The organism is Plantactinospora sp. B5E13 (genome assembly GCF_039871775.1).
Lineage (GTDB): Bacteria > Actinomycetota > Actinomycetes > Mycobacteriales > Micromonosporaceae > Plantactinospora.
This window is the reverse complement of sequence record NZ_JBDPLT010000050.1, coordinates 1-56,917: the sequence shown is the minus strand read 5'-3', so window position 1 is coordinate 56,917 and position 56,917 is coordinate 1. Positions and strand designations below refer to the sequence as shown.

General features: G+C 73.7%; 50 protein-coding genes and 2 pseudogenes (1 of these 52 cut by a window edge). 24 read left to right on the top strand and 28 right to left on the bottom strand.

Annotation, left to right across the window (positions count from 1 at the left end; all coding sequences use genetic code 11):
- Positions 1-37: the 3' end of a PQQ-dependent sugar dehydrogenase gene (locus ABGB05_RS30740; RefSeq protein WP_347657429.1), read on the top strand. It extends 1,070 nt beyond the left edge of the window; the window shows 37 of its 1,107 coding nt (coding positions 1,071-1,107); its start codon lies beyond the left edge, outside the window; its stop codon occupies positions 35-37.
- Between the two features lie 61 nt (positions 38-98).
- Here the strand turns inward: ABGB05_RS30740 and ABGB05_RS30735 are convergent, their stop codons facing one another.
- A complete protein-coding gene (locus tag ABGB05_RS30735; RefSeq protein ID WP_347657428.1) occupies positions 99-872 on the bottom strand; it encodes a DUF6042 family protein in 774 nt (257 codons plus the stop codon).
- A 168-nt stretch (positions 873-1,040) separates the two neighbouring features.
- On the bottom strand, positions 1,041-2,606 hold the full coding sequence (locus ABGB05_RS30730; protein ID WP_347657427.1) for a glycoside hydrolase family 3 protein: 1,566 nt from the start codon (positions 2,604-2,606) through the stop codon (positions 1,041-1,043).
- 143 nt (positions 2,607-2,749) lie between these two features.
- On the opposite strand from ABGB05_RS30730, the gene ABGB05_RS30725 reads away from it, so the two are divergent.
- From ABGB05_RS30725 to ABGB05_RS30710, 4 genes are all read left to right on the top strand, one after another.
- Positions 2,750-2,944: a hypothetical protein gene (locus ABGB05_RS30725; protein WP_347657439.1), complete on the top strand. Its 195-nt coding sequence runs from the start codon at positions 2,750-2,752 to the stop codon at positions 2,942-2,944.
- A gap of 114 nt (positions 2,945-3,058) precedes the next feature.
- Positions 3,059-4,708, top strand: coding sequence for an ATP-dependent DNA helicase RecQ (locus ABGB05_RS30720; protein WP_347657426.1), 1,650 nt, complete (start codon positions 3,059-3,061; stop codon positions 4,706-4,708).
- Positions 4,709-4,840: 132 nt separating this feature from the next.
- Positions 4,841-5,347, top strand: a complete 507-nt coding sequence (locus ABGB05_RS30715; RefSeq protein ID WP_347657425.1) for a hypothetical protein — start codon at positions 4,841-4,843, stop codon at positions 5,345-5,347.
- A gap of 198 nt (positions 5,348-5,545) precedes the next feature.
- Complete coding sequence (locus ABGB05_RS30710) at positions 5,546-6,619, top strand: glycoside hydrolase family 19 protein (protein WP_347657424.1); 1,074 nt, start codon at positions 5,546-5,548, stop codon at positions 6,617-6,619.
- A gap of 134 nt (positions 6,620-6,753) precedes the next feature.
- On the opposite strand, the gene ABGB05_RS30705 is transcribed toward ABGB05_RS30710, so the two are convergent.
- From ABGB05_RS30705 to ABGB05_RS30670, 8 genes are read right to left on the bottom strand one after another with little or no spacing between them, the layout of a single operon-like run.
- Entirely contained in the window at positions 6,754-7,737 is a 984-nt protein-coding gene (locus ABGB05_RS30705) for a DNA topoisomerase IB (RefSeq protein ID WP_347657423.1), read from the bottom strand.
- Complete coding sequence (locus ABGB05_RS30700) at positions 7,721-8,707, bottom strand: glycosyltransferase family 9 protein (RefSeq protein WP_347657422.1); 987 nt, start codon at positions 8,705-8,707, stop codon at positions 7,721-7,723. The genes ABGB05_RS30705 and ABGB05_RS30700 overlap by 17 nt, the downstream gene beginning before the upstream one ends.
- Positions 8,704-9,390, bottom strand: a complete 687-nt coding sequence (locus tag ABGB05_RS30695) for an SDR family oxidoreductase (protein ID WP_347657438.1) — start codon at positions 9,388-9,390, stop codon at positions 8,704-8,706. The genes ABGB05_RS30700 and ABGB05_RS30695 overlap by 4 nt, the downstream gene beginning before the upstream one ends.
- Positions 9,391-9,443: 53 nt before the next feature.
- Entirely contained in the window at positions 9,444-10,967 is a 1,524-nt protein-coding gene (locus tag ABGB05_RS30690; RefSeq protein WP_347657421.1) for a PfkB family carbohydrate kinase, read from the bottom strand.
- Complete coding sequence (locus ABGB05_RS30685; protein WP_347657420.1) at positions 10,964-11,788, bottom strand: SIS domain-containing protein; 825 nt, start codon at positions 11,786-11,788, stop codon at positions 10,964-10,966. The genes ABGB05_RS30690 and ABGB05_RS30685 overlap by 4 nt, the downstream gene beginning before the upstream one ends.
- Positions 11,785-13,005, bottom strand: a complete 1,221-nt coding sequence (locus tag ABGB05_RS30680) for a glycosyltransferase (protein ID WP_347657419.1) — start codon at positions 13,003-13,005, stop codon at positions 11,785-11,787. The genes ABGB05_RS30685 and ABGB05_RS30680 overlap by 4 nt, the downstream gene beginning before the upstream one ends.
- Positions 12,996-13,967, bottom strand: coding sequence for a glycosyltransferase (locus ABGB05_RS30675; RefSeq protein ID WP_347657418.1), 972 nt, complete (start codon positions 13,965-13,967; stop codon positions 12,996-12,998). Before ABGB05_RS30675 ends, ABGB05_RS30680 begins: the two co-directional genes overlap by 10 nt.
- Positions 13,964-15,745, bottom strand: a complete 1,782-nt coding sequence (locus tag ABGB05_RS30670) for an HAD-IIIA family hydrolase (protein WP_347657437.1) — start codon at positions 15,743-15,745, stop codon at positions 13,964-13,966. The genes ABGB05_RS30675 and ABGB05_RS30670 overlap by 4 nt, the downstream gene beginning before the upstream one ends.
- 542 nt (positions 15,746-16,287) lie before the next feature.
- Here ABGB05_RS30670 and ABGB05_RS30665 point away from each other — a divergent pair.
- A pseudogene (locus tag ABGB05_RS30665) lies at positions 16,288-17,052 on the top strand (polyprenol monophosphomannose synthase); the annotation flags it as partial.
- Between the two features lie 102 nt (positions 17,053-17,154).
- On the opposite strand, the gene ABGB05_RS30660 reads toward ABGB05_RS30665, so the two are convergent.
- The gene (locus ABGB05_RS30660) at positions 17,155-18,759 is read right to left on the bottom strand and encodes an NAD(P)/FAD-dependent oxidoreductase (RefSeq protein WP_347657417.1); all 1,605 of its coding nucleotides are present in this window, start codon (positions 18,757-18,759) and stop codon (positions 17,155-17,157) included.
- A gap of 121 nt (positions 18,760-18,880) precedes the next feature.
- On the opposite strand from ABGB05_RS30660, the gene ABGB05_RS30655 reads away from it, so the two are divergent.
- Positions 18,881-20,323 (top strand): aldehyde dehydrogenase family protein, encoded by a 1,443-nt coding sequence (locus ABGB05_RS30655; RefSeq protein ID WP_347657436.1) that lies wholly within the window; start codon positions 18,881-18,883, stop codon positions 20,321-20,323.
- 62 nt (positions 20,324-20,385) lie between these two features.
- Here ABGB05_RS30655 and ABGB05_RS30650 read toward each other — a convergent pair whose 3' ends face one another.
- Positions 20,386-20,808: a ChaB family protein gene (locus tag ABGB05_RS30650; protein WP_347657416.1), complete on the bottom strand. Its 423-nt coding sequence runs from the start codon at positions 20,806-20,808 to the stop codon at positions 20,386-20,388.
- A gap of 361 nt (positions 20,809-21,169) precedes the next feature.
- Here ABGB05_RS30650 and ABGB05_RS30645 point away from each other — a divergent pair, with 361 nt between their 5' ends.
- The 4 genes from ABGB05_RS30645 (at position 21,170) to ABGB05_RS30630 (ending at position 23,730) form a co-directional block, all read left to right on the top strand.
- Entirely contained in the window at positions 21,170-22,156 is a 987-nt protein-coding gene (locus tag ABGB05_RS30645; protein ID WP_347657415.1) for a YihY/virulence factor BrkB family protein, read from the top strand.
- 125 nt (positions 22,157-22,281) lie between these two features.
- Entirely contained in the window at positions 22,282-22,692 is a 411-nt protein-coding gene (locus ABGB05_RS30640; RefSeq protein ID WP_347657414.1) for a DUF2795 domain-containing protein, read from the top strand.
- 69 nt (positions 22,693-22,761) lie between these two features.
- Positions 22,762-23,223 (top strand): SRPBCC family protein, encoded by a 462-nt coding sequence (locus tag ABGB05_RS30635; protein WP_347657413.1) that lies wholly within the window; start codon positions 22,762-22,764, stop codon positions 23,221-23,223.
- Positions 23,224-23,457: 234 nt separating this feature from the next.
- Positions 23,458-23,730 (top strand): hypothetical protein, encoded by a 273-nt coding sequence (locus ABGB05_RS30630; protein ID WP_347657412.1) that lies wholly within the window; start codon positions 23,458-23,460, stop codon positions 23,728-23,730.
- A gap of 44 nt (positions 23,731-23,774) precedes the next feature.
- Here ABGB05_RS30630 and ABGB05_RS30625 read toward each other — a convergent pair whose 3' ends face one another.
- Complete coding sequence (locus ABGB05_RS30625) at positions 23,775-25,133, bottom strand: MFS transporter (RefSeq protein ID WP_347657411.1); 1,359 nt, start codon at positions 25,131-25,133, stop codon at positions 23,775-23,777.
- Positions 25,134-25,303: 170 nt separating this feature from the next.
- Here ABGB05_RS30625 and ABGB05_RS30620 point away from each other — a divergent pair, with 170 nt between their 5' ends.
- The 3 genes from ABGB05_RS30620 (at position 25,304) to ABGB05_RS30610 (ending at position 29,252) form a co-directional block, all read left to right on the top strand.
- Positions 25,304-25,516, top strand: coding sequence for a hypothetical protein (locus tag ABGB05_RS30620; protein ID WP_347657410.1), 213 nt, complete (start codon positions 25,304-25,306; stop codon positions 25,514-25,516).
- 83 nt (positions 25,517-25,599) lie between these two features.
- The gene (locus ABGB05_RS30615) at positions 25,600-27,756 is read left to right on the top strand and encodes a SpoIIE family protein phosphatase (RefSeq protein WP_347657409.1); all 2,157 of its coding nucleotides are present in this window, start codon (positions 25,600-25,602) and stop codon (positions 27,754-27,756) included.
- Positions 27,757-27,893: 137 nt separating this feature from the next.
- Positions 27,894-29,252: a cation:proton antiporter gene (locus ABGB05_RS30610; protein ID WP_347657408.1), complete on the top strand. Its 1,359-nt coding sequence runs from the start codon at positions 27,894-27,896 to the stop codon at positions 29,250-29,252.
- Positions 29,253-29,274: 22 nt separating this feature from the next.
- On the opposite strand, the gene ABGB05_RS30605 is transcribed toward ABGB05_RS30610, so the two are convergent.
- Positions 29,275-30,219 (bottom strand): sensor histidine kinase, encoded by a 945-nt coding sequence (locus ABGB05_RS30605; protein ID WP_347657407.1) that lies wholly within the window; start codon positions 30,217-30,219, stop codon positions 29,275-29,277.
- A 259-nt stretch (positions 30,220-30,478) separates the two neighbouring features.
- Between ABGB05_RS30605 and ABGB05_RS30600 the strand changes: the two genes are divergently transcribed.
- The 3 genes from ABGB05_RS30600 to ABGB05_RS30590 all read left to right on the top strand — a co-directional run bounded on the left by ABGB05_RS30600 (position 30,479) and on the right by ABGB05_RS30590 (position 33,497).
- The gene (locus ABGB05_RS30600; protein WP_347657406.1) at positions 30,479-31,864 is read left to right on the top strand and encodes a glycoside hydrolase family 6 protein; all 1,386 of its coding nucleotides are present in this window, start codon (positions 30,479-30,481) and stop codon (positions 31,862-31,864) included.
- Between the two features lie 132 nt (positions 31,865-31,996).
- Positions 31,997-32,824, top strand: a complete 828-nt coding sequence (locus ABGB05_RS30595) for a helix-turn-helix transcriptional regulator (RefSeq protein ID WP_347657405.1) — start codon at positions 31,997-31,999, stop codon at positions 32,822-32,824.
- Positions 32,825-32,915: 91 nt separating this feature from the next.
- Positions 32,916-33,497 carry a general stress protein gene (locus ABGB05_RS30590; protein WP_347657435.1) on the top strand — a complete coding sequence of 194 codons (582 nt, stop codon included), beginning with the start codon at positions 32,916-32,918 and terminating at the stop codon, positions 33,495-33,497.
- Positions 33,498-33,640: 143 nt separating this feature from the next.
- Here the strand turns inward: ABGB05_RS30590 and ABGB05_RS30585 are convergent, their stop codons facing one another.
- Complete coding sequence (locus tag ABGB05_RS30585; RefSeq protein ID WP_347657404.1) at positions 33,641-34,186, bottom strand: TetR family transcriptional regulator; 546 nt, start codon at positions 34,184-34,186, stop codon at positions 33,641-33,643.
- 183 nt (positions 34,187-34,369) lie between these two features.
- Here ABGB05_RS30585 and ABGB05_RS30580 point away from each other — a divergent pair, with 183 nt between their 5' ends.
- The 4 genes from ABGB05_RS30580 to ABGB05_RS30565 all read left to right on the top strand — a co-directional run bounded on the left by ABGB05_RS30580 (position 34,370) and on the right by ABGB05_RS30565 (position 39,541).
- Complete coding sequence (locus ABGB05_RS30580; RefSeq protein ID WP_347657403.1) at positions 34,370-35,209, top strand: oxidoreductase; 840 nt, start codon at positions 34,370-34,372, stop codon at positions 35,207-35,209.
- Between the two features lie 287 nt (positions 35,210-35,496).
- Complete coding sequence (locus ABGB05_RS30575) at positions 35,497-36,948, top strand: aldehyde dehydrogenase (RefSeq protein ID WP_347657402.1); 1,452 nt, start codon at positions 35,497-35,499, stop codon at positions 36,946-36,948.
- 251 nt (positions 36,949-37,199) lie between these two features.
- Positions 37,200-38,633 carry an MFS transporter gene (locus tag ABGB05_RS30570; RefSeq protein ID WP_347657401.1) on the top strand — a complete coding sequence of 478 codons (1,434 nt, stop codon included), beginning with the start codon at positions 37,200-37,202 and terminating at the stop codon, positions 38,631-38,633.
- Between the two features lie 155 nt (positions 38,634-38,788).
- The gene (locus ABGB05_RS30565) at positions 38,789-39,541 is read left to right on the top strand and encodes an MFS transporter (RefSeq protein ID WP_347657400.1); all 753 of its coding nucleotides are present in this window, start codon (positions 38,789-38,791) and stop codon (positions 39,539-39,541) included.
- A gap of 13 nt (positions 39,542-39,554) precedes the next feature.
- On the opposite strand, the gene ABGB05_RS30560 is transcribed toward ABGB05_RS30565, so the two are convergent.
- The 11 genes from ABGB05_RS30560 to uraD all read right to left on the bottom strand — a co-directional run bounded on the left by ABGB05_RS30560 (position 39,555) and on the right by uraD (position 50,495).
- Positions 39,555-39,689, bottom strand: a complete 135-nt coding sequence (locus ABGB05_RS30560) for a hypothetical protein (protein ID WP_347657399.1) — start codon at positions 39,687-39,689, stop codon at positions 39,555-39,557.
- A 317-nt stretch (positions 39,690-40,006) separates the two neighbouring features.
- Complete coding sequence (gene alc, locus ABGB05_RS30555; RefSeq protein WP_347657398.1) at positions 40,007-41,131, bottom strand: allantoicase; 1,125 nt, start codon at positions 41,129-41,131, stop codon at positions 40,007-40,009.
- Complete coding sequence (gene allB / locus ABGB05_RS30550) at positions 41,128-42,438, bottom strand: allantoinase AllB (protein WP_347657397.1); 1,311 nt, start codon at positions 42,436-42,438, stop codon at positions 41,128-41,130. Before allB ends, alc begins: the two co-directional genes overlap by 4 nt.
- 57 nt (positions 42,439-42,495) lie before the next feature.
- Positions 42,496-43,674, bottom strand: coding sequence for a hypothetical protein (locus tag ABGB05_RS30545; protein ID WP_347657396.1), 1,179 nt, complete (start codon positions 43,672-43,674; stop codon positions 42,496-42,498).
- Positions 43,674-45,935 (bottom strand): xanthine dehydrogenase subunit D, encoded by a 2,262-nt coding sequence (gene pucD, locus ABGB05_RS30540; RefSeq protein WP_347657395.1) that lies wholly within the window; start codon positions 45,933-45,935, stop codon positions 43,674-43,676. Before pucD ends, ABGB05_RS30545 begins: the two co-directional genes overlap by 1 nt.
- Complete coding sequence (locus ABGB05_RS30535) at positions 45,932-47,287, bottom strand: 8-oxoguanine deaminase (protein WP_347657394.1); 1,356 nt, start codon at positions 47,285-47,287, stop codon at positions 45,932-45,934. The genes pucD and ABGB05_RS30535 overlap by 4 nt, the downstream gene beginning before the upstream one ends.
- Positions 47,284-47,829: a (2Fe-2S)-binding protein gene (locus tag ABGB05_RS30530; protein WP_347657393.1), complete on the bottom strand. Its 546-nt coding sequence runs from the start codon at positions 47,827-47,829 to the stop codon at positions 47,284-47,286. Before ABGB05_RS30530 ends, ABGB05_RS30535 begins: the two co-directional genes overlap by 4 nt.
- Positions 47,826-48,689, bottom strand: a complete 864-nt coding sequence (locus ABGB05_RS30525) for an FAD binding domain-containing protein (protein ID WP_347657392.1) — start codon at positions 48,687-48,689, stop codon at positions 47,826-47,828. Before ABGB05_RS30525 ends, ABGB05_RS30530 begins: the two co-directional genes overlap by 4 nt.
- Positions 48,689-49,594 (bottom strand): factor-independent urate hydroxylase, encoded by a 906-nt coding sequence (gene pucL / locus ABGB05_RS30520; protein WP_347657391.1) that lies wholly within the window; start codon positions 49,592-49,594, stop codon positions 48,689-48,691. The genes ABGB05_RS30525 and pucL overlap by 1 nt, the downstream gene beginning before the upstream one ends.
- Before the next feature lie 20 nt (positions 49,595-49,614).
- The gene (uraH, locus tag ABGB05_RS30515) at positions 49,615-49,983 is read right to left on the bottom strand and encodes a hydroxyisourate hydrolase (RefSeq protein ID WP_347657390.1); all 369 of its coding nucleotides are present in this window, start codon (positions 49,981-49,983) and stop codon (positions 49,615-49,617) included.
- Positions 49,980-50,495, bottom strand: coding sequence for a 2-oxo-4-hydroxy-4-carboxy-5-ureidoimidazoline decarboxylase (uraD, locus tag ABGB05_RS30510; RefSeq protein ID WP_347657389.1), 516 nt, complete (start codon positions 50,493-50,495; stop codon positions 49,980-49,982). The genes uraH and uraD overlap by 4 nt, the downstream gene beginning before the upstream one ends.
- A gap of 198 nt (positions 50,496-50,693) precedes the next feature.
- Between uraD and ABGB05_RS30505 the strand changes: the two genes are divergently transcribed.
- The gene (locus ABGB05_RS30505) at positions 50,694-52,280 is read left to right on the top strand and encodes a PucR family transcriptional regulator ligand-binding domain-containing protein (protein ID WP_347657388.1); all 1,587 of its coding nucleotides are present in this window, start codon (positions 50,694-50,696) and stop codon (positions 52,278-52,280) included.
- Between the two features lie 56 nt (positions 52,281-52,336).
- Here the strand turns inward: ABGB05_RS30505 and ABGB05_RS30500 are convergent, their stop codons facing one another.
- Positions 52,337-52,942 (bottom strand): nucleotidyltransferase family protein, encoded by a 606-nt coding sequence (locus ABGB05_RS30500; RefSeq protein WP_347657387.1) that lies wholly within the window; start codon positions 52,940-52,942, stop codon positions 52,337-52,339.
- Positions 52,943-53,143: 201 nt separating this feature from the next.
- On the opposite strand from ABGB05_RS30500, the gene ABGB05_RS30495 reads away from it, so the two are divergent.
- Together ABGB05_RS30495 and hrpB are read left to right on the top strand one after the other, a co-directional pair.
- On the top strand, positions 53,144-53,962 hold the full coding sequence (locus ABGB05_RS30495; RefSeq protein WP_347657386.1) for a SigB/SigF/SigG family RNA polymerase sigma factor: 819 nt from the start codon (positions 53,144-53,146) through the stop codon (positions 53,960-53,962).
- 149 nt (positions 53,963-54,111) lie between these two features.
- Positions 54,112-56,688 carry an ATP-dependent helicase HrpB gene (gene hrpB / locus ABGB05_RS30490; protein ID WP_347657434.1) on the top strand — a complete coding sequence of 859 codons (2,577 nt, stop codon included), beginning with the start codon at positions 54,112-54,114 and terminating at the stop codon, positions 56,686-56,688.
- 75 nt (positions 56,689-56,763) lie between these two features.
- Here the strand turns inward: hrpB and ABGB05_RS30485 are convergent.
- Positions 56,764-56,917 (bottom strand): annotated as a pseudogene (locus tag ABGB05_RS30485) (IS630 family transposase); the annotation flags it as partial.

Here is a 56,917-nt window from a genome sequence, read left to right as displayed (position 1 = left end):
CGACGGCGACGACCGGATCCTGCGCCTCGTCCCCTGAGCCCACGCGGCGACCGGTGGCGGCGCGGATCGCGTCCACCGGCGCGCCAGCGGCCCCGGGTTCAGATCGCGTGCTCCGGGGCGGGCAGTTCGGCGAACGGGAACCGGAGCCGGAAGTCGGGCCACGGCACGGTGAGTCGCAGGCTCTCCCCGGTCCGGCCGGGTGCCACCCCCAGCGCCGCGATCTCGCCGAGGTCGGTGAGCGAACGCCGGGCCTGTTCCTCGGTGACCCCGGCGGAGCCGGCGAGACTGCGCAGGCTGGTGGTGACCACCCGGCGACGCCACCGCCGACGGGTCCGGGCGGCGAGTCGCCGGATCGCGATCGCCACCAGGACGGCCTGGTCGTCACGCTGCGCACGGACCTCCAACTCGCGCTCCTCCGGCGACAGGGGCAGGACCTCCAGCGGATCGCGGTCGAGTCGGGGCAGCACCCACGGATCGTCGCCGTCGTCGGTCAGCTCGAACAGCCCGAGTTCGGCGAGGCAGAAGAGCAGCTCCCGGACGGTGTGCGGGACCGGCAGGTTGTTCCGGTGACACATCTCGGCGAACAGTTCGATCCGGGTGGCCCGGACCTTGACCATCCAGGCGTAGTGCTCGCGGGCATGCAGTTCGGCGTGTTCGGGATCGCGGCCGGCGCGCCGCCGCCGGGCCCGGGCCACCCACTCCTCCACGCTGCCGGGATCGCACCAGGCGGCCTCGTCCCAGGGCACGACGCCGGACCACGACGAGCGCCGGAACCGGGCCTGACCAGGCACGATGGTCAGATAGACGAAGGCGCAGGGTAGCCACCGGATCCAGGACGGCGTGAGGGGGGCCCGCTGCCAGCGAGGGGTCACCGGAGGACGATACCGCGACTCGGCGTACACGTGGGGGCACCCAAGGTTACCCCGCGCGTTCCGGGAGGCAGCCCGCCCCCGTACGGCGTGGCACACCGCCCCGCTGCCAGGTCAGCCGGCGGTCGACGACAACCACGATCCGATCAGGACGGTGCGGCTCGATCCGGTTCAGCGTGCCGCGACTCCGACGTCGACGGCGGCCCGGCCGGTGAGCACCTCGGCGGCGGCCCGGCCGCCCGCCCAGGACGCCCCGTAGGTGGCCAGATGCACCTGGCCGACCACGGTCTCCGGCACGCCGATCTCGACCACGATCGCGTCGGGGCGACCCGCCAGGACCCGATGTACCGCCGTGGACATCCACTCGTGGCGGTGCAGGTCGCGGACCACCAGCACCAGGGGCCGCCCGTGGGCCGGCACCAGCACCGCGGCCGGCAACCGACCACTGGTGCCGAGTTGGTCCACGCCCAGTTCGTCCGCGGTCAACCGTACGGTCGTGGTGCCGGGCAGCAGGGCGGCCAGCGGCAGGCCGACGCCCCAGGGCGTGTCCGAGCCGGTGGCGATGTTGTCCGGTGGAGCGAACTCCACCACGTGCGCCGGCCCGGCGAGCGGCAGGCCGCTGCCGGCCGTCCCGGACCCGACCGTGAGGCGTACCGCCCGGCGGGCGGCGGCCAGCCCGAGCGGGGAACCGTCCGGACCGGGACCGTCCCAGGCCGACCGTCCGGCCCGCGCGGTACTGCTCCAGGCGGCCAGCTGGCCGACCCGCTTGGCCGCCTCGACCAGCCGCTCCTCCGGCAGGACCCCGGTGGTCACCGCCTCGACGATCGCGTCCCGCAGCCGTTGCGCGTCCGCCTCCTCGGCGTGCTCGCCGCCGACGCAGATCGCGTCGGCGCCGGCGACCAGGGCCCGTACCGCCGCGCCGGTGAAGCCGTACCGGTGGGTGACCGCGCGCATCTCGATCCCGTCGGTGACCACCGCGCCCTGGAAGCCGAGCTCCTCGCGGAGCAGGTCGGTCAGGATCCGCCGACTCAGGGTCGCCGGCCACTCGTCGTCGATCGCCGGGACCAGCAGGTGGCCGGTCATCACCGCCTGTACGCCGGCCCGGATCGCGGCCCGGAACGGCGGCAGTTCGCAGGCCTCGAGCCGGGTACGGGGCACACCGATCCGGGGGATGTCGAGGTGCGAGTCGACGCTGGTGTCACCGTGTCCCGGGAAGTGTTTCGCACAGGCGGCGACCCCGGCGGACTGCAGACCGCGTACCCAGGCCGCGGTGTGTCGGGCCACCAGGCCCGGGTCTGCGCCGAACGAGCGTACGCCGATCACCGGGTTGTCCGGGTCGGCGTTGACGTCGGCGTCCGGGGCGTAGTTCAGGGTGATCCCGGCCGCCGCCAGTTCGGCGCCGAGGTCACGGGCCACCGCCTCGGTGAGGTCGGGGTCGTCCACCGCACCGAGCGCCAGGTTGCCGGGGCGGGAGCTGCCGCGCCGGGATTCGAGTCGGGTGACGTCCCCGGCCTCTTCGTCGATCGCCACCAGCACGTCGGGACGCTCCGCCCGCATCGCGGCGGTGAGCCCGGCCACCTGTTCGTGGTCGATCACGTTGCGAGCGAACAGCACCACCCCGCCGAGCCCCTCACCGAGCCACCGGCGTACCCAGTCCGGCGGGCGGGTGGCCCCCACGAAGCCCGGCTGCAGCACCGCTGCGGCCAGACCGGCCAGGTTGTCTGTGGTTCCGCTCATCCCGCCTGTTCCCCCGCTCTCCACCATGGACGGCCAGCACCCCCCCGGTCGCGGCGGGTGCTGCCATGGTCACACCGGCTCCGAAAATAGTCAAGAAACCTTCCTATTAATCGGAACGCATCCCTACGTGCGACAGTGCATGCATGCCACACAGCATCTGGGAAGCACCGCACAACATCTGGGAAACCGGTAAGCGGTTCGGCGTGGAACCCCACCGGCTGCTCGCCGCCGACGAGAGCACCTGGTACGACATCCCCGGCGTCCGGATCGTCGGCGCCATCCTCGGCACCGTCCTCCTGGTCGCCGCCATCCGGTCGATGTTCGGACGCGGCCGGTAACCGTCGGTAGCCGCGTCGCCGAAGCCACCGGGGTTCGCACCACGGGGCCAGGTCGAAAGCGGCGCGGGTCGGCCCCGTTTGTGTCCGCCGGCCCCGGGGTACCTGCGGCGACCAATGAAACTCACACCCCTGCCCGCCACCCGGCTCCGGCGCGCCGCCCGGCACCGGTTCGGCTGGCCCACGCTGCGTCCCGAACAGCTCACCGCGATGCGGGCGCTGCTGCGCTGTCGCGACGCCCTCGTCGTACTGCCGACCGGGGCCGGCAAGTCCGCCGTCTACCAGGTGCCGGCGACCCTGCTCCCGGCTCCGACGCTGGTTATCTCCCCGCTGCTCGCCCTGCAGCAGGACCAGATCACCGCGCTCAACGAGCGGGGCCGGCCGGAACTGCGCGCGGTCCGGATCAGCTCCGCGGAGAACGCCGGCCAGCGGGCCGCCGCGCTGGAGAACATCCGGCGGGGCCGGGCCCGGTTCCTGTTCACCACCCCCGAGCAGCTCGCCAACCCGGACCGGCTGGCCGAGATACGCGCACTCCGCCCGGCCCTGGTCGCGGTCGACGAGGCGCACTGCATCTCCGCCTGGGGGCACGACTTCCGCCCTGACTACCTGGCCCTGGGGAAGCTGATCACCCAACTGGGCCGGCCGCCGGTGGTCGCGCTGACCGCGACCGCCTCCCCACCGGTCCGCGACGACATCATCAGCCGCCTCGGCCTGCGCCGACCCCGGATCGTGGTCTCCGGACTGGACCGCCCCAACCTCTTCCTCGAGGCGGCGAACTGCGCCACCGAGGAGCTGCGGTGGCGACGCCTGGTCGCGCTGCTGGAGGCCGAGGGCCGCCCCGGCATCGTCTACGCGCCGACGCGGCGGGCGGCCGAGGAACTCGCCACCCGGCTGACCCGGGCCGGCTTTCCGGCGGAGCACTACCACGGCGGGATGTCGGCCGCTGCCCGCGAGGAACGCCACCAGCGGTTCCTCGCCGACCAGGTACCGGTCATGGTGGCCACCTCGGCGTTCGGGATGGGCATCGACAAACCGAACATCCGCTGGGTGGCGCACATGGCGTTGCCGGACGCGCCGGACAGCTACCTGCAGGAGATCGGCCGGGCCGGCCGGGCCGGCGACAACGCCCGCGCGCTGCTGCTCTGGCGCGCCGAGGACGTCGGACTGCGCCGCTGGTTCACCGGCGGCGCCCCGGATGCGGACCAGTTGCGCGACCTGGCCGCGCTGCTGCGTGACGGTCCACTGTCCCGCACCGCCCTGCGGGACCGGACCGGGCTCGGCGTCCGCCGACTGGGGCAACTGCTCGCCCTGCTGGAGCAGGTCGGTGCCGCGACGACCCTGGCCGACCACCGGTTCGGCAGTCCCCGGTACGCCCCGGTCCCGGCCGACGCGGCGACGGCGGCGATCGCCGAGGCCGAACGGCAGCTCACCGTGCAACGCTCCCGGACCGACATGATGCGCGCGTTCGCGGAAAGCACGGGCTGCCGGGGACAGGTGCTGCTCGCGTACTTCGGGGAACGGCTGCCGGCACCGTGTGGGCACTGCGACAACTGCCACGCCGGCAACGGCGAGCCGCCGGGCGCCGCACCCGCCGTCGACGAGCCGTTCCCGGTCCGCAGCGCGGTCCGGCACCCGGAGTGGGGCCCGGGACTGGTGCTCGGCTACGAGGCGGACAAGATGACCGTGCTCTTCGAGGAGGTGGGCTACAAGACGCTCTCCGTTCCGGTGGTCAGCGCGCACGGCCTGCTCGTGCCGGTCCGGGACTGAAGCACGGTGGCCGGCCCGCCACCCGGCGCGGATCACCGGCGTGCTCCGCAGCACCTCCGGCGTTGCGGATTGCGGTCGGCACGACCGTGCCGTGAGATGTGATGGTTTGCCATCAGTGAAGGAGGGGTTGCCATGACGGAGCAACCGTTGTACACGACCGAGTTCGGATTCACCGACGACGAGTGGGGCCTGCTCGTCGGCCTGCCCCAGTCGGTGCTGACCGCGGCCAGCGCCGCCGAGTCGGACGGCAGCCGTCGGACCAGGTCGGAGAACGCGGCCGGGCTGGAGAGCATCGCCGCCGGGCGAGAGTCGGCCAGTCCGCTGGTCGCCGCCGTCGCCGGGGAACTCGTGGCCCGGGTCGGGGACCCGGAGACGGGTGAGGAACTACCGGTGATCGAGCCCACCGATCCGAAGGCGGTGATCGCCGACGTGCTGGCCCGGGCCGCGAGCGCGGCGAAGCTGCTGGACACCCGCGTCGACGAGGGCGAGGCCGGGGCGTACAAGCACTGGCTGCTCTCCATCGCCGAGCACGTGGTCACCGCCGCCTCGACCGGTGGCGTACTCGGGCTGGGCGGCGAGGAGGTCACCGAGGCCGAGCGGCGATTCCGGGACGAGTTGGCGCACGTACTCAACGACTGAGCCGCCCCTCCACGCGTTTCGGGTGTCGCCGACCGGCGTCTGGTCGGCGCCACCCGGCCGTCCCCGGCGGCGGGTTCTCTCACGCTTCTATTAGTTAACTTTCCAAACAGACATGTTACAGTCACTCTGGTCGATGCGATCGGCCGCTGGCCCCCTGCACCCCAGGAAGGCCCCTGTATCCAGGAAAGGAGTGACGGCATGTCGAGACTCCGCGCCCTGGTCGCACTCGCGGCACTTGTTGTCGCCGGTGGACTCGTGGCGATCATTCCGGCGACCCCGGCGTCAGCGGCCGCCTGCGCGGCGCCGTGGCAGGCCTCGACCGTCTACTGGGGAGGCGACCAGGCCTCCCACGGCGGACGCAACTACCAGGCGAAGTGGTGGACCCAGAACGAGGCGCCGCCCGGCAGCACCGGCGTCTGGCAGGACCTCGGCGCCTGCGACGGCGGCACCACACCGCCCGGCGGAACCTGCAACCACCCGAACTGGGTCGCCGGCACCTGGTACGCCGCCGGGAGCATCGTGCGGTACACCAACGGCCAGTACTACATCGCCGAGCACGAGAACCCGGGCTACGACCCCGTCATCAGCACCTGGTACTGGGAGCCGTACACCTGCAGCGGCCAACCGCCCACCACCCCGCCCCCGACCGGCGGCGGCTTCGTGGTCACCGAGGCCCAGTTCAACCAGATGTTCCCGGGCCGCAACCCGTTCTACACGTACTCCGGCCTGGTCGCCGCCCTCACCGCGTACCCGGCCTTCACCCGGACCGGCAGCAGCACCGTCCAGCGCCAGGAGGCGGCGGCCTTCCTGGCGAACGTCCACCACGAGACCGGTGGACTGGTCCACATCGTGGAGCAGAACACCGCCAACTACCCGCACTACTGCGACCCCGGCCAATCCTACGGCTGCCCCGCCGGACAGGCCGCCTACTACGGGCGCGGGCCGATCCAGCTGAGCTGGAACTTCAACTACAACGCCGCCGGCAACGCCCTCAACCTGCCGCTATTGACCAACCCGTGGTTGGTGCAGAACGACGCGGCGGTGGCCTGGAAGACCGCCATCTGGTACTGGATGACCCAGAACGGGCCGGGCACCATGACCGCCCACAACGCGATGGTCACCGGTGCCGGCTTCGGCCAGACCATCCGCAGCATCAACGGCTCGATCGAGTGCAACAACGGCAACCCCGCCCAGGTGCAGAGCCGGGTCACCCGCTACCAGCAGTTCGTCGGCATCCTCGGCGTGCCGGCCGGGGCCAACCTCTACTGCTGACCCGCGACCCGTCCCGGCCCCGTCGGAACCGACGGGGCCGGGGCCGTCAGCTCGGCCGGGGACGCCGGAACAGCGGCCCGCGCTGCCGAAACGGCAGGCCGGGGCCGCCGGAACAGCGGGCCAGGGCTACGGCGTCAGTCGCCGCGCAGCAGCGCGATGACGGCCGGCTCGGCGCGGTCGTCGTGGCTGTCCGCCGGAACACCCGCCAGCGCCCCGTCGTGGAACAGGTCGACCACCCGGGGGTGCACGTAGGAGGCCCGTGCCACCGCCGGGGTGTTGCCGAGCAGCCCCGCCACGTCCCGCATCACCGCCGCCACCGCGCGCCGCCGGCCGGTCGTCGACCGCGGCGGCTCGACCGCCGCCAGCCGGGTCGCCGCGAGTACGGTGGCATGCCAGGTACGGAAGTCCTTGGCGGTCATCTCCCCGCCGCTCGCCGTCCGCAGATAGTCGTTGACCTCGTCGCTGCGTACGTCCCGCCAACTCCGGCCATCCCAGTAGCCGAACAGCCGGGCCGCCGCGCGCCGACGTCGCCGCAACTCCCGCAGCACCCCGCAGAGCCGTGGTTCGTCGATCCGCAACTGCTGCGCGATCCCGCCCTTGGCCGGGAACTCGAAGACCACCGCGTCACCCCGGCACCGGGTGTGCTCCGGACGCAGCGTCGCCACCCCGAACGTCGGCTCGTCACCCACCGCGTACTGGTCGCTGCCGACCCGGAACGTCCCCATGTCCAGCAGTTTCGCGACCGTGGCCAGCACCCGGGGCCGCCGCAGCCCCCGGGTGCCGAGATCGGCGTCGACCTGTTCCCGCAGCACCGGCAACCGGGTCGCCACCTCCAGCACGTGGTCGAACTTCGCCTGGTCGCGCCGGACCCGCCAGAGCGGGTGGTACAGGTACTGCCGCCGGCCGGCCGCGTCGGTGCCGGTGGCCTGGATGTGCCCGGCCGGATCCGGGCAGATCCAGACGTCCCGCCAGGCGGGCGGGATCACCAGCGACCGGAGCCGGTCCACCTCGTCCGGGTCCCGCAGCGGACGGCCACCGATGTCCAGGAAGACCACTCCCCGGCCGTACCGGCGCCGACGGTAGCCCGGCGCGGAGAGGTCGCTACGCCGCAACCGCACGAGTGTCCCGTCCCGCCCGTTCGACCTCGGACGCCGCCGTCAGCACCTCGTCGACCTCGATCGCGGCCAACGCCGGATGGATCCCGGACCACGCCCCGTCCGACTCGGAGCCGTCGACCGGCACCGACCGATCGTGGGCGCCGGTGACCCCGCCGAGGGCCCGGTGCCAGGAACGGTCCGGCGGCGGGCCCCACCGGGCCGACGCGACCGGTCCGAACAACACCACCGAGGGGGTCCGGTACGCGGTCGCCAGGTGCGCCACCCCGGTGTCCGTACTGACCACCAGTCGGCCGTACGCGACCACGGCGGCGAGGTCGACCAGGCTGAGCCGGCCGGCGAGCACGGCGGTGTTCGGCAGCCCGGCCTCGTCGACCACCCGCTCGACCAGGTCACGTTCGGCCGCCGAACCGGTGACCACCACCCGGTGTCCGACCCGGGTGAGCTCCCGGGCCAGCGCGGCGAACCGCACCGGCGACCACCGCCGCTCGGTGCCCTTGCCGCCCGGATGCAGCACGGTCACCCCGACCGGCACCCGGTGCGGCGCCGGTCGACGCAGCGTGAGGTCGTCCGGGTCGGAATCCACGCCGTACCAGCGCAACAGCCGGCACCACCGGTGCACCTCGTGCTCGTCGTCGCGCCACTGCGGGCCGTCCAGGTGCCCGGCCTCCGGACAGGCGAAGGCACAGAGCCGTTCCGCCCCGGCGGCGCCGAGCAACCGGTGCGACTCCGGGCCCCGCCCGTGCAGGTTGACCGCCCAGTACGGGGTCGGTCCCGGCCACCCGTCGACCGGATCAAGCCCCTCGGTGGGCAGCACGTTGTCGACGTCACCGATCAGCTCCGCCAGCGGGGCGAGCCAGTCCGGTGCGGCGACCGACAGGGTGTGCTCCGGAAACGCGGCACGCAACCCCCGCAGCGCCGGCACCGCCGTCGCCAGGTCACCGACCCCGAGCGCCCGCAGCACCAGGATCACGGGTACGACGTCTCCTGGTCGGCGCAGACCACCATCTCCCGGATCGCGCATCCGGGCGGCTGGCGCAGGGCGAACAGGACGGCGGCGGCGACGTCGGCCGGGTTGTTCAGGGCGGCGTCCGGACCGGGACGGTACTGCGCGTCCCGCTCGTCGAAGAACGCGGTCCGCATGCCGCCCGGGATCAGCAGGGTCACCCCGACCACGCCGGCCAGTTCGGCGGCGAGCGCCCGGGTGAAACCGACCACGCCGAACTTCGCCGCGCAGTAGGCGGTGGCGTCCCCGACCGCCTTCACGCCGAGGGTGGAGGCGACGGTGACCACCGTGCCCCGGGAGCGTTCCAGGTAGGGCAGGGCGGCCCGGACCACCGCGGCGGTGGCGAACAGGTCGACGGTGACCACCCGTTCCCAGGTTTCGGCCGGCACCTCGGCCAGCCGCCCCGGCACGTCGACCCCGGCCGCCGTCACCACCCCGGTCAGTCCGCCGGACCGTTCGGCGAGTTCCCGGGTCGCCTCCTCGGCGGCCCGGGTGTCGGCCAGGTCGCAGGCGACCCACGGCACCTGCACGCTCGGCGCCTGCCGGTCCAGTACGCAGGGCCGGGCGCCGGCGGCGGCGAGCGCGGTGACCACCGCCGCCCCGAGACCGCTGGATCCGCCGGTGACCAGGACCGCCCCGCCGGGCGGCACCCCGGCGCCGGTGGCCGCTCCGGTGGCCGATCCGCCGCCGGACAGCTCGCCGCTCACCGGGCACCGCCCACCGGCCGGCCGGCCACCCGGGCCGCCGCGATCATCCGGGTCGTCGACCGCCCGTCGAGGTACGGCACCACCACGGTGTAGCCGCCCCACCGGCGCAGGATGTCCGCCTCCGGCAGGTCGGGGCCGTCGCCGCCGGTGCCGTAGTCGCCGCCCTTGACCCAGACGTCCGGACGCAACCAGGAGAGCACGGCGTGCGGAGTCGACTCGTCGAAGACCACCACCGCGTCCACGCAGCCCAGGGCGGCCAGCAGCCGGGCCCGGTCGGCGTGCCGGACCAGCGGGCGCTGCGGTCCCTTCAACCCGGCCACACTGTCGTCCGAGTTGACGCAGACCACCAGGCAGTCGCCGAGTTGGCGGGCCGCCTCCAGGGTCGCCACGTGCCCGGCGTGCAGCAGGTCGAAGCAGCCGCCGGTGGCGACCACGGTGCCGCCGGCCGCCCGGACCCGGGCGACCACGTCGCCGGCCGCCCGGGCACCGATCCGGTCGCTCCAGTCCACCGCCGCGATCGGCACCGTGCCGCGACCGGCGGCGGCCCCGCCGTCCCGGACGACCCGCCCGATCGGCGGCGCCGCGGCCGGCGGAAGTCCACTGCCGGCGACCGACGGAGACGCGGCCAGCACCGGCACCGCGGTCGCCGCCCCACCACCGGCCACGTACCCGGACGCCTCGACGACGGCCCGCTGCACCGCCTCGGAGACCAGCGCCCCCTCGGCCAGGGCCAGGGTCGCGGTGGCGGCGAACCGGTCACCGGCCCCGCAGGTGTCGCCGTCGGCGCAGGCCGGAGCCGGGACCATCAGCGGGGTCGAGCCGGCGTGCCGGAGCAGCGCACCGTCCCCGCCGAGCGTCACCGCCACCGCGGCGGCCCGCCACCGTTCCCGCAGCGCCTGCGCGCTCCGGGAGGCGACCGTCAGCCGCGAGCCACCCGGCGCCACCCCGCCGAGTTCCCGGGCCTCCCCCTCGTTCGGGGTGGCCAGCCGCACCCCGGGCACCGCCGCCGGGCCCCGCGGATGCGGATCCCAGACGATCGGTGCCGTCGTCGTGGCCAGCGCCGACCGCAGGGTCGGATGCCGGGCCACCCCCCGGCCGTAGTCGCTGACCAGGATCGCCGCCGCCCCGGCCAGCAACTCCAGTACGGCGTCCGCCGGCTCGCCGGGTGGACCCGCCGGTCCGCCCCGGTCGTGCCGCAGCAGCACCCGCCCCCGGGTCCGGAGCCGGATCTTCTCCGGCGTGGCGCCCGGCAACGGCAGCCCGTAGACCTGTACCCCGGCCGCGGTGAGCAGCTGGCTCAGCCGGGCCCCGCCCTCGTCGTCGGCGAGCCCGGTGACGAGCGCGACCTCGAACCCGCGGTTGGCGGCGAAGAGCGCGGCCAGCCCCGCCCCGCCCGGCCGGTCCACACTGGTGTTCTCGTCCAGCACCGGCACCGGCGAATCCGGACAGAGCCGGTTCACCACTCCCTCGACGTCCCGGTCGAGCAGCGTGTCGCCGACGACCACCACTGTCCCGGTCACCGCTCCTCCTCGCTCCCGCCCGGGGCGACGTCGCCCAGGTCTATTCCGCCCGGCACCCGTAACACGAGTTCGTCCTCCACTCCGGACGGTCGTACCGGCGTCGGCTCGGGGGGCGGTACGCCGACCGCCGCCGGCCCGTCCACCCCCGGCCGTCCGGCCGGTTCGGTCGACGTCGCCGCACCGGCGTACGCGGCGACCGGCGGGCGCTGGCCGGCGGCGTACCCGCCGGTCGGGCCGAGCAGCACCGGCAGGTGCGCGTCGACGTAGCCGCAGAGCACGTGCGCCGAGACCAGGTGCAGTTCCTGCACCACCTGACTGTCCGGCGAGGGCACCGCCAGGACGTCGGTGCAGGCGTCGGCGAGCGGGTTCGGGGTCGGGCCGGTGAACGCCCAGCACCGCAGGCCGATCTCCCGGCCGGCGCGGGCGGCCCGGACCAGGTTGGCGCTGCGGCCGCTGGTGGAGAGCAGCAGCAGGATGTCGCCGGGGCGGCCGTGCGCCCGTACCTGACGGGCGAAGACCTCGTCGAAGCCGTAGTCGTTGCCGAGCGCGGTGAGCGAGGAGGTCTCCGCGCAGAGCGCGATCGCCGACAACGGGGCCCGGTCGTCGCGCAGCTTGCCGACGAGTTCGGCGGCCAGGTGCTGAGCCTCGGCCGCGCTGCCGCCGTTGCCGGCGACCAGCAGCCGGCCGCCGCCGGCCAGCAGCCGGGCCAGTTCGTCACCCCAGCGCCCCAGCCGGCCGGCCACCGAGCGGTACGGCAACAGTGCCGAGGCGAGTCCGGCGAGGTGACCGTCGAGCAGCTCGGTCGAGGTCGTCCCGGTCATCCGGCGACCACCCCACTCGGCCGCCGCACCTCGCTGACCGCCGTGTAGACGGCGCCGATCTGGTCGGCGGTACGACTCCACGAGTACTCGCGATGGGCCCGGTCCAGGGCCGCCCGGGCGTAGCCGTACCGGCGTACCCGGTCGGCGAGCAGGTCCCGGACGGCGGCGCCGAGCGCGGCCGGATCACGGGGCGGCACCAGGTCACCGGTCCGGCCGGGTACGACGGTGTCGGTGAGTCCGCCGACGGCGGTGCCGACCACCGGCACCCCGCAGGCCATCGCCTCCAGTGGGGTGAGCCCGAACGGCTCGTACCAGGGGGCGGCGACCAGTACGTCCGCCGAGCGGTACCAGTACGGCATCTCCTCGCGCGGCACCGCGCCGATCAGCCGTACCCGGTCGGCGACCCCGACCTCGTCGGCGAGCGCCCGCAGCCGCCGCACCTGCGGGTCGGTGTCGACCTCGCCCGGTGGTGGCCCGCCGACGACCACGCACTCCGCGTCCGGGATCATCGGCATCGCGCGGATCAGGTCCTGGTAGCCCTTCCGTTCCACCAGCCGGCCCACGGTGAGGATTCGGGGCCGGCCCGGGGTACGCGGCACCGCCGGCCCCTCCGGGGAGAAGGTCCGGTTGTTGACCCCGGACGGGATCACCGTCATCCGGTCCAGCGGTACCCCCATCCGGACCAGTTCCCGGACCTCGTCCTGGCTCTGTGCGATGACCCGGTCGACCGCCCGGCCGAGCGCCCGCTCGTAGCCGACCCGGCGGGCCGGGCTGGTGTCCGCGGCGCCCTGGTGCCGCCGCTTCACCGTGCCCAACGCGTGGTACGTCTGCACCACCGGCACCCCGGTCTGCCGGCCGGCCGCGATGCCGGCCAGCCCGCTCATCCAGAAGTGCGCGTGCACCACGTCGGGGGTCCAGTCGTCGGCGCGCCAGCGCTCGACGAGCCACCGGCTGAACTCCTTCATGTGTGGCAGCAGTTCGTCCTTGGCGATCGGCTCCGGCGGGCCGGCCGGTACGTGCACGACGTCGACCGCGTCCGCCATCCGGACCGTGCCGGGCAGCTCGGTACCGTCCCGGCGGGTGTAGACCCGGACGTCGTGGCCGGCGGCGGCGAGTGCCGTGGAGAGCTCGGCGACGTGGGTGTTCTGGCCGCCGGCGTCCTCCCCGCCGAGTACCGCGAGCGGGCTGGCGTGCTCGGAGATCATCGCTACGCGCATACTTCCTCCTCCAGCAACCGGTCCCAGTCCGCCAGGAACCGGTCCAGGCCGTACCGGGCCTGCGCGGCCTCGCGGGCCCCGACGCCGAGCCGGTGGGCGTCCCCCGGTTCGGCGATGAGCCGCCGGGCGGCCTCGGTGAGGGTCTCGACCCGGGTGGCCAGCACCCCGGCCTCCGGCGGTACGGCGGCGACCGCCTCGGTCGCGGCGAGCACGACCACCGGCATCCCCATCGCCATCGCCTCGATCAGGCTCAGCCCGAGCGAGGTCCATCGACACAGGTGCAGGTACGCCCGCCGCCGGGCGATCTCCGCCTGCATCCGGCTCTGCGGCAGGTCGTCGTAGACGGCCAGCCGGTCGGCCGGCAGTCCGAGCCGGTCCGGCAGCCCGGCGACGCCCATCCCGAAGACGTCGAGCGGGGCGATCTCGGCGAACAGCGGCAGCAGGTCGGTGCCGGTCACCCGCCAGCGGCGTACCGGTTCGTTGACCACCACGGCGAGCCGGGGCAGCTCACCGGTGTAGGTCGCGGTCGGCGCCACGATGCCGTGCTCGACGACGGTGGTCCGGGTGGTTCCGGTGTCCCAGAACAGCGCGTTGAAGTGGGTGACGTGGGCGATCAGCAGGTCGTCGCGGTCGGCCAGCGGGTGCCGGCTGTTCGGCACGTTCCCCTCTTTCGGGGTGTTGTGCTCGACGAAGATCGCCGGTACGTCCCGACCGATCCGCCGGCCGAGCCAGCGCTCGGCGAGGTCGATCTCCTCGGGTCGTTGCAGGATCACCAGGTCGACGTCGGTGTCGGCGAGCGCCTCCGGGCTGACCTCGTCGACGGTGTCCGGCCACTGGTAGGTCCGGGCCCGGCCCAGTCCGTACGGGCCCCGGTCGGGGGTGACCGGGACGAGGTAGCGGTGCTTGCCGTGCACGAAGGCGGTGGTCCAGGAGCCGTGCACGTGCCAGAGCAGGATGTTCACCGCCCCACCTCCTTGAGGCCGGCCGACACGTTGGCCAGCGCCGGTCCACCGGCCGCGCCGCCCGCGACCGCACCGGCCGCGCCACCGACCTCGGCACCGACTGCGGGGCCGGCGGCCGTACCGGTGACGGCGGCGGTGAGCGGACCGGCCGCCCCGACCGGCGTACCCGGGTCGGGTCGCTGCCGGACGAGGAGACCGACCGCCGCCACCACCTGACGCGGTGCGATGTCGGACAGGCACGGGTGGCCGGGCACCGGGCAGCTGGTGGCCCGGGTGTGCCGGCAGCCGGCGTCGGCGGCGCCGAGCCGGACCGTCGGTACCCGGTAGGGCCCCCACTGTCCGAACGGGACGGTGGGGGCGAAGAGGCTGACCACCGGAACCCCGACCGCCGCCGCGAGGTGCGCCGGGCCGGTGTTGCCGACCACCAGACAGTCGGCCCGGCTGATGATCGCCGCGAGGCCGGCCAGTGAGGTCTGCCCGCCGAGGTCGACGCCGCGACGGCCGGCGACCCGGGCGGTCAGGGCGTCCTCGCCGGGACCACCGGTCACCACCACCCGGTGACCGGCGTCGGCCAGCGTCTCGACGATCTCCGCACAGAGGTCGGGCGGGCAGGCCCGGGCCGGCACCGACGAGCCGGGGTGCAGCACGACGTAGCCGGGCGCGGGCAGTCGCGCGCCGTCGCCGGGTGGGCCGATCCGGTCGGTACGCAGTCGCAGCAGTGGTTCGTCGTCGACCGGCAACCGGAACCCCGCGGCCGCGGCCAGCGACAACGCCCGTTCGGCCTCGGGCACCCCCGCCGGCACCCGGTGCCGGACGTCCAGCAGCGAGCCGGGATAGTCGTCGCTGATCGCCGAGATCCGCGCCACCCCGGCCATCCGCAGCAGCAGCGCCAGGGGCAGCGCGGACTGGTGGAAGGAGGTGAACAGGACCGCCTCGTCCGCGCCGACCCGGGCCAGTCGTTCGACCAGGCGGGCCAGCTCCCCGGCGTCGACCGGGCCGGGCCGGGGATCGATCCAGGGCAGCCGCCACTCGACCAGTTCGTCCACGCCGGGCAGCAGTTCGGCCGCGGCCCGGCCACGAGGGCCGCAGAGCAGCACCACCCGGTCGGCACCGGCCGCCACCGCCCGGATCGCCGGCCCGGTGACCAGCACGTCCCCGACCGAATCGGAGCGGGCGACCAGGACACACCGGCGACGCCCGGCAGATCCGGTCGGAGCCGCTCGGTCGGCGAGACCCGCGACCGACGATTGCTCGTCGACCCCCAGCCGGTGACGGCGGAGGATCAGGTCCACCGCCGTGGTCAAGTCGCCGGTCACGGCCGGCGCCGCGGCCACCTCCTCGGCCCGGGTCACCGCGGTCGGGACCAGGACCGCGCCGGCACCGGCGGCACCCGCCGCCGTCATGTCCGCGCCGATGTCGCCGACCAGCACGCAGCGGGTGGGCCGGGTGCCCAGCGCCTCCGCCGCCGCCTCGACCAGGCCCGGCGCGGGTTTGCGGCAGCGACAGCCGACGGCGTCGACCGCCGGGGCGTGCGGACAGATCTGCCAGGTGTCGAACGGCCCGAGGAGTTCCTCGACCCGGGCGTTCACCAGGGCCAGTTCGGCGGCGGTGAACCGGCCACGGGCGATGCCGGACTGGTTGGTCACCACGCCCAACCGCAGCCCGGCGGCGCGCAACCGGTCGAGCGCCTCGCGGGCGCCGGGCATCGGGCGGACCCGCGCCGGATCACCGTTGTACGGCACGTCCTCGATCAGCGTGCCGTCCCGGTCGAACAGCACCGCGTCGAACAGCCCGGGTCGGACCCGCACCTCGTCAGGGCCACCGCGCGGTGCCCCTGACCTGCGCTGATGCGGGTCGACCTGGTCGTTGCGCACGGCGGCGGGTTCCCGTGGGCAGGAGGAGTAAACATCAATCCGACGGTGCGGCGGACCGGGCCCGCGCCGTACCGGGTTCCCGCGTGATTACCCGGGACGTCCGGCGGCTACCGCCGCCGTCGCCGGCAATCCCCGACGTCCGCGACGGGCCGCGCACGGTCACGCCGCGGGCCACGGACCTCACCGGGGGCGGGCGGCGATCGTCGCCGCCACCGACCACGCATGGTCACCGACCCGGCCACGGATCGCCACCGCCGCGGCTGCGCATCGTCACCGCGGCCGGGAATTGTCACAGGATCCTTGCGGTGTACGGCCGGAACGGGCTCAGCCGGCGCCTTTCGCCATGATGACGACTGATTTGTTGCCGTTGGCCCGTGTTGTAGCACGCGCTCCATGTCACGTTACGCTTTGCCCCTGACCGCTGTAGGCCAACCGAGGATGCCCCGATGATCAAACCCGTGGAGCTGCCGTCTCCCTGGCGGGATGCTCGCCTGACCGTCGTCGTGCCCACCTACAACGAGGCGGGGAACCTCCCCGTGCTGGTCGAGCGCCTGCTGGCCCTCCCCCTGCCGGGACTGAGCATCCTCATCGCCGACGACAACTCACCCGACGGCACCGGCGAGGTGGCGGACAAACTCGCCGTCGAACATCCCGAACGGATCCACGTCGTGCACCGGGCCGGCAAGGAGGGACTCGGACGGGCGTACGTCGACGGCATCGGCCGGGCGCTGGAGGCCGGTGCGGACTACGTCGCGCAGATGGACGCCGACCTCTCCCACCCGCCGGAGGCGCTGCCCGGCATGCTCGGCGCGCTGCTGTCCACCCGGGCCGGTGTGGTGATCGGCTCACGTTACGTACCCGGTGGTGAACTCGACCAGGCGTGGCCGCTGTACCGGCGGGCGCTGAGCGGCTGGGCCAACTTCTACGTGCACACCCTGCTGCAGGTACGGATCCGCGACCTCACCGCCGGTTTCAAGATCTGGCGGGCGGACGCCCTGCGGGACATCGGACTGGACCGGGTCCAGTCGAACGGCTACAGCTTCCAGGTCGAGATGCACTACCTGGCCACGAAGCTCGGGCACACCATCCTCGAGGTGCCGATCCACTTCCAGGAGCGCCACGACGGCGACTCGAAGATGACCACCGCAACCAAGGTCGAGAGTGCGTTGATGCCGTTCAAGCTGCGTGGACGGCACCGGCACATCACCCGGGCCGAGCCCTCGCCGGACGCCGGGACCACCGGCCGGACCGACCCGGAGCAGACCTCGGACTGACCCGTCCGGGCGGCGGGCGCGGCCCCGTCCGCCGCCGCGCTACCGGGCGTGGATCGCCCGCTGCGCCGTCGACATGACAGCGGCGTACATCCCTCCGGTCAGCGCCCGGTCCCGGGCCAGGGCGGCGCGGGCGGCGTTGGCCCCCGGCGCGCCGTGCACCCCGCCGCCCGGATGCGCGGACGCCCCAGCCAGGAACAACCGGTCGACCGGGGTGTCCGCCCGACCGAGGCCGGGCACCGGGCGCAGGAACAGTTGCTGGTACGCCGCCGAGGTGCCACCACCGACCGCGCCTCCGACAAGGTTCGGGTCCCCCGCCTCGAGGTCGGCCGGCCCGGCCACGTGCCGTCCCCGGACCAGCGCGCCGAACCCGGGCGCGGCCCGCTCCAACACCGCCTCGATCGCCGCCACCCGCTCGTCGACCTCCGCCGCCGACCAGTGCCGCCGGAACGGCAGATGGGTGTACGCCCAGAGCGACTCCGTCCCCGCCGGTGAACGGCTCGGATCCGCCACCGTCAGCTGTCCGGCCAGGACAAACGGCTCGGCCGGCAGTTCGTCGCGGTGCAGTGTCGCCGCGTACCGGCTCAGCCCGTCCAGATCGGGGCCGAGGTGGACGGTGCCGGCACCGGCGACGTCCGGGTTCCGCCACGGCACCGGCCCGGACAACGCCCAGTCCACTTTGACCGTCGAGCCGTCCCAGCGGAAGTGCGCCAGGTCGGCCACCAGCCGAGGCGGCAGGTGGGCGGCACCGACCAGGTCGAGCAGGAGTGCCGGCGCCGGTACGTCGGCGAGCACCGCCCGACGGGCCCGCCACAACGCACCGTCGGCCGACCGCGCACCCATGGCCCGGTTCCGGGCCACCAGGATCCGGTCGACCGGGGTGCGGTAGTGGATCCGGCCACCCCGGTCCCGCAACCGGGCGACCAGGGCGTCGGTGATCCGCTGGGCGCCGCCGACCGGCACCGGCCAGCCGACCTGCTGCCCGAGCATGGCGAGCAGCCAGCCGTACACCCCGGAACCCGGCTCGTCCGGGGAGAGGTCGGTGTGCAACGCACAACCGGCCAGCAGCGCCGGGCCGCCCGTACCGGTGAAGAGTTCCGCGCCGAGTCGGCGGACCGGCAGGACAAGACGGCGGGCCAGCCGGAGCGCACCGGCGGTACGCAGCCGGCGGGCCAGCGCCACCCCGGTACGGACCGGCGGGAAGGGAGTGAAGAGCGCGTCCAGCAGCGGCTTCGAGAGGTCGCGCCATTCGGCGTACGCGGAGAGCCACCGCTGCCCGTCCCCGGCGCCGAACCGCTCCAGCGAGGCCGCCGTGACCTCGGGGTCGCGGTTGAGCCGCACCGCCCCGTCATCCGGGAAGAGATGAGCCAGCACGTCCGGGGCGTGCCGCCAGGCCAGGCCGTAGCGGTCCAGCCCCAGCCCCCGCAGGACCGGCGAGGCGAAGCCGAGCGGGTAGAACGCGCTGTAGAGGTCGCTGAGGTAACCGGGCGCGGTCACCTCCGCCGACCTGACCGCGCCACCGGCGCCGGCGGTCGCCTCCAGCACGAGGACGTCCCAGCCGGCGTCCGCCAGCAGGTTCGCCGCGACCAGGCCGTTGTGCCCCGCGCCGACGACGATGGCATCGGCACTCTCCCCCGCTGCCGTCATCCGGGCACTGTAACCCGGCCCCGGACCGGGCCGGGGCCTACCCGCCGCACCGCCGCTACCCGCCGCCGATCGGCACAAACGACCGAGTTTGGCGGACGCAGACCCGGGCAAGCTGCGCCCCATGTACCAGGTCCAACAGCTCATCGCCGGAGTGTGGGGGGCCGGCGGCGACGCCGGCCGGTCGACCGTGCGGGACCCGGCCGACGGGACACCGGTCAGCGAGCTCCCGGTGGCCAGCGCGGCGGAGGTCGCGGCGGCGGTCAAGGCCGCCCGCTCGGTGTTTCCCGGCTGGGCCCGGACCGCGCCGGCGGAACGGTCCGCCGCACTGCGCCGCGCGGCCGACGCCCTCGAGGCGGCCGCCGACCAGCTCGCGGAGGCGCAGACCGCCGAGATGGGCCGGCCGCTGGGCGCGGCCCGGGCCGGCGTCGAGGCCGGCGTGGCGACCCTGCGGCAGTACGCCGAACTCGCCGCGGTACGCGGCGGCCGAGCCCTCGCCGGCGAGAGCGACTGCATCGACCTGATGGTGCCGCAGCCCCGGGGTGTCGTCGCCGCGATCACCCCGTGGAACGATCCGGTCGCGGTCTCCTGCGGCCTGCTCGGCGCGGCCCTGGTCACCGGCAACACGGTGGTCTACAAGCCGAGCGAGCGCAGCCCCGCCAGCGGTTGGCTGCTGGCCCGGCTGCTCGACGAGCACCTGCCGTCCGGCGTGCTGTCGCTGGTCACCGGTGACGGCTCGGTCGGCGCCGCCCTCGCCGGCCAGGAGGTCGACGTGGTCGCGCACGTCGGCTCCACCGCCACCGGCCGGTCGATCGCCGCCGCGTGCGCCCGTACCGGGGCGAAGGCGCTGCTGGAGAACGGCGGCAGCGACCCGCTGATCGTGGACGAGGACGTCGACCCGCGATGGGCCGGCCAGCAGGCCGCGCTCGGGGCCTTCGCCAACTCCGGTCAGCTCTGCGTCGCGGTGGAACGGATCTACGTTCTGCGGTCGGTGGCGGCCCGGTTCCTCGGCGCGCTGGTGCAGCAGGCCGAGGCGTTGCAGGTCGGGCCGGGCCGGGACCCGCTCACCGAACTCGGCCCGCTGGTCGACCGGCGACACCGGGAACAGGTGGACGGCCAGGTACGGGCCGCCGTCGCCGACGGGGCCCGGATCCTGGTCGGCGGTACCGTACCCGACGGCCCGGGCGCCTTCTACCCGGCGACGGTGCTCGCCGAATGCACCGACCAGATGGCGGTGATGCGGGACGAGACCTTCGGTCCGGTCGCCCCGGTGATGGTGGTCGACTCGTTCGACGAGGCGCTGTCCCGGGCGTCGTACTCGCCGTACGGGCTGGCCGCCACGGTGCTCACCGGCTCGATGAGCCACGCCCAGCGGGCCTGGCGGGAGCTGCCGGTCGGCACCGTGAAAATCAACTCCGTCTTCGGCGGCGCCCCGGGCGGCGCCGCCGAGCCGCGCGGTGGCAGCGGCCAGGGCTTCGGGTACGGGCCGGAGCTGCTCGACGAACTCACCGCGGTGAAGGCGGTGCACATCGAGGCGCCGGGCGGTGACGGCGGCGGGCGGTGGTGACCCGGAGCCGGGAGTCGACGCCCGTCCCCCGGTCCCGTCGACCCCCCGGCGGCGGGTCCGGGTCAGCGTCGGTTACCGCCCTTCTCCCGCCCCCGCGCCTCGGTGGTACGGCGGTTGTTCGCCTTCTCGATCGCGCCCACCAGTTCGTCCTTGGTCATCCGGGAGCGTCCCGGCACGTCCAGCTTCCTGGCGACCTCCAGCAGGTGCCCCTTCGGCGCGTTGGCGTCCACCCCGCCGGCGGTGGGCGCCCGTCGCGCCGGGCCACCCCCGGCCGCCTGCCGGTCACTGGGCCCCTTGCGCCCCTTTGGCTCCCAGTGGTCGCCGACCTTCTCGAACGAGTGCTTCAGCGCGGCGAACGCCGTCCGGTGCGACCGCTCGCCCTCGCCGTACGTCTCGACGGCCGAGTCGTGGGTCTTCGCCCAGGTCCGCTGCGCCTTGTCGGGTGAGCGTCGCACGGTGCTGGGCAGAACCTCGCGTCCGGGCATGATGTCCTCCTCCGGTCAGCGGTTGCCTTCCCACTCGCCTTCCCGGTCCGGCGTCGCGGTTAACCCGCCGGGGTCCTCCCGCCCCGTGCCGCCGTCGACCCGCCGGGCCCGGTGCCGCCGTCGCCCGTGCCGCCCCGGTGCCACGGTCGTCCCGTGGCGGTGTCCCACCCGCACCCCGGTACCCGGCGTTTGTCCGGTTCCCGGCGGGGGTACCGGGCACCGCAGGAACCACCGTGCCCGGTCACGCCACCCGTCGGTCGCCCCACCCGGCCGTCGGTGGACGCCCCGTCGCCCGGTCCCCGCCGGGGGCGACTGCGGGACCCGTACGCCCCGGTCCGGCGGGGCAGACAGGGGAACAGAGATGACCGTCAGCGCCGATCCCGGTCCCGCCACCGCCGACGGGCACGGTGTCCGCCGGCCCGGACGGCTACGGCAACTGCACTGGTCGACCTGGCGGGGCGTGCTGGTACGCAGCGTCCGGAACTTCGTCCGGGACAACTGCGTCGACTGGGCCGCCGCCCTGACCTACTACGCGGTACTCGCACTCTTCCCGTCGGCGATCGTCATCGTCGCCCTGGTCGGCCTGGTTTCCAACGGGGAGCAGACCGTCGACACCATCGCGGGTCTCGCCGAGGACGTCGGGGCGGGGCCGGTGGTGGCGAACGAGACCTTCCTCGGCGTACTGCGGGACGTGGTGCACGACCAGGGCTCGGCGAAGGTGCTGTTGAGTTTCGGTCTGCTCGCCGCCCTCTGGTCCGCCTCCGGGTACGTGGGCGCGTTCACCCGGGCCTCCAACGCGATCTACGGTGTCGAGGAGGGACGGCCGTTCTACCTGCTCCGCCCGCTGCAACTGGGCCTGACCGCGGTCGCCCTGGTCCTGCTGGCGGTGGTGGCGGCCGGTCTGGTGGTCAGTGGTCCGGTGACCGACGCGGTCGGGGACGTGCTCGCGCTCGGCGACACCCCCCGGACCGCCTGGACGATCGCCAAGTGGCCGGTGCTGGTCGCCATCATGATGCTGCTGCTCTCGCTGTTGTTCTGGATCGCACCGAACGTACGGCAGCCGAGGTTCCGATGGCTCACTGTCGGCGGCGCGGTCGCCCTGCTCGCCTGGGCGGTGGTCTCCTTCGGCTTCGGGCTCTACGTCTCGCGCTTCGACTCGTACAACGTCACCTACGGCAGCCTCGGCGCGGTCATCGCCTTCCTGGTGTGGTTGTACCTGTCCAACTGCGCGGTGATGCTGGGGGTGGAACTGAACGCGGAGTTGCAGCGCGGCCGGGCGCTGCAGGCCGGCGCCGAGCCGCCGGTGGATCCGGCGCTGCCGCCCAGGAGACCCGCCGACCCGGAATAGCCGCCCACCGCCGAGGAGAACGGTTCGGACACCGAGTGGCCACCGAATCGGACGATTCTCCCGGAAAGGGTCGGGACCGGGACGCCCGTCGTTTAGCCCGGCGCCAGCCGGGTAGCGCATTGGACATGGAACGTGGCAGCAGCAAGCACAGCCCCCGCGTGGACGAGGAAATGGGCCGCGAGGTGAAGGGGACGGTGCAGAGCACCGCCGGCGGCCGTGCCCAGGAGTGGCGCGAGCCGGAACCGGCCGGCGAGGACCAGCCGATCATCAGCCGGGCACCGGACAGCGACACCCGGACGGGCGTGCCGCAGGGCATGACCCCGGGGGAGGTCGAGCAGCGTAGCCGGCTGGGCAGGTTCATCCCGCTCTCGGCGCTGCCCGGCGACCGGGAGAGCCTGCGCCTGCGCGCCGAGGAGAACGAGGCGCCGGACGACATCCTGGCCCAGTTGGACCGGCTGCCGGCGAACACCCAGTTCCAGACCGTTTCGGAGATCTGGGCCGCCCTCGGGCACCCGAACGAGACCCATCGCTGGTGACCGGACCCGGCGAGCAGCCGACCGATCAGACAGAACCGACCGGCCGATCGACGAGAAGGAGGATGGCAGATGAGCGGCGTGACCAAGTCAGTGGACGTTGCGGTGCCAATCCGGACCGCGTACGACCAGTGGACCCAGTTCGAGGACTTCCCCGAGTTCATGGAGGGTGTCGAGGAGGTCCGGCAGCTCTCCGACACGATGACCCATTGGAAGGTCGAGATCGGCGGGATCAGCCGGGAGTTCGACGCCAAGATCACCGAACAGCTGCCCGACGAGCGGGTGGCGTGGACGTCGACCGGCGGCACCCGGCAGGCCGGCGTGGTGACCTTCCACCGGCTCGACGAGAACCACACCCGGGTCACCGCCCAGATGGAGTTCGAGCCGCAGGGCTTGACCGAGAAGGCCGGCGACAAGCTCGGCATGGTGGACCGTCGGGTCGCCGGCGACCTGCACCGGTTCAAGGAGTTCATCGAGCGGCGTGGCGCCGAGACCGGCGCCTGGCGGGGCCAGGTGCCCCGCCCGCAGCCGTGACGGACTGACCGCCATCGTGTCCGGCGCCCCGGCGGCCACCAGGTGTTCCTGGTGGCCGCCGGGGCATCCGCCGTTCCGCCCCCGGTTCTCCCGCCGCCCCGCCCGAGCGATCCCACCCCACCGAAACGATCCCACCCCCGCGAAACGATCGTGCCCCGCCCGGCCAGAGCGGTCGCGGTTTCCCCACTGGCCGGGCGCCGTTTGTCGCCGGGGCCCGGCGGGTAGGGCGAGAACATGACCGACGACAACAGGCACGTCTGGCGGGACGAGGAACGGCTTCCGCTCTCCGAACTCACCCGGGTGGTGGCCACCTCGACCCCGGACGGCCAGGTGGACGACGTCACCGGTAACGACGCGGGTGAGGAGTCCGCGTTCGGCCACGGCGCGGAGGCGGTCGCCGCGGATCAGCCCGCCGAACCGGGGACGGCGCCGGAGCGTACCGCCGGACACGGCGACGACCAGCGCCGGCACCGCCCCTCGACCACCGGACGCAACGGGCCGCACTGACCCACCGCGCCGCGGACGGACCCGGTACGCCGGCCTTCCCGGGATCAACCGGCGGCGGCCGGCACCGCCCCGTCACCGTCGGGCGCCGCGTCGCCTGACGCACCGGGCGGGGCAGGCCGGCGCGACGCCCAGTAGAGCGCCAGCATCACGACCGAGGCCACCACCAGCGCCGGTCCGAGCACCGCCACCGACGTACGACCGATCAGCACCCCGAGGCCGGCGGGGATCAGTGCCCCACCCAGCGCGGCCGCCCCGATCTGCACCCCGATGGCCCGGTCGGCGTGCCGGCGGCCGACCCGCTCGGCGCTGGTGAGGGTGAGCAGCGGGAAGACCGGCGCCGCCCCGAAGCCGAGCACGGCCAGACCGGTGACGGCCAGCCACGCCGGGCCGGGAACCGCCAGCAGGACCGCGCCCGCCAGCATGCCGACCATGCTGCCGACCAGCATGAGCCCGGTGCCGAGCCGTTCCGCCAGCACACCCTGGACGACCCGCCCGACGAACAGGCTGCCCCAGTAGAGCGAGACGCAGAGGCCGGCCGTGGCGGCGGCCATCCCCCGCGCCTCGGTCAGCAGGAGGAAGGCCCAGAGTCCGGCGCCGACCTCGATCGCCACGTACACCGCGAAGGTCAACGCGCCGAACCACACGGCCGGCAGCGCCAGCGTCTCGCGGATCCGCACCGGCCGGTCGGCGGCCCGGTCCGACGGCTCCGCCGGCACCGGCACCACCGCGTCCGGGCCGGCCGGCGCCGGCACCACCAGGTCGTCCCGGCCGGCCGGACCCGGCGACACCCCCGCCGCCGGCCCGGGCCGCTCGTCCGCGCGCCCGCGGCTGGTCCAGGTACGGACGGTCAGGACGAAGGCCAGCGCCAGGAGCGCCTGGGCACCGGCGACGACGGCGTAGCCCCAGCGCCAGGAGTGACCGGCGCTGAGCGTCGTCGTCATCACCAGGGGGCCGATCGCCACCCCGAGGCCGAAGCAGGCGTGCATCCAGTTCATGTGGCGCGGCCCGAACGCCCCGGCGGCGTACGCGTTGAGGCCCGCGTCGATGGCGCCCGAGCCCAGGCCGAGCAGCAGGGCGCAGCCGATCATCACCGGTAGCCCGGGCGAGCTGGCGTAGCCGGTCAGCGCGAGGGAGGCCAGCGCGGTACTGCCGGCCAGCAACCAGCCGACGCCGACCCGGGCGATGCTGAAGCCGGCGACCACGCTGGAGACGAGGTATCCGACGGTGCCCGAGGTGAGAAGCAGCCCGACGGCGTCGGTCCGGACCGTGAACTCGGCGCGGATCGACGGCCATCCGACGCCGAGCAGACCGTCCGGCAGACCGAGACTGACAAAGGCCAGATAGGCCAGGAGGAGCAGGGAGGCCCGGATCTGCCGAGCCGGCGCAGCGGAGAAGGAGGACACGCCCGCCGATCATGCCCGATCCCGGGGCGATCCACCACGTCCGTTGACCTTCGCCGCCGGTCGCCACGACCTGGTGGAGAGCGGCGGAATCGGATCAAGCCGGGACGGGTCACCCGGAAATCGTCCGAACGGGGGACGGCGATCGCGATCCGTCAGGGCAGAATTTCGGGATGCATCAGGCTCCTGGTTTCCTCTCCGCGCGTCAACGTCGCCTCGCCTGGCTGGGCTTCCTGCTGGCCGCGCTGCAGGCCCCGGTCTCCGCCCGGCTGGTCGACGACGGATCGTGGCTGTTCAGCCTCTGCGTCTCCCTGATGGTCGCCACCGTGATCCTGGCCGACGACGCGCTCCGCCGCCGTCCGGTCAAGACCGGCGCGGCCGAGTAGTTCGCCCCCGGGCAGCCAGGCCTCCGAGCAGGTCCGTTATGCCGACAGCGAGCGAAGTCGGCCGTTCCGGTTAGGCTGCTGGCATGCCAGGCACGGTCGGGCGGGTTCCCGCTCCCCCCTCCACCGTCGCCGGCCCCCCGCCGGCGCCGGATTCCGGGGTCGTCCCCCCTCCGGGCGGCCACCGTTGGGCGGACACCGCGCTCGGTGCCCCGGAACGCTGGGATCCCGCCCTGCGAGCGGTCGTCGACCTGGTGCTCTCCGCCCCGGTCGCGATGGCGCTCGCGTACGGCGACGACCTCACGCTGATCTACAACACGGGGTTCGCCGAACTGCTCGAGCCGGCGCAGGCCGCGTTCGGTCGGCCGGCCGCCGAGGTGTTCCACGAGATGTGGCAGGTGCCCGGGATCGGCGACGTGATCGAGCGGGTCTACCGGACCGGTGAGTCGTTCCTGGAGCGGGAGAGCCCGCTGTCGATCGTCCGCGACGAACCCGGCGTACCGGAGCAGACGGTGCTCACCCGGGGCTACTCGGCGGTCCGGGACTCCTCCGGTCAGGTCGTCGGGGTGCTCATGGTGGCCCCGGAGACCACCCAGGTCACCCAGCGGTTGCAGAACCTCGGCGAACTCGCCTCGGCACTCTCCGGCACCCTCACCCTGGACGACGTCGCCCGGGTCACGCTCCGTAACGCCATCGCGGCGTTCGGGGCGGACCAGGCCGAGTTCGGCGTGGACGACGGCACCGGCTGGCGGGTCGTCCGGCGGATCCGGGGCGAGGTGCTGGACGAGGCCGACGAGCGGCTTCCGCCACTGTGGCGGCAACTTCCCGCCGACTCCCCCTCCCCGGTGCTGCTGACCGCCGACAGCGGTACGGCGATGTTCACCAGCGACGGCCAGCCGCTGCGGCACAGCGCGATCGACCGGCACGACGAGCGGATCCGGGCGCTGGCCGCGCTGCCGCTGCGTACCCCCTCGTTGCGGGGCGGGCTCTCGGTCGGCTACCGGCAACCGCACTTCTGGCCGCCGGCGGAGCGCGCGCTGCTCACCGCCTCGACGGAACTGGTCGCCCAGGCCGCCGAGCGGGCCCGCCGGTTCGAGACCCAGCACGGCACCGCACAACTGCTGCAGCGGAGCATGCTGCCGGAGCACCTGCCGGACCTGCCGCTGTTGCGGATCGCCGCCCGGTACGAGGCCGGGGTCGACGGCAACGCGGCCGGCGGCGACTTCTACGACGCGTTCGGATTGCCGGACGGGCGGCTCGCCGTGGTGCTCGGCGACGTGGCCGGCCACGACGTCCAGGCCGCCGCGCTGATGGGGCAGGTCCGGGCGGCGCTGCGGGCGTTGGCGCTGAGCGACCCCGACCCGACCCCGGTGCTGGCCGGACTGGACCGGCTCGTGGCGAGCCTCGGCGCGGAGGCGCGCAGCGACGAACTCTTCGTCACCGTCGTCTACGGGCTGATCGATCCGGCCGGGCACCGGTTGACCATCGCCAGCGCCGGTCATCCCCCGCCGCTGATCCGGCGGGCCGCGCCCGGGCGGCCGGTCAGCGTCCGGTACCTCGAGGTGCCGCCGGGGGTCCCGCTCGGGCTCCACGGGCGCCGGGCCACGGCGACCGTGGACTTTCCACCCGGGGACACCCTGCTGCTGTTCAGCGACGGGGTGGTGGAACGGCGGCAGCAGAGCCTCACCGAGGGCTTCGCCGCGCTCTCCGCCACGATCGCCGGCTCCGCCACCGGCGACCCGCGTACGCTCTGCGCGCTCGCCACGGCAGCGGTGCTCGGCAACACCGAGGACGACGTCGCGGTACTTGCCGTCGAACACGCCACCACACCGAGCCGGTCGGCGAGCATGGAGGTGCCGGCGGAGCCGACCGCGCCGGGCCGGGTGCGGCACTGGATGACGGGGCTGCTGACCCGGTGGGCGGTGCCCGAGCAGGTGGTCGGCGCGGCGGTCCTCTGCACCAGCGAGTTGACCACGAACGCGTTGCTGCACGCCGGCACGGCCGCCCGGGTGGAGATCGACCTGAGTCCGGAGCGGCTGCTGGTGTCCGTCGCGGACAGCGGCACCCGGGGCGAGGTGACCCGGGCGCGTACCGAGAAGCTCAGCAGCCGAGGTCGCGGACTCGGGCTGATCGAGCAGCTCAGCGACGCCTGGGGGACCGACCCGACGGTACGCGGATCGACCGTCTGGTTCGAGATGCTGATCCCCCGCCCACAGCCCGACCCACCGCACGAGGCCGGTTGACACCGGCGGCTGCGGTCGGCTGCGTCCACCTCCACTGCGGACGCGGCGGGCGGGGCCGCCGCCGGCGCTTAGCGGTCCGGCATCCGGGGAAGGATCTTCCCCGACCGGCCGCCGTGGAGCCGGCGGGAGGTGGTCGGATGGAACTCTCCGCGTTGGCGTACGCGATGCTGGGGCTGGGCGCGCTGCTCGCCGGGATCCTGCCGCGGCTGCTGGAACGTCGACCGCTCTCCATGCCGATCGCCTTCCTCGGGCTCGGCATGGTGGTGTTCCTACTGCCGCTCGGGCTGCCGGACCCGGATCCGTTGACCCACTCCGACATCACCACGCAGTTGACCGAGATCGGCGTGATCGTGGCTCTGATGGGGGCCGGTCTCAAGATCGACCGACCGTTCGGGCGACGTCGCTGGTCGTCGACGTTCCGGCTGCTGGCCGTGGCGATGCCGCTCTGCATCGGTGCGGTGGCGCTGCTCGGCTGGTGGTGGCTGGGGCTGGCGCCGGCGGCGGCGCTGCTGCTGGCCGCCGCGTTGGCCCCGACCGACCCGGTGCTCGCCTCCGACGTGCAGGTCGGTGAGCCGACCGACGTGGAGGACTCGGAGGACGAGGTGCGGTTCGCCCTGACCTCGGAAGCCGGGCTCAACGACGGTCTCGCCTTCCCGTTCGTCTACGCCGCCGTCGCGATCGCCACCGCCGGCCTGGCCCCCGGGCAGTGGCTGGGCCGGTGGTTGACCGTCGACGTGGCGTACCGGACGCTGGTCGGCCTGGCCGGCGGTCTGCTGGTGGGGTGGCTGCTCGGCCGGTTGTTCTTCCGGGTCCGCTCGGAGCGGCTGCGGCTGGCCCGGCACTCGGAGGGCTTCCTCGCGCTGGCGGCCACCTTCCTCTCGTTCGGCCTGGTCGAACTGGTCGGCGGGTACGGGTTCATCGCGGTCTTCGTCACCGCCCGGGCGATCCGGGCCGCCGAGCGGTCGCACGAGTACCACCAGGTGCTGCACCACTTCGCCGAGCAGGTGGAGCGACTGCTCACCGTCCTGTTGCTGCTGCTGTTCGGCGGGGCCGTGGTCACCGGTCTGCTGGCCCCGTTGACCTGGTCCGCGGTGGCGCTGGCGATCGTCCTGATCGTGGTCGTCCGGCCGTTGACCGGCTGGCTGTCGCTGCTCGGTACGCCCGGACGCCCGGCCGAACGCTGGGTCATCGCCACCTTCGGCATCCGGGGCGTCGGCACCCTCTACTACCTGGCGTACGCCGCCAGCCACGCGGATTTCCCCCAACTCGACCTGCTCTGGGCGACCGCCGGTCTGGTGGTGGTCATCTCCGTCGTCGTCCACGGGGTGGCCGCGACACCGGTGATGCAGCGCCTGGACCGGGGTACCTGGCGTACCCGGTCCGGGTCGGCGGCGGAACCGGACGACCGGCCCGACGGTGTGACGGAGCCGGTCTCCGGACGACCGGCTCTCCCGGCACCGCGGCGCCCGGGTGCCGACGACCGGACGGCCCGGTGAACCAGCCCCGGCGGCCCCGAGGTCACCGGTACATGTGCAGCCGAACGGTGGTCGAGGAGTCGTCGGTGTGCACCTGCACCAGATCGCAGAGATAGTTGACCAGCAGCAGGCCACGACCCCGGTCCTGCAGTGGCGACGGCGCTATCCGGCCGGCGAGCCGGTCGGTGAGCACACTCGTGCCGGTGATCTCGCAGATCAGGCCCTCCTCGTCGGTCCAGACCCGGGCCACCGCCGGTCGACCCGAGTGCGTCACGGCGTTGGTGGCGATCTCGTTGGCCGCCACCCGCAGGTCCTCGATCCGGTCGGCGGTCAGGCCCGCCTCCCGGGCCAGCGCGGCCACCATGGCGCGCATCCCGGAGAGTCCCGAGACGTCGAAGAAGAGGGTGGACGCGGACGGTGACGGCGTGGGAAAGGGCACGTTGTAGGCGTCGACAACGTCCTCCGGGCGGCCGTAGCCGGCGCTCGGCTGGCGGTCGCCGTCGCGGATCAGGAACGGGTGGGTGCTGGCCGCGTCGGCGATGACGTCCGCGTCCAGCCGCAGCGCGTCGTACGGGCAGAGGATGCTGACCGGCGCATCGGCGAGGGCGACGTTGATCAGTGCCTCGTGCTGTACGCAGCGGGGGTAGGCGAGCGCCGAACGCCCCTGCCAGACGGGTTCGCCGACGATCCGGACCCGGCGGCCGGCCTGCTCGGTGACGAAGGCGTGCAGCACTCCGGGGATGATCCACGCGGGGTTGCGACCGTCCCGGGCCATGTCCACGTAGCGCAGTTCGGTCGGGGCACCCAGGGCCGCCCGCAGCAGGTCGAGACGGGTCCCGGGGACGGCGACCAGGACCGGCTCACCGCTGGTCAGCCCGGCCTCCACGAACAGCCGGATCCCGGCGACGTAGTCGTCGTCGCCCCGGTAGAAGAGGGCATCGTGCCGGAGTGCACCGGCCTCCCGTCGGGCCTCCGACCTGAACGTCATCGCCCGCCCGCCACCCGTGACGCGTTCACCCGCACCTCCGAGCAGCAGCGTACGCGTCGACGGCAACCGGGGACGACGCCGAGCGCCCAACGGAACACCGTGGTCGACCAGAAGTCGGCACCCCCGTGACCTGCCACAACACCGGACCGTCGAAACCAGGGCTTCACATGGACGCAACATGGCCTTACCGTTGTCGATGTCTATGGGAGCGCTTCCATTGGCAGTACTCAATCTCCCACCGTCCCCGAGGGAGTACCGCATGCAGCTCAGACCCGCGCTCACCGCAGCCGGCGCGATAGCCGTCACGGCACTCGCCGTGACGGCCACCGTCGGTGTCGGCCTGTTGCGCCCCAGCCCGGCCCAGGCCGCCGACTCGGCCTTCTACGTCGACCCGGACACCAGCGCGGCCCGCTGGGTGGCCGCCAACCCGAACGACTCCCGCACCGCGATCATCCGGGACCGCATCGCCAGCGTCCCCCAGGGCCGGTGGTACACCCAGAACAACCCCGGCACCGTACGCGGACAGGTCGACTCCTTCGTCGGCGCGGCCGCCGCGGCCGGCAAGATTCCGATCCTGGTCGTCTACAACATCCCCAACCGGGACTGCAGCGGCGCCAGCAGCGGCGGCCTGCCCAGCCACACCGCCTACCGCCAGTGGGTCGACCAGGTGGCGGCCGGGCTGTCCGGACGACCCGCCACCGTCATCCTCGAACCGGACGTGCTGGCCCTGATGAGCACCTGCATGTCCGAGTCCCAGCAGGCCGAGACCCGCGCCTCGATGGCGTACGCAGGCAAGGCGTTCAAGAGGGCGTCCAGCCAGGCCAGGGTCTACTTCGACGCGGGCAACTCCGCCTGGCACGCGCCGTCGGTGATGGCCTCGCGGCTCGTCGGCGCCGACATCGCGAACAGCGCCGACGGCATCTCGGTCAACGTCTCCAACTACCGGAGCACCAACGAGTCGGTCAACTACGCCAAGGCGGTCGTCGCGGCGACCGGCGCCCCGAACCTGAAGATCGTGGTGGACACCAGCCGCAACGGCAACGGTCCCGCCCCCGACTCCGAATGGTGCGACCCGCCGGGCCGGGCGATCGGCACCGCCAGCACCAGCAACACCGGCGACTCGGCGATCGACGCCTTCCTCTGGATCAAGCTGCCGGGCGAGGCCGACGGCTGCATCGCCACCGCGGGCCAGTTCGTCCCACAGCGCGCGTACGACCTGGCGATAGCGGCTCCCAACCCGCCGACCACGCCACCGACCACGGCACCGCCGACCACCGCGCCTCCCACCACCCCACCGGCGACGACCCCGCCCGCGACGACCCCGCCGGCCACCGGTGCCTGCCGGGTCAGCTACAGCACCAACCAGTGGTCCGGCGGCTTCACCGCCGAGATCCGGATCACCAACAACGGGGCGGCGCTCAACGGCTGGACCCTGACCTTCACCGTCGGCTCCGGTGTACGGCTCGCCAACGGTTGGAGCGGCGTGTGGAGCCAGTCCGGCACCCAGATCACCGTCGGTAACGCGGCGTGGAACGGGTCGCTCGCCTCGGGCGGCACCGTCAGCGTCGGATACCAGGGCAGCTACACCGGCACCCTGCCGGCGCCCAGCAACTTCACCCTGAACGGGTCCGCCTGCACCAGCTGATCCGGCGGATCCGCCGGGCCGGGTCGTCGTACTCCCTCCGGCGCGACGACCCGGCCCACCCTCCCAGCGGCGGGCCGGCCCGACCAGGCGGCGCCCGACAGACATCCGGACGATCGGAACGGTGGTGACGAGATGACGGTCGCCGAGGCCCGGCACCGACCGGTCGGCCGGCTGCTGCGTGTCTGGCGGGCGCGACGCCGGCTGAGTCAACTCGAACTCGCCATCGCGGCGGAGATCTCGACCCGGCACCTGAGTTTCGTGGAGACCGGTCGGGCGATGCCGAGCCGGGACATGGTGCTCCGGCTCGCCGACCAGCTCGACGTACCGCTGCGGGAGCGCAACCAGTTGCTGCTGGCCGCGGGGTACGCACCGGTCTACCCACGGACGCCGCTGGACTCCCCGACGCTGGAACCGGTCCGCGCGGCGGTCCGCCGGGTGCTGCTCGCGCATGAGCCGTACCCCGCGCTGGCAGTGGACCGGAGCTGGCACCTGACCGACGCCAACCGCGGCGCCGCCCTGCTCACCACGGGTGCCGCCGAGTCACTGCTCGCCCCGCCGGTCAACGTGCTCCGGTTGACCCTGCACCCGGCCGGCCTCGCCCCGCGAATCCTCAACCTGGGCCAGTGGCGGGCTCAGCTGCTCGGCCGGCTCCGTCGGCAGGTCGACCTCACCGGTGACCACGAGTTGTCCGAACTCCACGACGAGCTGCGCGGTTATCCGTGCGACCAGCCCGAGCCGGAACTGTCGATCCCGGGCCCTGCTGACGTGCTGATGCCGCTACGGATCCGCGACGGCGACCGCCAGCTCTCCTTCTTCAGCACGGTGCTCGCCTTCGAAACCCCGCTCGACGTCACCGTGGCGGAACTCTCCGTCGAGTCGTTCTTTCCGCTCGACGAGGCCACCGCGAGGGCGCTCCGCCCGCCCCACGGCCCGGCGGACAGGACTCTCCTCGCCGGCTGACCAGGGCCCGCCCGGGTTGTTTACCCCGCTGCGGGGACGGGGACTCACGGGACGACAGAGGAGGCGATGTTTCATGTCCAGGAACCCGACAATGTCCTGGCAGTCCGGAGTGCCCGGCGTGCCCGGTCTGGCCGGCGGCAACAACCTCCCGGCCGGGCCGTCCGGGGACCAGTCCAGGGCCCCGGGCAGCGACGGTACCGAGCCGGGGCGGACCACCGTCACCGTCGCCTCGTTCCCCGACTACCCGTCGGCGCAGTACACCGTCGACTTTCTCTCCGACAACCAGTTCCCGGTGGAGCGCGCCGCCATCGTCGGCACCGACCTGACGCTGGTCGAGACGGTGCTGGGCCGCATGACCACCGGGCGGGCGGCGCTGGCCGGTGCGGCGACCGGGGCCTGGTTCGGTCTCTTCATCGGCCTGCTCTTCGGGATCTTCACGGTCGGGAACTGGTGGGCGGTGATCCTGGTCGGTCTGGTGATCGGCGCGATCTGGGGTGCCATCTTCGGCGCCATCGCGCACGCGATGACCGGCGGTCGACGGGACTTCACCTCGGCCAGCAGCCTGCGCGCCAACCAGTACGCGGTGACCGTGGACGCGACCCTCGCGGACCAGGCACGCCAGCTCATCAACCGGATGAACTGGCCGGGGCAGCCCGCAGACGCCGCCGGTTAGGACCGTCGTCCCCCGACCGATCAGCGCCGTCCCGCCGGCGGCCGCCCTGCGGAGCGCGGCACGGCCACCGGACCTTCCCGGGCTCGCCCGGCAGCGTCAACCATTCGTTGACGAAGCGCCGGTGGTCGGCATCCGGTCGGTCGTCAGGTGGCGCCGAGGCCGCTGAGGAAAGTGCTGGCGACCAGGTCGGCGGCTTGCGGGGGATCCATGGCGGGGAACTGGTGGGCGGCCGTGTCGACGAGTCCGTCGAGGACCGCCCGTGCCCAGGCCGCGTCGGTGCCGGCGTGCAGGTAGCCCTCGTCGATGGTGCGGCGGACGAAGGCGTCGAGTCGGGCGCTCTGCTCTTGGCGGCGGATGCCGGCCTCGGGGTCCTTCTGCATCATGCGGCGCGTGTCGACAGGCCATTGACGGCTGACGGTGATGATGCCTTCCAGGTAGCGGTGGAGGGCGACTGGAACAGGGGCCTCGGTGAGGCGTGCCTCGTCCAGGACCTGTTCGGCGGAGTCGAGTTTGGCTTGGAAGACGGCGCTGAGCAGGGCCTCGCGGCTGGCGAAGCGGCGGTGGACGGTGGTGCGGTCTACTCCTGCGGCGGCGGCGATGGCCGCCATCGAGGTGCCCGGGTCCTCGGCCAGCAACTGGGCCCCGGCCTGGAGCACGGCGGTGAGGTTGCGTGCGGCGTCAGCTCTCATGATCTGCAGATTCTACGTCCAGTGGTCACTTTCGGCGCAACATTCAACTTGTGAGTCACAACACCCATTGGAAACGCAACTTGAGTGTGACAGTACCGGGAAATTTCTCTACTGTGGGGTGGCGATCCCGCGCTGGAGCGCTGGGGGGAACGACGAGATGACGCACGAGAAGAGGGATGTGCTATGTCACGGACTTGGCTGATCACCGGTGGCTCGCAGGGGCTGGGCAAGGCTCTGGTTCTTGCGGCGCTGGGCGCCGGTGACAGGGTCGTGGTGACTTCTCGAAGGCCGGAGACGCTGGCCTCCTTGCGGGCCGAGCATCCTGAGCGGCTGATGGCGGTGGCGCTGGACGTCACCTCGCCGTCCGACGCCCGGGACGTGGTGGCGACGGCGGTGGAGCGGTTCGGTTCGATCGATGTGCTCGTGAACAATGCCGGTTATGCCACCAGCGGCTCGATCGAGGACTTTCCAGAGGACGAGTTCCGCGCGCAGGTCGAGGCGAATCTGTTCGGTGTGGTCAACCTGACCCGGGCGGTACTGCCAGTGATGCGGGGTCGGCGGTCCGGGCACATCGTGCAGATATCCTCCATCGGCGGACGCGTGGGCGGCACGCCCGGCCTCAGTGCCTATCAGACCGCGAAATTCGCCGTCGAAGGGTTCTCCGAGGTGCTGGCGAATGAGGTGGCCCCGTTCGGGGTCAAGGTCACCATCGTCGAGCCCGGCGGCATCCGCACGGGCTGGGCCGCAGGCGCGGCGGAGCCGTCCGGTCCCGTCACCGCCGACTACGAGGAGACGGTCGGCGCGTGGCTCGCGATGTTCGCCCAGTACGCCGGCAACGAGCCGGGTGACCCCGACCGCATGGCCCGCGCGGTCGTCGGCGCGGTGGAGGCGGCGAAGCCCCCGCGCCGGCTGCTCCTCGGTAGCGATGCCCTGGAGATCGCCATCAGCGCCGAGGAGGCGCGTCTCGCCGAGGCCCGAGAATGGGCCGAGGTCAGCCGCTCCACGGACTACCCCACCGCCTGACCGCTTCGTTTCGGTGATGCGCCCGCACGCTCGGGCGTCATCGGGAGCTGCCCGCGCTCCGGTGGTCGGCACAACCACCGGGGCGCGGCTGCCCCACCGCCGAAGGCCGGCTCAGCCAGCCCGGTCGGAGCGCCCACCTGTCCTTTCGACATCACCGCGCGGAGCGGCTTCGCGCAGATCCCCGCACGCGAGGTGGCTCCGCCCGCACCTGCCGGCTTGCCGACGCGTCCCCCACTCCCTCCTTCCCACCATCCTCTCGCCCCTTTGCACAAAGGAACAGTGAAGACATGACCGTTCGCGACAATCTGTACATCGGTGGTTCCTGGGTTGCCCCCAGCGCCCCGGAGTTGACGCTCGACATTCTTTCCCCCCACGACCAGTCGGTGATCGGCCGCGTGGCGCAGGCCGCGCCGGCGGACGTGGACAAGGCCGTCGCCGCGGCCCGCGCCGCCTTCGACCACGGTCCGTGGCCGCACACCACGCCGGCGGAACGCCAGGAGGTCGTACGCCGTTACGACGCGCTGCGTACCGCCCGCGCCGATGAGATCGCCGAGGCGATCTCCGCGGAGAACGGATCCGCCGGCTGGTTCACCAAGGTCGGCCAGCCCTTCCTGAGCCGCCAGGTCAACGCCTACCTCAAAGCGGCCGAGGAGTTCGGCTGGGAGGAGATCATCGAGCCGTCCGACCCGTCGGTGTCCTTCGACACCATCGTGCGCCGCGAGGCGATCGGCGTGGTCGCCGCCGTCATCCCGTGGAACTCGCCGTTCTCCGCAGCCACCGCCAAGCTGGTCCCGGCCCTGCTGGCCGGAAACACCGTCGTCCTGAAGGTCTCCCCGGAGAACTCGCTGAGCATGGCCCTGCTGGCCGACCTCTGGAACGAGGCAGGCCTGCCCGAGGGCGTGCTCAGCGTCCTTCCGGCCGACCGTCAGACCAGCGAGTACCTCGTCTCGCACGCCGGGGTGGACAAGATCTCCTTCACCGGTTCGACGCGGGCCGGGCGCCGTATCGCCTCCATCGCCGGCGAGCAGCTGAAGCGGGTGGGCCTGGAGCTCGGCGGCAAGTCCGCCGCGCTCATCCTGGACGACGCGGACCTTACGGCCGCGATGCAGGGTCTGCGGTTCGGCTCCCTGGGCAACAACGGCGAGGCGTGCATCCTGCAGACCCGCATCCTGGCCCCCCGCAGCCGTTACGAGGAGGTCGTGGCCGCGGTGAAGGAGATGGTCGAGTCACTGAAGGTCGGCGACCCCTCCGCCCCGGACACCTTCATCGGCCCGATGATCCGCCGCGACCAGCAGCAGCGCGTCATCGACTACATCAACATCGGTATCGAGGACGGCGCACGCCTGGTGACCGGCGGCCCGCACGTCCCCGAAGGCCTGGAGAAGGGCAACTACGTCACGCCCACCGTGTTCGCCGACGTCGACAACAGCATGCGCATCGCGCAGGAGGAGATCTTCGGCCCGGTTCTGGTCGTCATCGCCTACGACGACGATGACGACGCCGTCCGCATCGCCAACGACTCCCAGTACGGCCTGTCCGGCGGTATCTGGACCGCTGATCCCGACCGCGCCCTGGCCACCGCCCGCCGACTGCGCACCGGCACCGTGACCCTGAACGGCTCGCCGATCAGCTTCGACGGCCCCTTCGGCGGCTACAAGGCCAGCGGCCTCGGCCGTGAGTACGGCAAGGTCGGCCTGACCGGTTACGTCGAGCACAAGTCGATCACCCGCACCCGGTAGGTACACCCCAGCGGGACGGACTGCCGGAGAACGAAAGGTCCGTCCCGCACCGCTCCCGCCCGCGAAACGGCCCACTCGCGGCACGGGCCGGCCGGGGGACTGCGCAGCACACCGGCGGGACCTTCGGTCTCGCCCACGGGATGCCGCCCGCACGAATCCTGCCAGGCCCCTCGAGCCGTGGCCGCCGAATCACGGTGTGCGACTGCTCCCGGCGCCCTTCGCCATCCTTCCGTTCCTCGGAGAGCCATTCCATGCCCAGCAAGTCGCTCCGCCTCACCTTCGCGGTCCTCGCCAGTGGTGCGGGCGTGTTCTCGATGCTGCAGTCGCTGATCGCGCCGGCGTTGCCGACGATCCAGCACGCCCTGCACACCTCTCAGTCCACCACCACGTGGGTGATGACGGCCTATCTGCTGTCCGCCTCGGTGTTCACCCCGATTCTCGGCCGCGTCGGCGATCTGCTCGGCAAGAAGCGCACGCTCGTCGCCGTCCTGGTGGCAGTGCTCGTAGGGTGCCTGCTCGCGGCGCTGGCACCCACCGTCGGCGTCCTGATCGTCGCCCGTGTCGTGCAGGGCATCGGCGGGGCGGTGTTCCCGCTCTCGTTCGGCATCATCCGCGACCAGTTCGCGGCCGGCCAGGTCAGCGGCCGCATCAGCAGCCTCTCCGCAGTCATCGCCGCGGGCGGCGGCGTCGGCATCGTCGCCGCCGGGCCCATCGTCGCCGCGCTCGACTACCGCTGGCTGTTCTGGATCCCCGTCGCCATCGTCGCCGTCACCGCCTTCATAGCCGCGCGCCGCATCCCCGAATCGCCTCACCGTGCGCAGGGACACGTCAACTGGCTCAGTGCGCTGCTGCTGTCCGGCTGGCTGGTGGCACTACTCCTGCCGGTCAGCCGGGGCAGCCGGTGGGGCTGGAACTCCGCCTCCGTGATCTCGCTGTTCGCCGCGGCCGTCGTCCTCTTCGGCCTGTGGCTGCGCACCGAGTCACGCAGTCCGAGCCCGATGATCGATCTGCGCGTTCTGCGCAGGCGGCCGGTGTGGACCACGAACACGGCCGCTCTGCTGTTCGGCGCCGGCCTCTCCTCGGTCTGGGCCTTCCTGCCGGGCTTCGTACAGACGCCGAGTTCGGCCGGATACGGCTTCGGTGCGAGCGTCACCGCATCCGGGCTGCTCATGCTGCCCATGCTGATCGCCATGTTCGTCGCCGGTGTCCTCAGCGGCCGCCTGGGACCACGGCTCGGCGCCAAGCACCTGCTGATCGCCGGTTCGGGCCTCGCCGCACTCGCATGCGCCATCCTCGCCCTGTTGCATGACGAGCAGTGGCAGATCGCCGTCGCAGCGGGAGTCTTCGGCCTCGGCGTCGGCCTGGCTTTCGCGTCCATGGCCAACCTCATCGTCAGCAGCGTGCCTGCCGAGCAGGCCGGCGCCGCGACCGGCATGAACGCCAACCTCCGCTCCATCGGCGGTGCCATCGGAACCGCCATCATGAGCCTGCTCGTCACCAGCCACCTCGCGCATACCGGGCTGCCCTACGTCTCCGGCTACACCCACGGCTTCTCGGTGCTGACCCTGTTCCTCGTCGGCGCCGCACTCGCCGCGGCCCTCGCGCCCGCTCGACACGCCGCCCACCCGCCGGGCCGAGCGACCGACAGCCCTGACCCGCAGCCGGATGCGGTCACCCGGGCCTGATCAACGGAACAACCGAACAACCCACGACAGCAACGGCACACCACGATTGTTCAGCTCGAAGAACGCACCGTCTGGGCACAGCAGAGCATGGCTGTGGCGGGCTAGAGGGTGTCTGAAAAGCCGGTCAGCGGGCATGTGGGCTGGTAGCAGGGTGGTTGCGCACTGCTTACTGGCTGCGGGCCCGCTGCGCATGGAGACTGCTGCCGCACGACCTACCGCCCTGGCAGACCGTGTACCCCGTCCTGTCCCTCCCCTCGGTCCGCACCGAGGCCCAGACCTGGCTCATCTTCACCATGATGCTCGGCTACCGCGTCAGCTACGTAGTGGTCGACGCGGCCGAGGCGGCCCTGCGGCCGGCCGCCCTGGCGAAGGAGACCGCCACCTTCCTCGGCGTCCTCACCTCGGCGCAGGGCGCCGGCTCCATCCTCGGCGGCCTGGTCGTCGGCCGACTGCTGCGGGCCCGGGGCACCCTGGCCACCGGCGTGGTTGGCGCGCTGGTCTTCGCGGCCGGCGCCGCCCTGCGGTGCCTACCGTGGTGGCCGGCGACCGTCGCCAGTTCCCTGGTCATCGGGATCGGGCTGCCCTGGACCCTGGTCGCCGCCGTCACCGCGGTCCAGACCGGTACGCCCGAACGGCTGCTCGGCCGGGTGGCCGCAACCGCGAACACCCTGCTGTTCGCCCCCGTCGCGATCGCCAACCCGATCGGTGCGGGGCTGATCCTGCTCGATCACCGGGTGCCCTTGGCCCTCGCGGCCGGGGTCTGCGTCGCGGCCGGGTTCGCCGCGGTCCGGCTCGACCGCCGACGGTATGACGAGGCCGGGACGCTGCGCCCAGGCGACGCAGCCGCGCTCGGACCGGACTGCGGGACCCCGGTCCGATCAGGCCACGAGACCGCGGTCCGTCCGTGACGGCGAGGCGGTGTCAGGCCGAAACCGCGAAGATGCCGGCGACGCCGAGCACGACCATCACCAGGACCGCGACCAGGGCCCCCCGTTCACTCTCCACCGCCGCCGGCTCCGGCAGGTTCCGCTCGGCCTCAGTGATCTCGCCGGACATGCTGTTCCTCCCCTTGCACTCGGCACCGTTCTCGGTATCGGAGTTACCGCTCTGGGCCGCCGGAAACCCCGGAGAGCTGCCTATCTGCCGGGTAGCATGCCCGCGCCGCCGACCGACGGGACGCGACCGCGGCTCGGCCCGCGACCTGACCACCGGATCGTCGGGTTCGACCTGTCTGCACCGTTCCGCGCCGTTCCGCGCCCTGCGCGCCGATACCAGCCCGCCGTCCGAATCGGCCTACCGGCTGCGGCACCAGCCGAGTGGCCCGGTGGGGTCGGCCGTCCCGACCCCGGTCGACGGTCAACCGAACGCCGGGGTCACGGCCACCATGCGCCGGACGGGCGGGGCGGCGGTCCGGCCAACTGCCTGGCGTGTCCCGGCGGCAGCGACTCCGACCAGCGCCGCCGCAACCGGGTCCGCTCCTCGGGGGCGAGTCGCCCCGGCAGTCGGAGCCGGGCCACGCCGCCGTCCGGGAAGATGTCCAGCCGGACGTCGGTGGCGGTCGCCGCCCCGTCGACCGGGAACCGGTGCCGGGTGTCCGGCTGCAGTCGGGTCCGGGGCAGGATCTCGAACCAGGCCGACGGGTCCGCCGGATCGGTCCGCCGGGCGTCCAGGCCACGCAGCGAGGCGGCGGCCGGGGCGTTGCCCTTGAAGTGGCTGGTGTCCAGTTCGATCAGGCGGATCTGCCCGGCGGCGGCCAGCCGGAGCCGTACCCAGTCGTTGCCGTCGTCACGGCGGCGGGCGGTCTCCCAGCCCTCACCCATGTTCTGGGCCAGGCCGGGGGCGATCAGCTGCTGCGGCGCGCCGTAGAACCGGTCGCTGCAGTCGACCACCAGTCCGCCGTGCTCCAGCGCCGCGAGGTCGAGCAGGCCGTCGGGGAACAGCGCCGGATCTGGTACGACCACACCGTGCACCCTCAGCCGGGCCACCCCGCCGTCGGGGTAGATCCGCAGCCGTACGTGGGTGCAGCGGTGCGACACGCTCACCGGGAAGACGTTGCGGGCGTCCCCGCGCAGCGGTGACCGGGCCACCAGCGGCAGCCAATCCGCCCCGGCGAGTTCGTCCGGACTCGGATAGCCGGCCATCCCGCAACCCTCGACGGAGGCATACGGCGGAAAGTTGCCGGTGAAGAAGGAGGTGTCGACCACCACCGTCCGGACGACCCCGGGGGCGCCGAGCCGGACGATCGCGTGGTCGTGCCCGGGTTCCCGGCGGCGTCGGGTCTCCCAGCCGTCGTACACCTGTCCCTTGGCCCCGAAGGTGCCGGCGGCGAAGGTCGGCGGCTCCGGGTCGACCAGGTTGTCCCGGGCGGCGAAGAACTCGTCGTTGGCCGCCACCACCCCGCCACCGAGCAGCCGGGAGGCCAGGTCGGGCAGGTCATCGGCCTCCGTCAGCCCGCCGCCCGCCCCGGCCGACGGGCCGCCGAACCGCTCCGCGGTCACCTCGGCACCCCGGCCGCGAGCAGCCGGCCACGCGGCGGATCCGTCGGGCCGACCGGTCGTCCGCCCAGCCAGGTCGCCCGGACCACCCCGGTCAACCGGCGACCGGCGTACGGGGTGACCGGGTGCCGGTGGAACAACCGCGCCGGGTCGACGGTGAAGCCGGCATCGGGATCCAGCGCGACCAGGTCGGCGACGGCGCCGACCTCGAGGCGCCCCTTGGCGGGCAGGCCGGCGATCTCGGCCGGTCGGCGGGCCATCCAGCGCACCAGGTCAGCCAGCCCGTGCCCGCGTCGGCGGGCCTCGGTCCAGACCAGCGGCAGGCCGAGTTGCAGGGACGCGACACCGCCCCAGGCGGTCGCGAAGTCCCCGCCGCCGAACTGTTTCAGCGCCGGCGGACACGGCGAGTGGTCGGAGACCACGCAGTCGACCGTCCCGTCCGCCAACGCCGCCCAGAGCGCGTCCCGGTTCGCCGCGTCCCGGATCGGCGGGCAGCACTTGAACTCGGTGGCGCCATCAGGTATTTCGGCGGCGTCGAGGACCAGGTAGTGCGGGCAGGTCTCGGCGGTGACCCGTACCCCGTCCCGGCGGGCGGCGCGCAGCGGGGCCAGCGCGTCCGCGGCGGACAGGTGCAGGATGTGCACCCGGCCGCCGGTACGACGGGCGACCGCCAGCACCGCCTCCACCGCCCGCCGCTCCGCCGACGGCGGCCGGGAGTCGAGGAAGTCCCGGTAGCGGGCGGACGCCGGGGCCGGCCGTAGCTCGGCCGGATCCTCGGCGTGCACCAGGAAGAGCGCGTCCACGGCGGCCAGCGCCCGGCCCAGCCCGGCCGGGTCCAGCGGCGGGAACTCCGGCACCCCCGAGTCGACCAGGAACGCCTTGAAGCCGAGGACCCCCGCGGCGGCGAGGGCCGGCAGGTCGGCGAGATGGTCGGGCACCGCCCCGCCCCAGAAGCCGACGTCGACATGGCAGCGGTCCCGGGCCGCCGCCCGCTTGTCACGCAGCGCCGGCACGGTGACCGTCGGCGGGACCGAGTTCAGCGGCATGTCGACGATGGTGGTGATGCCGCCGGCCAGCGCGGCCCGGGTCGCCGTCCGGTACCCCTCCCACTCGGTCCGGCCCGGCTCGTTCACGTGCACGTGCGTGTCGACCAGGCCGGGCAGCAGCGCCAGGGTGCCCAGGTCCACACCGGGCAGGTCGTGGTATCCGGCGATCGCGGCGATCCGACCGTCGCGGATCCGGACCGCCGCCGGGCGTTCACCGTCGGGCAGCAACACCCGGCGGGACCGCAGCACCAGTTCGTCGTCCACCCGGTCCGCTCCCCTCACGTCGTCGGCAGGGTTGGCGCCGTCCACGCGCCAGCACCCTCACAGCGCCAGCAGGTCGACACGGTCGAACCCGATCTCGGTCGGGGCCAGCGCGCCACAGTCCAGCCCTCGCAGCAGGAACGCGGCGAGCGCGCGGGCGGTCGCCGGCTCGTCCAGCACCCCGGTGGACCGCCGCCCGAGGTACGCCCGCAACCGCCGCACCGCCGCCGCCCGACCGTCCCGGAAGAACCCGTACGTGGCGGCGTACCGGGTCGGCAGTTGGGCCGGATGCAGGTCCCAGCCCTGGTAGAAGCCACTCTCCAGGGAACGGCGGACCAGGCCGGCGTGCAGTGCCCAGCCGGCGTGCACGGCGCTGCTGTCGCCGACCGGCAGCACGTTTGTCGAGCCGTCGCACAGGCGTACCCCGGTCTCGGCGGCGGCGACCTGCATCACGGCCTTGGCGAAGTCGGCGACCGGGTGCGCCAGACTCTGCTGGGCGGCCGCCACCCCGCACGCGGTGCTGTAGTCGTAGGTGCCGTAGTGCAGCCCGACGCACCGACCGTCGGCGGCGTCGATCAGCCGGGCCGGGGTGGCCAGGCCGTCCGGGCCCAGCACCGCGGCCGGGACCTCGATCTGGATCTCGAACCGCAGCCACCCGGTCGGCAGGCCGTACGCGGTCTCCAGCCGGCCGCAGAGCAGCGCCATCGCCGCCGCCTGTGCCGGCACGGAGACCTTCGGCAGGGTGAGCAGGAAATTCCCGGGCGGCGAGCCGCCGGCGTCGAGCAGCGTGTCGAGCAGGAGGTCGAGGGTACGCACCGCCCGGTGCCGTCCCGCCCCGGTCAGGCTCTTGACCCGTACCCCGGCAAACGGAACCGGGGCGGTGGCGAGCAGCCGACCGGCGGCCCGGGCCGCGGCGTCCTCGGTCGGGTCGTCCCGGGTCCCGTAGCCGTCCTCGAAGTCGATCCGCAGGTCCTCGATCGGCTCCCGGCGCAACTTGTCGACGACCCGCTCGTGCAGCTCCGCCGGGTACGGCAGCGGTGGATGACGGTCCAGCGCGGTCAACGCGGCGGCGCCCCACTCGGCCACCAGGTCGGGGCCGCACCGGTCGGCGGGTACGTAGACGGTGTGCACCGGCTGGCGGTCCCGCCGCTCACCCGGATACCGGCGCCGCAGTTCGGCGTCGACCGGACCGAGCCGGTGGTCCAGTTCGGCGTAGACGTCCCTGGTGAGCCGGCCCATCAACAGGTCCCGGTGAGGTGTTCGGGACGGACCGGCACCTGGGTCAGCGGCAGTCCGGTGGCGTCCCGGATCGCCGCGACGATCGCCGGGGTGGCGGAGATGGTCGGCGGCTCGCCCACCCCACGCAGCCCGTACGGCGCGTGCGGGTCGGCGAGTTCCAGCACGTCGACCACCATCGGCGGGACGTCGAGAATGGTCGGGATCAGATAGTCGGTGAAGGATCCGTTGCGGATCACCCCGTCGACCACCCGCAGTTCCTCCATCAGCGCCAGGCCGAGGCCCTGGGTGGTACCGCCGTGGATCTGGCCGCGCACCGCCCGGGGGTTGACCGCCCGGCCGACGTCCTGCGCGGTGGCGATCTCCACCACCCGGACCAGCCCGAGTTCGAGGTCCACGTCGACGGTGGCCCGGTGCGCGGCGAAGGCGTACTGCACGTGCGCGTCGCCCTGCCCGGTCACCGGGTCGAGTGGACGGGTCGGCCGGTGCCGCCAGGTCACCGTCTCCTCGACCGGACCGGCGGCGAGCAGGTCGACCAGGCTGGCCAGCACCTGGCCGGCGTGGTCCCGCACCTGTCCGCCGACCAGGTCGGTCCGATCCGGCGCCGGCCCGGGCAGCCGGGCCAGCAGCCGGGCCCGGACCGCCCGACACGCCTGTCGGACGGCACCGCCGGTCATGTACGTCTGCCGGGACGCCGACGACGACCCCGCGCTGCCGACCGTGGTGTCCGCGGTCGCCACCACCACCCGCTCCACCCCCAGTTCGGTCCGGGCGATCTGCGCCTGCACGGTGACGAGTCCCTGCCCGACCTCGGCGGCGGCGGTGTGCACCAGGACGGTCGGCTCGCCGCCGAGCAGTTCCAGCCGGACCCGGGCGGCGGCGGAGTCGTCGAAGCCCTCGGAGAAGCAGACGTTCTTGATCCCGACCGCGTAGCCGACACCGCGCCGGACCTGGTCGACGGTGGTGGTGCCGCCGGTCCCGCCGGGCAGTTCCCGGGGGTCCGGGCCGGCCGGCGGCGGGGGTGGCCGGTCCCGGACCAGTCCCAGCAGCCGGGCCACCGGGGCCGGCCCGTCCACCCGCTGCCCGGTCGGCAGCACCGAACCCTCGGTCATCGCGTTGCGGACCCGCAGCTCGACCGGGTCCAGTCCGAGCGCCTCGGCGAGCCTGTCCAGTTGCGACTCGTAGCCGAAGCACGCCTGCACCGCGCCGAAGCCGCGCATCGCCCCGCACGGCGGATTGTTGGTGTGCACCCCGTACGCGTCCACCGTCACGTTCGGCACCTGGTACGGCCCGACGCCGAGACTGGCCGCGTTCGCCACCACCGCCGGGGTGGTCGAGGTGTACGCCCCGCCGTCGAGCAGGATCCGGGCCCGGACGTAGACGAGCCGGCCGTCCCGGGTCGCCCCGTGCTCGTACCGCAGGGTCGCCGGGTGCCGGTGCACGTGGCCGACGAACGACTCCTCCCGGCCGTAGACCATCCGCACCGGCCGGCCGGTGCGCAGCGCCAGCAGACTCGCGTGGACCTGCATCGACAGGTCCTCGCGGGCGCCGAACGCGCCGCCGACCCCGGCCAGGCTGAGCCGTACCAGTTCGACCGGCAGGCCGAGCGCGGCGGCGACCTGCCGCTGGTCGGCGTGCAGCCACTGGGTGGCGACGTACAGCTCGACCCCGCCGTCCGGGGCCGGTACGGCGAGCCCGGACTCCGGACCGAGGAACGCCTGGTCCTGCATACCGACCTGGTACTCCCCGGTGACCACCACCTCGGCGGTCGCGTCCGGGTCACCGCGCCGGATCGGTACGTGCCGGACCAGTCGGCCGGCGGCCAGTGCCGCCTCCGGGTCGGTGACCGGTGTACGCACCGCGTAGTCGACCCGGATCAGCGTCGCGGCCCGGCGGGCGGTCTCCGGGTGGTCGGCGGCCAGCACCGCCACCGGTTCACCCTGGTAGCGAACCTCGTCGATCGCGAGGACGGGCTGGTCGGCGACCTCCAGCCCGTAGTACCGGTCGCCGGGTACGTCGGCCGCGGTCAGCACCGCGTACACCCCGGGTACGGCCAGCGCGGCCGTGACGTCGATGCCGTCGATCCGGGCCGCCGGGTACGGGCTGCGCAGCGTGACGCCGCACAGCATGTGCTCGGCCCAGAGATCGGAGGAGAAGGCAAACTCGCCCCGGACCTTCAGCGTCCCGTCGGGGCGTACCGGACTGCTCCCGATCCCACCCCCGGTCGCCCCGACCGTGGGCGCCACCACCGGCGGTCCGGTCATCGGCGCGCTCCCCGGGTCAGGGTCCGGTGTGCCCGTCGGGTACGGCGGACCAGCTCGTGTTCGTCCACTGTGCGCAGTTCACCGCCGACCACCACCGGCTCGCCGCCGACCAGCAGCAGTTCGAGCGGGGCGGGCGGACCGAGGACCAGCGCGGCGACCGGGTCGCTGATCCCGGCGTGGCCGAGCCCGTCCAGCCGCCACAGCGCCACGTCGGCCAACTTGCCGACCTCCAGCGACCCGAGCTGGTCGGCCCGGCCGAGGCACCGGGCGCCGCCGATGGTGCCCAGCGCCAGCGCCTCCCGGGCGGTGAGCGCGCCCGGACCGCCACGCAGCCGGGCCGCGTAGAGCGCCTGCCGCAACTCCGGACCGAGCTGGTTCGCCTCCTGCGAGGCCGGGCCGTCGACCCCGAGCCCGACCGGTACGCCCCGGTCCAGCAGCTCCCGGACCCGGGCGGTGCCGGCACCGAGCCGGGCGTTCGAACTGGGACAGTGCGCGACGGCGGTGCCGGTGCTGGCGAGTCGGTCCAGCGCGCTGTCGTCGAGATGTACGGCGTGCGCGAGCCAGACGTCCGGGCCGAGCCAGCCGAGCTGTTCGGCGTACTCGACCGGGGTGCAGCCGTGCGTGCGCCGGCAGTACTCCTCCTCGTCCACGGTCTCGGCGAGATGGGTGTGCAGCCGTACTCCCCGACGCCGGGCCAGCGCGGCGGCCTCGACCATCAGCTTCCCGCTGACACTGAACGGGGAGCAGGGCGCCACCGCGACCCGGACCATGGCGTCGTCGGCCGGATCGTGGAACCGGTCGATCGCCTCCTCGGTGGCGACCAACGCGGCCTCGGTCTCCTCCACGATTCCGTCCGGGGGCAGCCCGCCCTCGGCGGCGCCGAGGTCCATCGAGCCCCGGCAGGGGTGGAACCGCAGGCCCACCTCGGCCGCCGCCGCGACCTGCGCGGCCATCAGGTCGCCGGCGTCGCGGGGATGGATGTAGTGGTGGTCGGTGCTGGTGGTGCAGCCGTGCAGGGCGAGCCAGCCGAGTCCGGCGGCGGTGGTCGCCGCGACCACGTCGGCGTCGAGCCGGGCCCAGACCGGATAGAGGGTGCGCAGCCAGTCGAACAGCCCGTCGTCCTGGGCCAGTCCCCGGGTCGCCCACTGGTAGAGGTGGTGGTGGGTGTTGACCAGGCCCGGGGTGACGAGGCAACCGGTGCCGTCGACGCGGCGTACCGCGCGGTGCCGGCGGCCGGCATGGCCGGGGCCGACCGCGACGATCCGGCCCGCGTCGACCACCAGGTGCCCGTCCGGGTACTCGGTGCCGGCCGCGTCGACCGTGGCCACCGCGCAGTTCTCGATGACGATCACGGTCCCTCCCGCCGTCCCTGGTCCGGCCGCCCGTCGTCCCCACCGTCCCGCAGCCGGCCCTCCGGACCGTCGTCCCCACCGTCCCGCAGCGCGGCGAGCCGGACCGCGGCCAGGATCGCCTCGTATCCGGTGCACCGGCAGAGGTTGCCCGCCAGCGCCTCCCGGATCTCCGGGTCGGTCGGATCCGGGTGCCGTTCCAGCAGGTCGTGCACCGCCACCACCAGGCCCGGCGTACAGAAACCGCACTGCACCGCACCGGCGGCGACAAACGCCCGCTGCACCGGGTGCAACCCGTCCGCCCCGACCGGCAGCCCTTCGACGGTCACCACCTCGCGGCCCTGCGCCTGGCCGGCCGGGACCAGGCAGGCGCAGACCGGCCGCCCGTCCAGATAGACCGTGCAGGAGCCACACTCACCCTGCTCACAGGCGTTCTTCGCGCCGGGCAGGCCGAGCCGTTCGCGGAGCACGTACAGCAGGCTCTCCCCGGCCCACACGTCGTCGGCCCGCCGCGGTTCACCGTTGACGACGCAGCTGATCCTCATTCCGCACCACCGTTGCGGTACGCCGTCCAGGCCCGGTCCACCATCCGGCGGGCCAGTACGCCGAGCGCGTGCCGGCGGTAGGCCGCGGTGCCGCGTACGTCGTCGATCGGGCTGGCCGCGGCGGCGACCAGTTCGCCGAACCGCCGGGTCAGCGACTCGGGCAGCGGTGCCCGGGTCGCCCAGGGGAGTTCGGCGGCGAGCAGTTCCTCGGCGGCCGGTGCCCGGACCGGGGTCGGGGCGGCCGAGCCGATCCCGGTGCCGACCCGCCGGGTCCCCGGGCGCAGGGCCAGGGCGAACGCGCAGACAGCGATCACCATCGCGTTCCGGGTGCCGACCTTGGCGAACCGTTCGGGTCCGGCGGCCGGCGGCACCAGCACCGCCGCGATCAGCTCGTCCGGGGCGAGCACGCTGCGTTTCGGCCCGGTGCAGAACTCGGCCACCGGCACCCGGCGGACCCCCCGGACCGAGCCGAGTTCGACCACCGCGTCGGCGGCGAGCAGCGGCGGGAACGTGTCCCCGGCCGGCGACGCCGAGCCGAGGTTGCCGCCGACCGTGCCCCGGTTGCGGATCTGCGCCGAACCGACGGTCCGGGCCGCCATCGCCAACCCGGGCGCCCGCCCGGCCACCTCGGTGACGATCCGCCGGTACGGCACGGCCGCGCCGATCCGCAGCAGGTCGCCGTCGGTGCCCCAGTCGGCCAGTCCGCCGACCCGGCCCAGGTCGAGCAGGGCGGTCGGTCGGCGGCGGGCGAGGTTCAGCTCCACCATCACGTCGGTGCCGCCGGTCACCGGCACCGCCTCCGGGCGGTCGGCCCGCACAGCGAGCGCCTCCGCCCAGTCCGTCGGTTGCAGGAAGTCCATCAGTCCGCGCTCCTCCGCGCCGGCCCGGCCACCCCCGGGCGGTCGGCCCCCGCCTCGGTGCTCCGGGTCACCGTCGCCTCGATCAGCCCGTACGGCCGGTCGGTGGCGACAAAAACCTCGCCCGGGTTGTCCAGCCCGAACGGCGTCAGGTCGACCAGCAGGTGGTGGCGGTTCGGCAGGGTCAGCCGCACCTCGGCGACCTCGGGACGGGTGTCGAGCACCCGGTGCCCCATCGCGTACAGGGTCTGCTGCAACGACCGGCTGTACGTCTCGACAAACGCTCCGACCAGTGCCGCCCGGACAGCTTCGTAGGACCCGGCCCAGTCCCGCCCCGCCCAGTCCCGCCCACCGCCCGGGTCGTCGTGCCGCCAGGTCGCCTCGACCTCGGTGGCCAGGATCCGGTCGTCGGTCTCCGGCAGGGTCGTGTACGGATCCCGGACGTAACCGGAGAACTCCGAACCGGCGCTGTTCAGCAGCACCAGCCCGGTCAGCCCCGACTCGACCACGGTCTCCTCCCCGGTCACCGTCACCGTCGCGGTACGGGTCTGGGCACCGTCCCGGGCGAAGGAGTGCGGGCCGAGGCGTCGCCAGCCGTGTTCGGCCAGGGTCACCCGGGCCCGGGTGATCGCCGGTTGGCTGTCGACGAAGTGCCGGGCGAGCCGCAGCCCGAAGTCCTCGACCTGGTCGACGCCGTGGCGGCGGGCGAAGGCGTACACGGTGTTCTTCTGCGAGTCGGTGGGCAGCAGCCGACTGTTGTCGCCGGTCAGGTGGGTGTCCGCGAGGTCGCCGGCGAGGGTCACCCCGACCGTCAGGTCCCGCAGGTCGTGCCGGGGGCCGGCCCGGTCCACCCGGACCAGCCGCACCTCGGCCTTGCCGTACTGGTTGGCGCCGAGCACGATCCGCACCGTGCCCTCCCCTCGTCGGGTCAGCTGCCGCGGTAGGTGGTGTAGCCGTACGGGCTGATCAGCAGTGGCACGTGGTGGTGCTGGTCGGGGTCGCCGACCTGGAACGCGACGACGATCTCCGGGAAGAACGCCGCCCCCGGCGCGTAGTGCGGCGCGATCTGGAACACCAGCCGGTAGCCGCCGCCCTGCCGGCCTCGCAGTGGTGCGTGGTCGAGCGCGGGGGTCCAGTCGCGTAGCCGCCCGTCGGCGTCGGTCCGGCCGTACCCGACGGTCGTCCAGCCGCCGCTGTCCCGCCGGTCCAGCCGTACCTGGAGACCGGCGGCCGGCTGCCCGCTCGTGGTGTCCAGCACGTGGGTGGAGATCCGCACCTGCCCCGGGGTCGTGGTCACCGCCGCTCACCCTCCCCGACCGGGTCGAGCAGCCTGCGCAGCCGCAGGAGCACGATCCGCCGCAGTTCCTCACGCACCACGGCCCGCTCGGTCCCCGGATCGTTACCGAGCCGCTCCCGGGCGGCGGCGAGCAGTTCGGTCTCACCACGCCCGTTCGCGAAGACCAGGAACAGATGGCCGAACCGTTCCTCGTACGCGCGGTTCACCTCGACCAGCGCGGCCCTGGTGCGGTCGTCGGCACCGTCCACTCCGGCCTGTTCCCGTCGCGACCATGCCGCCTCCCGGCCGGCGCCGGTCGGTCGCTCGCCGATCCGCGGATGCGCGGCCAGCGCCCGTAGGACGTCGTCCCAGCCGAGCCCCTGCAGCGCGTGGTCGGCGACGGTGAGCACCGCCGCCAGGTCCGGGTACGGCCGACCGGCCACCACCGTCCGCGCCCATTCCGGTACGGCGCAGCAGCCCATCAGTTCCCGCTCGACCCGCTCGGCGCGGTCGCGGTTGAAGCCGTCCACCATGCCTCCCCGGAAAGTGGAGCCGTTCCTGTCACGTCCGGGAAGGCCCCCGCCCGACACCGCTGGTGTGTGGATGCGAGAAGTACAGCAGCCGGTCCGGCGTCGGGTGAATCGGTGGGAGCACCGAAACCGGCCCGGTCGGCCGTATCGTTTTCGTAGATTCCTCCAACCGACCTCGCCCGGGGGCGGAAGGGTTCGGCGATGCGACTGCACGAGGCGCTGGACAGACCCCGGTTACGGCTGACCGTGCTCACCGGCGCGGACGACCTGGATCGCCAGGTCAGCCGGGTGTACGTCACCGACCTGCCCGATCCGCGCCGGTACCTGACCGGAGGCGAGATCGTGTTGACCGGGCTGATGTGGCGGCGGCGGGCCGCCGACTCGGAGCGGTTCGTCACCGCCTGTGCCGCCGCCGGGGTCGCCGCGATCGGCGCGGGTGACGCGGCGTACGGGTCGGTGCCGGTCGACCTGGTCGCCGCCTGCCGTCGGCACCGGGTGCCGCTGTTCGAGGTGCCGGTCGAGGTGTCCTTCCGGGACATCATCGACGAGGTCACCCCGACGCTGTGGGCTCGTCGGGCGACCGGGCTGGCGAACGTGGTCGGTCGGTACCGCGGTCTGGCGGCCGCGATGGCCGGCGGCGCCCGGCTGACCGACCTGCTCCGGCCGGTCGCCGCCGACCTCGGCGTCCGGTGCTGGGTGTTGACCCCGACCGGACGGATCGTCGCCGGCACCGGGCCGCTCGCGCCGGAGACCCGCGGGAGGCTGGCCGGTACCTTCCTCGGCACCGGGCGGCTGCCGGCCGGAATCGACCTGGACGGTCGGCGGATCTGGCTGACGGCGGTGCCCGGGCGGCCGGAACACCGGCTCGCCTCCTGGCTGCTGGCCTGTACCGCCCTGACGCCCGACAGTGTCGGGCCGCAGCGCACCGCGCCGGCGGGCGACGGCACGGCCCTGCCGGAGGCGGCGGCCGAACTTGTCAGTCTGGTCAGTCTGGAACGGGCACACGCCGACGAGACGGCCCGGGTGGAACGGCGGCTGGCCGACCAGTTCGGCCTGGCCCTGGCGTCGGCCGCGGGTCCGGCGGAGCTGCGGGCCGGTCTGTCCTCCGGTGGACTGGCTCCACAGTCGACCCTGCTGGTGGTGGCGGTCCGGCTGACCGGACTCGGTACGCCGCCCGAGCTGACGGTCGCGGTCACCGAGGAGATCGTCCGGTCGGTCGCGACCCCGGCGCTGGTCACCGGGACCGCTCTGCCCGACGTCGTCCTCGGCGTCCTCAGCGTCGCGCCGAACCGGGTGGCCGAGGTCGGTGACACGATCCGGGCGGCGGTCGGCGGCCTGGCGCCGGGGCTCGGTACGGGTCGACTCGCGGTCGGGATCAGTGGTCCGGCCGGCGACGCGGGTGCCCTGCCGGGCGCGGTCGAGCAGGCCCGGCACGCCCTGAACACCGCGCTCGCCGACCCCGGTGCCACGGTGGTCGTCTCGGCCGGTGACCTCGCCTCACACCTGTTGCTGCTTTCCGGTGTACCGCCGGAGGCCCGACGGGCGTTCCGGGACCGGGTTCTCGGTCCGGTCCTGGCGTACGACAGGGCACACGACAGTGACCTGGTCGCCACCCTCGACGAGTTCCTGGCCTGTGCCGGTTCGTGGACCCGTACCGCCGCCCGGCTGCATCTGCACGTCAACACGCTGCGGTACCGGATCGGCCGCATCGAGCAGCTCACCGGCCGGGACCTCTCCCGGTTCCCGGACCGGGTCGACCTGTACCTCGCGCTCCGCCTGCCGTACTGAGTCGGGCCCGCCCGCCGGCGCCTTCCGGGCCGCTCTGACGGCGGGCCGCGACCGTCTCAGCGTAGCGGCGGAACGTCCAGGTCGGTGTCGTCCGCGACGTCGGCACAGGGTACGACCCGCAGCTGTGCGCCCCGCTCGCGCAGGTAGAGCCGGGCGCCGACGTCTCCGACGGCGGACGAGACGACGCCGGGCCAGTGGTCGCGGCCGAGGAGCACGGGGTGGCCGCGCCGGTCGCCGTAGCCGGCGGTCGCCAGCACCGTCGGGCCGGCGAGGTCGGCCAACCGACGGACCGCCTCGGGGGTGACCCCCGGCATGTCGACCAGGAGCACGATCGCGGCGACCGCGTCCGTCCCGGACAGGGCGGTCAGGCCGACACGTAACGACGAGGCCATCCCGGTCGACCAGTCCGGGTTCTCCACCGGTACGGCGTCGCCGAGTTCGGCCTGCCGACGGACCGTCGCGGCGGCCGCGCCCAAGACCGGCACGACGGGGTCGCAGCCACCGTCCCGGGCGACCCGGAGGGCCCGCTCGATCAGGAGTCGCCCGTCGAGCCGGACCAGTGCCTTCGGTCCGCCGTACCGGCGACCGGCTCCGGCGGCCAGCACCAGTCCGGCGACCCGCACCGCTTGACGCGGCGGCGGGGTTGGCACGACGGAGTCCACGTACGGAGCCTAGTCAAGCCGGAAAATTGGGGGAATTTATTCCTTTTGGTGAAGGAGGCGAAGATTATCCATCAGCCGTTCGGCTAGATTTCGTGGAGACTAACGGTCTAGAGTGATGACCTGAACGGGCCACCAGACGCGCCCATCCACAGACGCCCACGACCCACAGACGCCCACACGCTCGGTGCAGGGAGGACCACCATGACCGCGACCAGCAACCGGCAAGTAGTCACACCCCACACCACCGCAACCCCCGACCCGGCCACCCTCACCGACAGCGCCACCAACCTCCTGCACACCCTCGCCGCGCTGCCCACCAACCACCCCGACCGGGCCACCCTGCGCGACAAGACCATCGAAGCCTGGCTCCCCCTGGCCAACCACCTCGCCCACCGCTACAGCGGACGCGGCGAACCCACCGACGACCTCACCCAGACCGCCGCCATCGGCCTCATCAAAGCCATCGACAAGTACGACCCCAGCCGCGGCGTCGACTTCGCCGGCTACGCCATCCCCACCATCATCGGCGAACTCAAACGACACTTCCGCGACCGCACCTGGGACATCCGCGTCCCCCGCCGCCTCCAGGAACTCCGCCTCGCCATCAGCGAAGCCAACAGCAACCTCCTGCAGACCCTCGGCCGCTCCCCGACCGTCACCGACATCGCCCACCACCTCAACCTCACCGAGGAAGAAGTCCTCGAAGGCCTCGAAGGCGCCCGCGCCTACAACGCCGTCTCCCTCTCCACCCCCACCGGCGACGGCGACCGCACCACCGAACTCGGCGACCTACTCGGCGCCGACGACAACGAATACGAACTCGCCGAACTCCGCGTCGCCCTCGGCCCCGCCCTCGCCACCCTCGACGAACGCGAACAGAAAATCCTCACCCTCCGCTTCTACGGCAACCTCACCCAGTCCCAGATCGCCGAACAGATCGGCGTCTCCCAGATGCACATCAGCCGCCTCCTCGCCCGCGCCCTCAGCAAACTCCGCAACCAACTCGCCGACGCGTACTGACCGGAACCGTTCGTTTCCCGGGGGAATAGAAGGCCCGGGTGGGGTGCCAAGGGCGTCGGCACCCCACCCGGGCCTTCACCTGTCAACCGGCCCCACCCGGGTGGGCGGGGCGAGACCGGAGGCACCGGTGCGACACTGAACCGGTGCCGCTGCCCGACCCCCTTCCCGACCTGCCGGTCCGGGGCGTCCTTCCCACCCTGACCCGCGCGGTGCACGATGTCGGCGTCGCGGTCGTCGTCGCGCCGCCCGGCACCGGCAAGACGACGCTGGTTCCGCTGGCCCTGGCCGACCAGGTCGAGGGTCGGGTGGTGATCGCCCAGCCGCGCCGGGTCGCCGCCCGGGCCGCCGCCGCCCGGATGGCCGACCTGCTCGGTGAGCGGGTCGGTGACACCGTCGGGTACGTCGTCCGGGGCGAGCGCCGGACCAGCCGGCGGACCCGGATCGAGGTGGTCACCACCGGCCTGCTCGTGCAGCGCCTCCAGCACGATCCGGAGTTGGCCGGCACCGACGCGGTGCTGCTCGACGAGTGCCACGAGCGGCAGCTCGACTCTGATCTGGCGCTGGCCTTCGCGATCGAGGCCCGGACCGCCCTCCGCCCCGAGCTGCGGCTGTTGGCGATGTCCGCGACCGCACACGACGAGCGGCTCGCCGCGCTGCTCGGCGGACCGACCGGACCGGCGCCGGTGGTACGGGCCGAGGGTCGTACCCATCCGGTGGAGGTGGTCTGGGCGCCGCCGAGCCGGCCGGTCGATCCGCCGCACGGCCTGCGGGTCGACCCCCGGCTGCTCGACCACGTGGCGGCCACCGTCCGACGGGCGTTGGCCGAGCAGGACGGCGATCTGCTGGTCTTCCTGCCCGGGGCGGGCGAGATCGGCGGCGTCGCCGCGCGGCTCGCCGACCGGCCGGACGGTGTCGACCTGGTCACCCTGCACGGCCGACAGTCCAGCGCCGATCAGGACACCGCGCTGCGCCGACCGTCGACAGCCCGGCGGCGGGTCGTGCTCGCCACCGCCGTCGCCGAAACCAGCCTGACCGTCCCCGGGGTACGGGTGGTGGTGGACGCCGGTCTGAGCCGGGTCGCCCGGACCGACCTGGCGCGGGGACTGGGCGCGCTGGTGACGGTGCCGGTGTCCCGGGCGGCGGCGACCCAGCGGGCGGGACGGGCCGGACGCCAGGGACCGGGCCGGGTCTACCGGTGCTGGTCGGAGGCGGACCACGAGCGGCTGCCAGCGTACCCGGAGCCGGAGATCGCGGTCGCCGACCTCACCGGTTTCGCCCTCCAGCTCGCCTGCTGGGGGCACCCGGACGGGGCCGGGCTGGCGCTGCCGGAGCAGCCGCCGGCCGCCGCCATGCAGGTCGCCCGGGCCACCCTCGACGCGCTCGGTGCCGTGGGTCCGGACGGTCGGGCCACCGCGCGGGGCCGGGCGATCGCCGCCGTCGGTACGCACCCACGGCTGGCGCGGGCGCTGCTGGACGGGACCCGGCCGCTGGGTACCCGCCGCGCGGCCGAGGTGGTCGCGGTGCTCTCCGAGGCCCCGACCGGTACCGACGACGTGGTGACCGCCTGGCGACGGCTGCGCACCGGCACGGACGACGCCAGCCGACGGTGGCGGGCCGAGGTGCGCCGGTTGCGGGCCGCGCTCGACGAGCCGCCGGGACCGGAACGGACGACGGATGCCGGACGGGACGACAGCCCGGGGCGGGACCTCGGCAGCGGCCCGGTCAGCGGACCGGCACTCCCCGACGACCTGGCCGCCGGGCTGCTGGTCGGGCTGGCGTACCCGGAACGGTTGGCCCGGGTCCGGCAGCCGGGCGCGACGACGTACCTGATGGCCGGTGGCACCGCCGCGGATCTGGCGCCCGGGTCGGGGCTGGCGGGTACGGAGTGGCTGGCGATCGCCGTCGCGGACCGGGCACCCGGCCGGCGGGGCGCACTGGTCCGGCAGGCCGCGGTGATCGACGAGGCGACGGCCCGGGAGGCCGGCGCCGCGCTGCTCCGGGAGGATCGGGAGATCGCCTGGTCGGACGAGGACGGCGCGGTGCTGGCCCGGGACCTGACCCGGCTCGGCGCCATCGTCCTGGTGGACCGCCCGCTGACCCGGCCCGATCCGGCCGCCGTGACGGCGGCGCTGCTCGACGGGCTGCGGCGGGTGGGACTGTCGCTGCTGACCTGGACCCCGGCGGCGCGCGGGCTGCGGGACCGGTTGGCCTTCTGCCGGTACGCCCTCGGCCCGCCCTGGCCGGAGGTGACCGACGCGGCGCTGCTGGACCGGGCCGACGAGTGGCTCGGGCCGGACCTGGTCACCGCGCGGCGCCGCGCCGACCTGGCCCGGATCGACGTCGCGACGGCACTCCGGCGCCTGGTGCCGTGGGCGCAGGCCGCCCGGCTCGACGAGGTGGCCCCGGAGCGGCTGCCGGTGCCGAGCGGTTCGCGGTACCGGGTGGACTACACGGATCCGACCTCGCCGGTGCTGGCGGTCAAGCTCCAGGAGACCTTCGGCTGGCGGGAGGCGCCGCGGATCGCCGACGGGCGGGTACCGGTCCTGCTCCACCTGCTCTCCCCGGCCGGTCGGCCGGTGGCGGTGACCGGGGATCTCGGCTCGTTCTGGCGGACCGGCTATCCGCAGGTACGGGCGGAGCTGCGGGGCCGCTATCCCCGGCATCCGTGGCCCGTCGACCCGGCCGACGCCGCGCCGACCCGGCAGCTCCGCCCCCGGCGTGGTTAGCCGGGTGACGGTGGACGGGTGATCGTCCTGTGCCGGGCCGGACGGCAGCGCCGAGCTCCGGGCTAGTGTTCTGTCTCAGTTTTGAGTAGTCGCTTGTTGGAAGGCTACTCGTCCACGTCGGACCTTGGCCAGGATCGATTCGGCGGTGGCGGTCCACACGAACGGCTTCGGGTCGTCGTTGTGCACGCGCAGGTACTCCTCGATCGCGGTGACGAGGTCATCCACGCTG

Coding starts and splice junctions, on each gene's coding strand:
- ABGB05_RS30685 (WP_347657420.1), bottom strand. CDS start 11,788: ATGACCGGGACGACCTCGACCGAGCTGCTCGACGGTCACCTCGCCGGA.
- pucD (WP_347657395.1), bottom strand. CDS start 45,935: ATGACCGGACCGCCGGTGGTGGCGCCCACGGTCGGGGCGACCGGGGGT.
- ABGB05_RS30660 (WP_347657417.1), bottom strand. CDS start 18,759: ATGACGGCAGCGGGGGAGAGTGCCGATGCCATCGTCGTCGGCGCGGGG.
- ABGB05_RS30595 (WP_347657405.1), top strand. CDS start 31,997: ATGACGGTCGCCGAGGCCCGGCACCGACCGGTCGGCCGGCTGCTGCGT.
- ABGB05_RS30645 (WP_347657415.1), top strand. CDS start 21,170: ATGACCGTCAGCGCCGATCCCGGTCCCGCCACCGCCGACGGGCACGGT.
- ABGB05_RS30600 (WP_347657406.1), top strand. CDS start 30,479: ATGCAGCTCAGACCCGCGCTCACCGCAGCCGGCGCGATAGCCGTCACG.
- ABGB05_RS30640 (WP_347657414.1), top strand. CDS start 22,282: ATGGAACGTGGCAGCAGCAAGCACAGCCCCCGCGTGGACGAGGAAATG.
- ABGB05_RS30730 (WP_347657427.1), bottom strand. CDS start 2,606: ATGAGCGGAACCACAGACAACCTGGCCGGTCTGGCCGCAGCGGTGCTG.
- ABGB05_RS30630 (WP_347657412.1), top strand. CDS start 23,458: ATGACCGACGACAACAGGCACGTCTGGCGGGACGAGGAACGGCTTCCG.
- ABGB05_RS30725 (WP_347657439.1), top strand. CDS start 2,750: ATGCCACACAGCATCTGGGAAGCACCGCACAACATCTGGGAAACCGGT.
- ABGB05_RS30635 (WP_347657413.1), top strand. CDS start 22,762: ATGAGCGGCGTGACCAAGTCAGTGGACGTTGCGGTGCCAATCCGGACC.
- ABGB05_RS30590 (WP_347657435.1), top strand. CDS start 32,916: ATGTCCTGGCAGTCCGGAGTGCCCGGCGTGCCCGGTCTGGCCGGCGGC.
- ABGB05_RS30585 (WP_347657404.1), bottom strand. CDS start 34,186: ATGAGAGCTGACGCCGCACGCAACCTCACCGCCGTGCTCCAGGCCGGG.
- ABGB05_RS30680 (WP_347657419.1), bottom strand. CDS start 13,005: ATGCGCGTAGCGATGATCTCCGAGCACGCCAGCCCGCTCGCGGTACTC.
- ABGB05_RS30610 (WP_347657408.1), top strand. CDS start 27,894: ATGGAACTCTCCGCGTTGGCGTACGCGATGCTGGGGCTGGGCGCGCTG.
- ABGB05_RS30710 (WP_347657424.1), top strand. CDS start 5,546: ATGTCGAGACTCCGCGCCCTGGTCGCACTCGCGGCACTTGTTGTCGCC.
- uraD (WP_347657389.1), bottom strand. CDS start 50,495: ATGGTGGACGGCTTCAACCGCGACCGCGCCGAGCGGGTCGAGCGGGAA.
- ABGB05_RS30620 (WP_347657410.1), top strand. CDS start 25,304: ATGCATCAGGCTCCTGGTTTCCTCTCCGCGCGTCAACGTCGCCTCGCC.
- ABGB05_RS30545 (WP_347657396.1), bottom strand. CDS start 43,674: ATGGGCCGGCTCACCAGGGACGTCTACGCCGAACTGGACCACCGGCTC.
- ABGB05_RS30580 (WP_347657403.1), top strand. CDS start 34,370: ATGTCACGGACTTGGCTGATCACCGGTGGCTCGCAGGGGCTGGGCAAG.
- ABGB05_RS30575 (WP_347657402.1), top strand. CDS start 35,497: ATGACCGTTCGCGACAATCTGTACATCGGTGGTTCCTGGGTTGCCCCC.
- ABGB05_RS30560 (WP_347657399.1), bottom strand. CDS start 39,689: ATGTCCGGCGAGATCACTGAGGCCGAGCGGAACCTGCCGGAGCCGGCG.
- ABGB05_RS30505 (WP_347657388.1), top strand. CDS start 50,694: ATGCGACTGCACGAGGCGCTGGACAGACCCCGGTTACGGCTGACCGTG.
- ABGB05_RS30650 (WP_347657416.1), bottom strand. CDS start 20,808: ATGCCCGGACGCGAGGTTCTGCCCAGCACCGTGCGACGCTCACCCGAC.
- ABGB05_RS30615 (WP_347657409.1), top strand. CDS start 25,600: ATGCCAGGCACGGTCGGGCGGGTTCCCGCTCCCCCCTCCACCGTCGCC.
- ABGB05_RS30605 (WP_347657407.1), bottom strand. CDS start 30,219: ATGACGTTCAGGTCGGAGGCCCGACGGGAGGCCGGTGCACTCCGGCAC.
- ABGB05_RS30530 (WP_347657393.1), bottom strand. CDS start 47,829: ATGAGGATCAGCTGCGTCGTCAACGGTGAACCGCGGCGGGCCGACGAC.
- ABGB05_RS30720 (WP_347657426.1), top strand. CDS start 3,059: ATGAAACTCACACCCCTGCCCGCCACCCGGCTCCGGCGCGCCGCCCGG.
- ABGB05_RS30570 (WP_347657401.1), top strand. CDS start 37,200: ATGCCCAGCAAGTCGCTCCGCCTCACCTTCGCGGTCCTCGCCAGTGGT.
- ABGB05_RS30495 (WP_347657386.1), top strand. CDS start 53,144: ATGACCGCGACCAGCAACCGGCAAGTAGTCACACCCCACACCACCGCA.
- ABGB05_RS30655 (WP_347657436.1), top strand. CDS start 18,881: ATGTACCAGGTCCAACAGCTCATCGCCGGAGTGTGGGGGGCCGGCGGC.
- ABGB05_RS30715 (WP_347657425.1), top strand. CDS start 4,841: ATGACGGAGCAACCGTTGTACACGACCGAGTTCGGATTCACCGACGAC.
- ABGB05_RS30525 (WP_347657392.1), bottom strand. CDS start 48,689: ATGGACTTCCTGCAACCGACGGACTGGGCGGAGGCGCTCGCTGTGCGG.